Genomic DNA, 45952 nt, shown 5'->3' on the forward strand with positions numbered 1-45952 from the left:
GAGCGTTACTCGCCGGGCGAGCGGTACGGCCGCGTCTACCAGATCAACTACGCCCGCTGCATCCTGTGCGGCCTGTGCATCGAGGCGTGCCCCACGCGCGCGCTGACGATGACCAACGAGTTCGAGCTCGCCGACTCCAGCCGCGCCAACCTCATCTACACCAAGGAGCAACTGCTCGCCGGCCTCGAAGAGGGCATGGTCGACAGTCCGCACTCCATCTTCCCGGGGACGGACGAGCAGGACTACTACCGGGGTCTGGTGACGGAGGCCGCGCCCGGCACGGTGCAGCAGGTCGCCGTCTCCAAGGGCGAGGTCGTGCAGGAGGCCGCGTCGACCACCGGCGAGGACGAGCCGATGTCGGAGAAGGTGATCGGCCGATGAGCGCCCAACTCGCCGCCTACTCCACCTCCACGGGTGAGGCCTTCCAGTTCTGGGTCCTCGGTACCGTCGCTGTGATCGGCGCCCTGTGCACCGTTTTCATGAAGCGGGCCGTGCACAGCGCGCTGTGCCTGGCCGGAACCATGATCATCCTGGCGGTGTTCTACCTCGCCAACGGGGCCTACTTCCTGGGCGTCGTGCAGATCGTCGTCTACACCGGCGCGATCATGATGCTGTTCCTGTTCGTGGTGATGCTCGTCGGCGTCACCGCGGCGGACTCCCTGAAGGAGACCATCAAGGGCCAGCGCTGGCTGGCCCTGATGTGCGGGCTCGGCTTCGGGGTCCTGCTGTTCGCGGGCATCGGGAACGCCTCCCTGAACGAGTTCAGCGGCCTCACGCAGGCGAACGCGAACGGCAACGTGGAGGGCCTGGCGGCCCTCATCTTCACGAAGTACGTCTTCGCCTTCGAGATCACCGGCGCTCTGCTGATCACGGCCGCCGTCGGCGCCATGGTGCTCACCCACCGCGAGCGCACCGAGCGGGCCAAGACCCAGCGCGAGCTGTCCGAGGAGCGCGTCCGCGAGGGCAAGCAGCTGCCGCCGCTGCCGGCGCCCGGCGTGTACGCCCGGCACAACGCCGTGGACATCGCGGGCCTGCTGCCCGACGGCACCCCGTCCGACCTCACGGTCAGCAAGACGCTGCGGGAGCGCGGCCAGATCCGTGACGTGTCACAGGAGGCGCTGAACGACCTGCGGGTCCTGGAACAGCGTGCCGAGGAACGCCTGGAGCGCTCCGCGGTCGAGTCGGCGAACCGCAAGCGGGCCGAGGAGGCGTCGAAGTGAACCCGGTCAACTACCTGTATCTCGCCGCCCTGTTGTTCACGATCGGCGCCACCGGCGTGCTGATCAGGCGTAACGCGATCGTCGTCTTCATGTGCGTCGAGCTGATGCTCAACGCCTGCAACCTCGCGTTCGTCGCCTTCTCCCGGATGCACGGCAATCTCGACGGCCAGATCATCGCCTTCTTCACGATGGTCGTCGCCGCCGCGGAAGTCGTGGTCGGGCTCGCGATCATCGTGTCGCTGTTCCGTTCCCGCCACTCGGCCTCGGTCGACGACGCCAGCCTGATGAAGCTGTAAGGGGTCGCTGAATCGTGGAGAACCTGATTGCGCTGCTCATCGCGGCGCCCCTGCTCGGAGCGGCGGTCCTGCTGTGCGGCGGCCGGCGACTGGACGCCGTCGGCCACTGGATCGGCACGGCCCTGGCCGCCGCGTCCTTCGTGTTCGGCGCCATCCTCTTCGTCGACCTGCTCGGCAAGGACGCCGCACACCGGACACTGACCCAGCACCTGTTCAGCTGGGTGCCGGTCGAGGGCTTCCAGGCGGACGTCGCCTTCCAGCTCGACCAGCTCTCGATGACGTTCGTCCTGCTCATCACCGGCGTCGGCTCGCTGATCCACCTGTACTCGATCGGGTACATGGAGCACGACGAGCGGCGCCGCCGCTTCTTCGGCTATCTGAACCTGTTCCTCGCGGCGATGCTGCTGCTCGTCCTCGCCGACAACTACCTGCTGCTGTACGTCGGCTGGGAGGGCGTCGGTCTGGCGTCGTACCTGCTGATCGGCTTCTGGCAGCACAAGCCCAGTGCCGCCACCGCCGCGAAGAAGGCCTTCCTGGTCAACCGCGTCGGCGACGTGGGCCTGTCGATCGCGATCATGCTGATGTTCACGACCTTCGGGACCTTCGCCTTCGGCCCGGTGCTCGGCACCCACGAGGAGCCCGGGCTCGTCGGTGACACCTCGGAGGCCACGCTCACCGGCATCGCCCTGATGCTGCTGCTGGCCGCCTGCGGCAAGTCCGCCCAGGTGCCGCTGCAGTCCTGGCTCGGGGACGCGATGGAGGGCCCGACCCCGGTCTCGGCCCTCATCCACGCCGCGACGATGGTGACCGCCGGCGTCTACCTGATCGTCCGCTCCGGGGCCATCTTCAACGCGGCGCCCGACGCGCAGCTCGTCGTCACCATCGTCGGTGCCGTCACGCTGCTGTTCGGTGCGATCGTCGGTTGCGCGAAGGACGACATCAAGAAGGCGCTGGCCGGCTCGACCATGTCGCAGATCGGCTACATGATCCTCGCCGCGGGCCTCGGCCCCATCGGCTACGTCTTCGCGATCATGCACCTGGTGACGCACGGCTTCTTCAAGGCCGGACTGTTCCTCGGCGCCGGTTCGGTCATGCACGGCATGAACGACGAGGTCGACATGAGGAAGTACGGCGGCCTCAGGAAGTACATGCCGGTCACCTTCATCACGTTCGGCCTCGGCTACCTCGCCATCATCGGCTTCCCCGGCCTGTCCGGCTTCTTCTCCAAGGACAAGATCATCGAGGCGGCCTTCGCCAAGGGCGGCACCGAGGGCTGGATCCTCGGCGGCGTGGCCCTGCTGGGCGCGGCCATCACGGCGTACTACATGACGCGCGTGATGCTGATGACGTTCTTCGGAGAGGAACGCTGGCGTCACACCGGGACGCCGTCCCCGGCAGAGCCGAGTGTGGAGCCCGCCGCCGAGCACCGCGGCGAGCACGCGGAACCGCACCCGCACGAGTCGCCCAAGTCCATGACGATCCCCATGATCGTGCTGGCCTTCGGATCGGTCTTCGCGGGTGGCCTGTTCAGCGTCGGCGACCGCTTCCTGCACTGGCTGGAGCCCGTGACCGGCCACGACCACGGGCACCCCCCGGTCAGCGCGCTGACGGTCACCCTCGCCACCATGGTCGTGCTCGTGATCGGCGTCGCCGCGGCCTACCTCCAGTACGGGCGCCGTCCGGTCCCGGTCGTCGCCCCGCGCGGGTCGCTGCTCACCCGGGCCGCCCGGCGCGACCTGCTCCAGGACGACTTCAACCACGTGGTCCTCGTGCGCGGCGGCGAGCACCTCACGCGCTCCCTGGTGTACGTCGACCACACCCTGGTCGACGGCGTCGTCAACGGCACGGCGGCCTCGATGGGCGGCCTCTCGGGGCGGATGCGCAAGCTGCAGAACGGCTTCGCGCGGTCGTACGCGGTCTCGATGTTCGGCGGTGCGGCGGTCCTCGTCGCCGCGACCCTGCTGATGAGGGCGGTCTGATACCGATGTCCTTTCCCCTGCTGACAGCGATGGCGGCGCTCCCGGCCCTCGGGGCGGTCGCCACGGCAGCCGTCCCGGCCGCGCGGCGCTCCGCCGCCAAGTGGCTGGCGCTTCTCGTCTCGCTCGCCACGCTCGCCCTCGCGATCGTCGTCCTGGTCCGCTTCGACCCGGACGGCGACCGTTACCAGCTCACCGAATCACATGCCTGGATCGCGGACTTCGGGGTCAGGTACGAGCTGGGTGTGGACGGCATCGGGGTGGCGCTCATCGCGCTGACCGCGCTGCTCATCCCGTTCATCATCCTCGCGGGCTGGCACGACGCCGACCCGCTGGAGACCGGCAACAAGCGGTGGCGGCCCACGCAGGGCTTCTTCGCCCTGATCCTGGCCGTCGAGGCGATGGTGATCATCTCCTTCGAGGCCACCGACGTCTTCCTCTTCTACATCTTCTTCGAAGCCATGCTGATCCCGATGTACTTCCTCATCGGCGGCTTCGGAGACCGTGCCCACGCCGGCTCCGACGAGAACGCGGCGACCCAACGCTCCTACGCCGCCGTGAAGTTCCTCCTCTACAACCTGGTCGGCGGTCTGATCATGCTGGCCGCGGTGATCGGCCTGTACGTGGTCGCCGGGAACTTCAGCCTCCAGGAGATCGCCGAGGCGCGCGCCAACGGCTCGCTGGACATGGCGACCAACACCGAACGCTGGCTGTTCCTGGGCTTCTTCTTCGCCTTCGCGGTGAAGGCGCCCCTGTGGCCGCTGCACACCTGGCTGCCCAACGCGATGGGGGAGGCCACCTCTCCGGTCGCCGTCCTCATCACCGCGGTCGTCGACAAGGTCGGCACCTTCGCGATGCTCCGCTTCTGCCTCCAGCTGTTCCCGGAGGCGTCGAAGTGGGCGACGCCCGTCATCCTCGTCCTCGCCGTGATCAGCATCATCTACGGGGCGCTGCTCGCCGTCGGCCAGCGGGACATCAAGCGGCTGGTGGCCTACGCGTCGATCTCGCACTTCGGCTTCATCATCATGGGCATCTTCGCGATGACCAGCCAGGGGCAGTCGGGCGCGACGCTCTACATGGTCAACCACGGCATCTCGACCGCCGCGCTGATGCTGGTGGCCGGCTTCCTGATCTCGCGGCGCGGCTCGCGGCTCATCGCCGACTACGGCGGAGTGCAGAAGGTCGCTCCGGTGCTCGCCGGCACCTTCCTGATCGGCGGCCTGGCGACCCTGTCGCTGCCGGGACTCGCACCGTTCGTGAGTGAGTTCCTCGTCCTGGTCGGCACGTTCGCGCGCTACCCGGTGATCGGGATCATTGCCACCTTCGGCATCGTGCTCGCCGCGCTGTACACCCTCGTCCTCTACCAGAGGACGATGACGGGCCCGGTGAAGCCCGAGGTCGCGGCGATGCCCGACCTCAGGGTGCGGGAACTCGTGGTGGTCGCCCCCCTGGTCGTCCTGCTGATCTTCCTGGGCGTCTATCCGAAGCCCCTCACCGACATCGTGAACCCGGCGGTCAAGCAGACCATGTCCGACGTGGACAAGAAGGACCCCCAGCCCGAGGTGGAGGCGGCCAAGTGAGCGCAACAGCCGTCCACAGCCTGTGGACAACCGCGGCCGAGCCGATCACCAAGATCGACGCGCCGACGTTCGAATACGGACAACTGTCGCCCACCTTGATCGTCGTCGGCGCGGCGATCGTCGGGGTGCTGGTCGAGGCGTTCGTCCCGCGCAAGTCCCGTTACTACGTCCAGATGTTCGTGTCCGTCGTCGCGCTGGTCGCCGCGTTCGCCGCGGTCGTCGCGCTCGCCGCCGACGGATACGGCACGACCAAGGCACGCATCGCGGCGATGGGAGCGATCGCCGTCGACGGGCCGGCCCTCTTCCTGCAGGGCACGATCCTGCTGGCGGCCCTGGTCGGCCTCTTCACCTTCGCCGAGCGGCGGCTCGACCCGGAGGCGCACGGCAACCGCGTCGACTCCTTCGCCGCGCAGGCCGCCTCGGTGCCGGGCAGCGACAGCGAAAAGGCCGCGGTGAAGGCCGGGTTCACCACCACCGAGGTGTTCCCGCTGCTGCTGTTCGCCGTCGCCGGCATGCTGATCTTCCCGTCGGCCAACGACCTGCTGACGCTCTTCGTGGCGCTGGAGGTCTTCTCGCTCCCGCTGTACCTGCTGTGCGCGCTGGCCCGCCGCAAGCGGCTCCTGTCGCAGGAGGCCGCGGTCAAGTACTTCCTGCTCGGCGCGTTCGCCTCCGCGTTCACGCTGTTCGGCATCGCGCTGCTGTACGGCTACGCGGGCTCGATGTCCTACGCGACGATCGCGCAGGTCGTCGACGGCCAGGTCCAGACCGTCAACCCGGCGCTCGCGGACACCATGGGCAACGACGCGCTGCTGCTCATCGGAGCCGCGATGCTCATCATGGGCCTGCTGTTCAAGGTCGGCGCGGTGCCGTTCCACATGTGGACGCCCGACGTCTACCAGGGCGCGCCCACGCCGGTGACCGGGTTCATGGCCGCGGCGACCAAGGTGGCGGCCTTCGGCGCCCTGCTCCGGATCCTGTACGTCATCCTGCCCGGCCTGCGCTGGGACTGGCGGCCGGTCATGTGGGGCGTCGCGATCGTCACCATGCTCGGCGGTGCGATCGTCGCGATCACGCAGACCGACATCAAGCGCCTGCTGGCGTACTCGTCCATCGCGCACGCCGGATTCATCCTCGCGGGTGTCATCGCGACCACGCCGGACGGGGTGTCCTCGGTCCTCTTCTACCTGGCCGCGTACTCGTTCGTGACGATCGGCGCGTTCGCGGTGGTGACCCTGGTGAGGGACGCGGGCGGCGAGGCGACGCACCTGTCCAAGTGGGCCGGGCTCGGCCGGCGTTCCCCTCTGGTGGCGGCCGTGTTCGCGGTGTTCCTGCTGGCCTTCGCGGGCATCCCGCTCACCTCCGGGTTCGTCGGGAAGTTCGCCGTGTTCAAGGCGGCGGCGGAAGGCGGCGCGGCCCCGCTGGTCGTGGTCGGTGTCATCTCGTCCGCGATCGCGGCCTTCTTCTACATCCGCGTCATCGTGCTGATGTTCTTCAGTGAGCCGCAGCCCGACGGCCCGACCGTGGCCGTGCCGTCGCTGCTGACGACGACCACGATCGGGGTCGGCGTGGCGGTCACGCTGGTGCTCGGTGTGGCCCCGCAGTACTTCCTCGACCTGGCGAACCAGGCGGGAGTGTTCGTGCGCTGACCGCGCCGGACGCGCTGACCTGCGGTGCTCGTGCGGTGTTCGTACGGCGGGCCCCGGTTTCCCTCGTGGGAGCCGGGGCCTTCGCTTGCGCGGTCAGGTGGCCGTGCACGTCACCGTCGCGTTGGACCCCTTGAAGAACCCGTCGGGGTTGGTCTGGTAGATCCAGGCATGGAGCGTGTAGTAGCCGGGGAGCCGGCCCGTGTCGAAGGTCTGCCCCGACAGCTTCGGCGCGGTCTGCCCCTTGTCCTCGACGATCCACTCCACGCCGATCAGCTCGCGGCCGTCGATCCCGTCCTCGTACAGCAGGACCGCCGGGGTGGCCGGGTCGATGCTGCCGAGGTACGCGGGGTTGAGGTAGTGGTAGCCCTTGGTGGGGACGCACTGGTCGGTGCGCTGGTAGCCGCCGCTGATGGCGAACGGCTCGTACACGTACGTGCCGGTGGCCGTGTACGTCTGGGCCAGCTGCGTCCAGGCCGACGCATCGGGGTCGTCGGACGGCGCCGCCTGCGCGGGACCGGCGGCCGACAGGAAGGACACGGCTGTCGCCAGGGCCAGGGCGGCGAGGGGGCGAGAGAACATGTGGACTCCTTGGTGCGGGAAAGGCACGCAGGCAACGGCGTGCCGTCCTGAGGGAGAAGCCGGTCTTCCCGTCCCGCCCGAGCAGCATGTCCCGGCCGTCGCGGACGTGCCATGTGACGGACTTCGTTGGGCTGAGTACGGAGCGTTGCCGGACCAGCCTGTGGATAACTCCGGCGGTGTCAGTCCGGACCCCTATCGTGGAGGCAGTGGTCGAGGGACGACGTACGGGGGGCACGGCTATGCGCGGGACGGGCGGGATCACCGAGATGCCAGGGACGATCGATAGCGAGGCGCTGGCCACGCTGCACCGTGTCTTCGGGTACGACGCCTTCCGCGGCGAGCAGGGAGAGGTCATCGAGCACGTGGTGGCCGGCGGGGACGCCGTCGTGCTCATGCCGACCGGCGCCGGCAAGTCGCTGTGCTACCAGATCCCGTCCCTGGTCAGACCCGGTACAGGCATCGTGGTCTCGCCGCTCATCGCGCTGATGCAGGACCAGGTGGACGCGCTGCGGGCCCTCGGCGTGCGCGCCGGGTTCATGAACTCCACGCAGGACTTCGACGAGCGGCGGGTGGTGGAGGCCGAGTACCTGGCCGGCGAGCTGGACCTGCTGTATCTGGCGCCGGAGCGGCTGCGGCTGGACTCGACCCTGGACCTGCTCTCGCGCGGCAAGATCGCGGTCTTCGCGATCGACGAGGCGCACTGCGTGTCCCAGTGGGGCCACGACTTCCGCCCCGACTACCTGTCCCTGTCGCTGCTCGGCGAGCGCTGGCCGGACGTCCCGCGGATCGCTCTCACGGCGACGGCCACGCACGCGACGCACCAGGAGATCACCCAGCGGCTCAACATGCCGGCGGCCCGTCACTTCGTGGCGAGCTTCGACCGGCCCAACATCCAGTACCGGATCGTGCCCAAGGCCGACCCCAAGAAGCAACTGCTGGGCTTCCTGCGCGAGGAGCACGCCGGGGACGCGGGCATCGTGTACTGCCTGTCGCGCCGGTCGGTGGACACGACGGCGGAGTTCCTGTCCCGCAACGGCATCGAGGCGGTGCCCTACCACGCCGGTCTGGACGCGGGCACCCGCGCCGCCCACCAGTCCCGCTTCCTCCGGGAGGACGGCCTGATCGTGGTCGCGACCATCGCCTTCGGCATGGGCATCGACAAGCCGGACGTCCGCTTCGTCGCCCACCTCGACCTGCCCAAGTCGGTCGAGGGCTACTACCAGGAGACGGGCCGGGCCGGCCGTGACGGACTGCCGTCCACGGCCTGGATGGCCTACGGCCTCAACGACGTCATACAGCAGCGCAAGATGATCCAGTCGAGCGAGGGCGACGAGGCGTTCCGGCGCCGTGCCGCCGCCCACCTGGACTCGATGCTGGCGCTGTGCGAGACGGTCCAGTGCCGACGCGGGCAGCTCCTCGCCTACTTCGGCCAGGATCCCGACCCGGTGGGCTGCGGCAACTGCGACACCTGCCTCACCCCGCCGGAGACCTGGGACGGCACGGTCGCGGCCCAGAAGGTGCTGTCCACCGTGGTACGGCTGCAGCGCGAGCGGGGGCAGAAGTTCGGCGCGGTGCAGATCGTCGACATCCTGATGGGCAAGCGCACGGCCAAGGTCATCCAGTTCGACCACGACCAGCTGTCCGTGTTCGGCATCGGCGAGGACCTCTCCGAGGCGGAGTGGCGGGGCGTCGTACGGCAGTTGCTGGCGCAGGGGCTGCTCGCGGTCGAGGGTGACTACGGCACGTTGGTGCTGACCGAGGCGAGCGGGTCGGTGCTGCGCCGGGAGCGGGAGGTGCCGCTGCGGAAGGAGCCGAAGAAGGCGGTGACCTCGCGGTCGGCATCGGGGTCCGGGGCTTCGGGCTCCGGGCGCGGCGAGCGCAAGGCCAAGGCCGCGGTGGCCGAACTGCCCGAGGCGTTGGTGCCGGCGTTCGAGGCGCTGCGGGCCTGGCGGGCCGAACAGGCTCGTGAGCAGGGGGTTCCGGCGTACGTCATCTTCCATGACGCGACGCTTCGCGAGATCGTGACGGTCTGGCCGACGTCCGTGGCAGAGCTTGGCGGGGTCGGCGGGGTCGGCGAAAAGAAGCTGGTGACCTATGGGGAGGGCGTGATCGAGGTGCTCGCCGGTCTGGACGGGGCTCCTCAAGGCGAGGTGCCGGGCCCGGAGCAGAAGGCGGGCCCGGAGCGGGAGACGAACCCCCAGCGGGAGGCGACGGACCCGGGCGCGGACGACTGGCCCGAGATGGATGCGGAGCCCGAGCCGGACGACTGGATATAGGGACGGGCTCGGGCAGGGACAGGGTCACAGGGCTCGGGCCGGGTACGCCCTGACGTCCGCGTCGGAGGCGGTCGTCGCTGTGGCCGGGGCCGCGCGGGCGTCCTCGGTGCTCGCATGCCGGGTCAGTGCCAGGACCGCCGCTTTGCGGACGTCGGCGTTGGGGTCCGCCAAGGCCTTGGCGAGGGCGGGGACGGCCATGTCGGGAGCCGCGGCGGACAACGCGGTGGCCGCGCCGGGCCCGGACCTGCCACGCCGGATCGGACAGGGCGGCCGTGGCCCGTTCGGCGAGCGGTGCCGGGCAGCCGGTGGTGCCGAGCGCACCCGTCCTACGACAGTGCCGTGATGCCTGGGGCGAAGGTGATCAGGAGGGGGAGGAGTGGGACCAGGGCCGCCACCGTTGTCGTCAGGGCTCGGTGGCGCGGGCCGAGGCGGGGCTGGGGTTCCAGGAGGCGGTCCACTCGTTCGCCGAGGAGGCGGTGGGTGGAGGCGCAGGAGAGGACGCCTCGGTGTTGGTTCAGTTCGATCAGGGCCAGGGCCGTGGTCAGGTGGCCGCAGCGGCGGGAGGCCGTGTCGTCGGCGGACAGTTCGACCAGGCGGTGGGTCTGGTCGCAGAAGTGGGCGAAGAGCGGGATGCGGGGGAAGCCGGTGGCGAGGGCGGTGGAGAGGTGGAGCAGCCAGTCGTGGCGGGCACGGGCGTGGCCGCGCTCATGGGTGAGGACCGCGTCCAGCTGGTGGTCGGTGAGGCGGTGCAGGGCACCGGTCGTCACGATCAGCTGGGGCGGGTTGCCGGGCATCCACCAGGCGTCCGGGTACTCGTCCTCCAGGACGAGCAGTGGCCCCCGCGCGGCGGGCAGGCCGGCCGGCAGGTCGGGGGCACGTTCGCGCAGGTGGGCGCGGGCCTGGCCGCGGCATCGGCGGGCCTCGACGAACTCGCGGGCGAGCATCGCGGTCGTCCAGGCGGCCCCGCACGCCAGCAGCAGCGTGAGGGCGACGGCCCAGGCCGGGGCGACGGAGAGGTCGTACGCGGCGGTCACGGCCGGCGGCGCCGGTGCGAAGACGTGGTCGCGGACGGTGTGGAAGACCGCCGCGGTGCCCAGCACCATGGCCGCCAGACAGCACAGCAGGACGGTGGCGACCAGGCACTGCCACACCCACAGCGCGACCACGGGGTCCCGCTCGGGCCACGCGGCCCGGGTCAGCGCGCGCGGAACCGGTACGGCGGCCGCCACGGCGACGGCGCTCAACAGGAGCAGGCTGACAGTCATGCCACGGGCTCCGGATCCTGGTCGGAAGAAACGGCTGCTATGGGTGCGTGGTGCGTGGTGCGCGGTGCACCAGGGCAAGCACCGCACGGGCTGTGCGGCTGGTGGAACGGCCGTATGGGCACAGGGCCGTATGGGCCGTCCGAGCGGCTGCGGCGTCGTCCGTCGTCCGTCGTCCTCACAGCCACGCCGCCCGTCGCCAGTATGACGGCGGCGGGCGGCGTACGGCAGGTGTCGGAAGTCGTTCAGTGGGGCGCGATGTGGGATGGGGACGGCACCACCCGGCCAGAGACCTCGCCCAGTCCTACCCGGACACCGTCCGGGCCGGGGGCCCAGGCCGACAGGGTCACCTCGTCGCCGTCCTCGAGGAAGGTCCGCTTGCCGTCGGGGAGTTCGAGGGGATCGCGGCCGTTCCAGGTCAGTTCCAGCAACGATCCCCGTTCCCGTTCGGTGGGGCCGCTCACCGTGCCGGAGCCGTACAGGTCGCCGGTGCGCAGCGACGCGCCGTTGACGGTCATGTGGGCCAGTTGCTGGGCGGCCGTCCAGTACATCGTGGAGAAAGGGGGCTCGGAGACGACGTGGCCGTTGAGGGCGACAGAGATGCGCAGGTCGTAGCCGCCGGGTTCGTCGTCCGTGTCGTCCAGGTACGGCAGCAGGGGGTGGGTCCGCTCCGGGGGCGTCACCCGGGCCGGTTCCAGGGCGTCCAGCGGGGTGATCCATGCCGACACCGAGGTGGCGAAGGACTTGCCGAGGAACGGGCCGAGAGGGACGTACTCCCAGGCCTGGATGTCGCGCGCGGACCAGTCGTTCAGCAGGCACAGCCCGAAGACGTGCTCGCGGAAGTCGGTGAGGGCGACCGGTTCGCCCCTGCGCGAGGGTGCCCCGACCACGAAGCCGACCTCGGCCTCGATGTCCAGGCGGACGGAGGGTCCGAAGACGGGCGCGGCGTCGGAAGCGGCCTTCCGCTGCCCCGACGGGCGTACGACGTCCGTGCCGGACACCACCACGGTGCCGGAGCGGCCGTGGTAGCCGATCGGCAGGTGCTTCCAGTTGGGCGTCAGGGAGTCGGCGGCGTCCGGGCGGAAGATCTGGCCGACGTTCCGGGCGTGGTTCTCGGAGGCGTAGAAGTCGACGTAGTCCGCCACCTCGAAGGGCAGATGCAGGGTCACGGACGACAGGGGGTGGAACAGCGGCTCGATGGTCTCGCGATGTGAGGGCACCGTCACCCATGCCGTCAGCGCGCGCCGCACGTCCGACCAGGCGTTGCGGCCCGCGGCGAGCAGCGGGTTCAGGGAGGGCCGCGCGAGGAGGGCGACGTACGGGGAGCCGAGGGCGGCGGCCGCCGCGCCCGCGTCCAGGACGTGGTCGCCGAGGCGGACACCCACCCGGCGATCGTCGGATCCGGGGAGCGAGAACACGCCGTACGGGAGGTTGTGTGTGCCGAAGGGGTCGCCCTCGGGGACATCGAAGGGGGGCATGGGTGCTGCCTCACTCTCGTGCGTACCGTGCGTTCGATGTGGTCGCGCCACACGCTGTCGGGCCACACGTTACGGCTGAGTTGCGTGGGCGGACACAGAGAAGAGGGTCTTGCCCCCGTCCGGGCGGTCACCCGGCACCACGAGGCCGCGTGGAGCACCCGCCGGTCCCGTTCCGTCGCGCCGCGGCGAACAGGGGGCCGCTCACGACGTGCAGACGTCCTTCAGCTTGTCGGCCGCCGCGTCGATCCTGCCGGTGTCCGGGTCGGTGTCGCCGTTCAGGACGGCCCTGTTGTAGTCCTTGACCGCCTGGTTCAGCTCGTCGGCCGCCTGGTCGACCTTGCTGTCGTCCATGTCGTCGTTGATCTTGTCGAGGTTCTTCTCGATCGTGTCGATCGACTCGTTCGTGCGGGAGGGGTCCCCGGCCGCGTCCTCGCCGGCCTCGTGGATCGCCTTGAGGCCGGCGGAGATCGTGGCGGCGTCGGACACGCAGTCCAGCGAGTTGTCGAAGTCGTCGGGCTCGCAGGCGGTGGCGAGCCCCGCGGTCAGGGCGACGGCGGCGACGGCGGTGGCGAGGCGGGTGAAACGGCGGCGGCGCGGGCGGTTCACGGACATGGGCTGTCCCTTCGTCGAGGAGAGGGGAGGGGAGGAGAAGAGAGGGAGAGGGAGAGGGAGAATCCGTGAGGATCTCTGTCCACCCACGATCCCGTCGCCCGCCCGCCACCACGAGGGAACGGTCACCCGTACCGGTGGTGCAGCCCACTACACCGCCCGGCGGCGACAGGGCTGTCGCCGCCGGTGAAACGGGCCCTTCGGTCCTACGACCGGTAGTGCCCCAGTGTCCTCAGCCCCGGCAGCGCCCTGTCCTCGAAGTCGAACAGGGCAAGGTTCTCCCACGCGTTGCCGGACGCCGGGTCCTGGGGGTTCCAGCCGCTGCCGGCGCGGTAGGTCCACACGCCTTCCCAGTAGCAGTAGCCGAGGCCCTGCCCGCCGGGGACGGCGGCGGCGAGGTCGGCCACCGCGCGCAGCCAGGCCGCCTGGCCCTCGGGAGTGGCGGGGAAGCCCTCGGTGAGCTGCGAGGGGTCGTTCATGATGTCGTTGATGTCGTCCTCGCTCTCCAGCGTGAACGGGTAGGCCGTCTCGGCGATGACGCACGGCTTGCCGTAACGGGCCGTGATGTCGGCCATGTTGGCGGCGGCCTGCTCCACCGGCCCGTGCCAGAAGGGGTAGTACGACAGGCCGATGATGTCGAAGTCGACCCCGTAGGAGACCGCGTTGTCGAACCACCACCGGTACAGCCCGTTGTCGCCGCCGTTGGCCAGGTGGAGGATCGTGCGGATGCGCGGCTGGGTGTCGCGGGCGGCGCTGAGGCCGGCCTTGAGGAAGGCGGCGAGGTTGTCCCAGTGCTCCCAGTTTCCGTCGGGCCAGAGCATGCCGCCGTTGAGCTCGTTGCCGATCTGCACCAGGTCGGCCGGAGTGCCCTGCCGCTTCAGCGCGCCGAGGACGTCGGCGGTGTGGTCGTAGACGGCCCGGGTCAGGCCGGCCACGTCCAGGCCGGTCCACGCGGCCGGCTTGGTCTGGTGCGCCGGGTCCGCCCAGGTGTCGGAGTAGTGGAAGTCGACCCAGATGCCGATGCCGGCCCGCTTCAGGCGACGGGCCAGCGGGAGTATGTGGGCCTTGTTGTTGTAGCCGTCGGCCGGGTTGACCCACACCTTGAGGCGGGCGTGGGTGACGCCCGCGTCGGCGAGGATGCGGACGGGGTCCTGGCGGCGGCCGTCGGCACGCCGGTAGACGGCACCCTTGTCCTCGTTCTTCGGCAGCGAGGAGATGTCCACCCCGCGGATCTGCAGGCGGCGACGGTCTCCGGCGGCTGCGGCGACGGGCGGTGCGGCCACGGCGGGTGCCGCGCCCAGCACGGGTATCGCCAGCGCGGCGGCTCCGGCGGCGGTCAGAACACTGCGTCTGCGCATGTCAGGGTCCCTTCACAGTGGAAGTCACAGAGGAAAACCGAATGGGGAAAGGAGGGGAAGCTCAGCGCGGCTCGCGGAACACCTCGACCGCGCCCGCGGGCACCGCCGCCCGGCTCCCGTCCGGCAGCACCACCTTCACCTCGGCGTCGGTGTGGTTGACGGCGAACCGGAACGCCCCCGACTCGCCCTCCCGTACGACGAGTTCGACGTCCCGGGGCAGGTCCAGGGGCGTGACCCCCGCGTCGGCGAGGGTGAGGTCCACGACCGCCGCCAGATCCGCGCCGCTCAGCCGGGTGGCCAGATACCAGGCGGCCCCGTCGCCGAGCGCGCGCCGGGTGAGCGCCGGGCGTCCGGCCGTGCGGCCGTCGGCGAAGACGGCGACGGTCTCGCAGCCGTCGCCCGGGACGACGTACTCGGACCACAGGTCGGCCTGCCACGAGTCCCCGTGCGAGGTCCGTACGGCGACCCGCTCGCCCGGCAGCAACGGGTCGAACTCCTCGACGGTCAGCCCGAGCACGTCCCGCAGCGCCCCGGGGTACGCGCCGGGGTGCACGCTGTCGTGCTCGTCGACGATGCCGGAGAAGAAGGAGACCAGCAGCGTGCCGCCGCGCGAGACGTACCGCTCCAGGCCGGCGGCGACGGAGGCCGGCGCCGAGTACAACTGGGGGACGACGAGCAGCGGGTACCGGGAGGGATCGACCTCTCCCAGCCCGGCCGGCGGGAAGAAGTCCACCGTCAGGTGCCGGTCGTACAGCGCCTCGTAGAACGCGTCGAGCCGCTCCCGAGCGTCCAGGTCCTGGCTGGGCCGCCACTGAAGGCCCTGCGCCCACCAGGAGTCCCACGACCAGACCATGGCCACGTCGGCCCGGGTGCGGGTGCCGCGCAGGTCGGCCAGGTCCGCGACCCGGCGGCCCAGATCGGTGACCTCCCGCCACACACGCGTCCCCGTCCCTCCGTGCGGCAGCATGGACGAGTGGAACTTCTCGGCGCCGCTGCGGGACTGACGCCACTGGAAGAACATCGCGCCCTCGGAGCCGCGGGCGACATGGCCGAGGGAGTTGCGGGCCATCTGGCCGGGTTCCTTGGCCGGGTTGTGGCGCTGCCAGTTGATGCCCGACGTGGAGTGTTCGAGCAGCAGCCAGGGGGCGCCGCCCGCGACGGAGCGGGTGAGGTCGGCGGCGAGGGCCAGGTTGACGTGGGTGCGGCGGCCGTCGGTGATCAGGTAGTGGTCGTTGGTGACCAGGTCGACCTCCCTGGCCCACTCCCAGTAGTCGATGCTCTGGCACTGGCTGGGCGCGACCATGAAGTTGGTGGTCACGGGCACGCCGGGAGACAGGCGGTGCAGGAGGTCCCGCTCGGCGACGAAGTTGGCGCGGGCCTGACCGTCGGCGAAGCGCTGGAAGTCCAGCTGATGGGCCGGATTGCCGACCGTCGGCGTGGTCCGGGGCACTCCGATCTCCTCCCAGTCGCCGTAGAGCTGGCCCCAGAAGGCGGTGCCCCAGGCATGGTTGAGGGCGTCGAGGGTGCCGTAGCGGTCCTGGAGCCAGGCCCGGAAGGCCTGGGCGCAGGTGTCGCAGTAGCAGCTCAGGACCGGAGCGCCGTACTCGTTGTGGACGTGCCACAGGACCACGGCGGGATGCCGCCCGTAGCGCTCGCCGATCCGTGAGGTGATCGAAGCGGCGGCCGCCCGGTAGTCCGGGTTGGAGTGGCAGATCGCGCCGCGTGAGCCGAACGCCAGCCGCACGCCCTCCCGGGTCACGGGCAGGGCGTCGGGGTGGGCGCGGTAGAACCAGGCGGGCGGTACGACGGTGGGTGTCGCCAGGTCCACGAGGATCCCGGCTTCGTGGAGCATCCCGATGATCCGGTCCAGCCACGCGAAGTCGTACTCGCCCGGCCGGGGCTCGATCCTGGACCACGCGAAGATGCCGAGCGAGACCATGGTGACCCCGGCTTCGCGCATCAGCCGTACGTCCTCCTCCCACACCTCCTGCGGCCACTGCTCGGGGTTGTAGTCGCCCCCGAAGGCGAGTGGCAGGCGGTCGTGCGGGGCGGCGGAGGGCATGCGGTGGCTCCCGGGATCGAGGACAGGTATCGGCGGAGATGACGCCAAGTTTCTGTGATCGTGCACAGTACTGATGACGGTCGGCATCCGCGAGCAACAAGTAGGTAACCCCAGGCACTCGCCATTGACAAGGGGCCGAAACAATTCTCTACTGTGCACGATCACAGAGCCGCGCGGCCCTCGCGCACAGCCCCTCGGTCACGTCCCGCAGAACCTCCCCCCACGGCGGTTGCCGCGTACGCGGGACGTTGACGAGGTCGGCTCGTCCAAGTCAGGGGAGATGAAGATGTCGATCAACCGCCGCCAGATCAGCAGGCGCAACATCCTCGCCGGGGCCGCAGCCCTCGGCCTTACCAGCACCCTCGCCGCCTGCGGCGGTTCCGACGACGAAGACTCCGGAGAGAGCAGCGGGCCGGTCAAGCTGACCTACTGGTCGTGGGCGCCCAACATGGAGAAGGTCGCCGCGATCTGGAACAAGAAGAACCCGGACATCACGGTCACGGTGTCCAAGCAGGGCAGCGGCGCCGAGATCCTCACCAAGGTGATCACGGCGAAGAAGGCCGGCAACGCGCCCGACCTGATCCAGGCCGAGTACCAGTCGCTGCCGACCCTGGTCTCCAACGACGTGCTCGCCGACATCTCGAAGTACGTCGGTGACGCCGAGGGCGACTTCGCCGCGGGCCTGTGGGACATGGTCACCCTCGGCACCGACGCGGTCTACGGCGTCCCGCAGGACTCCGGGCCGCTGATGTTCTACTACCGCGAGGACCTGTTCAAGAAGCACGGCCTGTCCGTGCCGAAGACCTGGACGGAGTTCGCCGAGACCGCGCGCGCCGCCAGGAAGGCCCTCCCGGACGCCTACCTGACCACCTTCTCCTCCAACGACCCGGGTCTGTTCGCGGGCCTCACCCAGCAGGCCGGCGCCAAGTGGTGGACGGTCGACGGCGGCGGCAAGTGGACGGTCGGCATCGACGACGCGGCCAGCCGGAAGGTCGCCGAGTTCTGGGGCGGCCTGGTCCAGGAGGGCGTCATCGACAACCAGCCGATGTACACCCCGGCCTGGAACAACGCCCTGAACAAGGGCACCCACATCGGCTGGGTCTCCGCCGTGTGGGCGCCCGGTGTGCTGGTCTCCGCCGCCCCCAAGACCCAGGGCAACTGGCGGATGGCCCCGCTGCCGCAGTGGAAGGCCGGCGACAACGTCACCGGCAGCTGGGGCGGTTCCTCCACCGGTGTCTCCACCGACTCCAAGAACGCCGAGGCCGCGGCGAAGTTCGCCCACTGGATCAACACCGATCCCGAGGCGCTGGCCGCCCTGGTCAAGGAGGTCGGCATCTACCCGGCGGCCACGAGTGGCCAGTCCGGCGACGTGCTCACCACGCCCGCCTTCTTCCCGAACCAGAAGGACTTCTACACCACGGCCGCGGAGATAGCCGCCACCACGGCCACCGCCGCCTGGGGCCCGAACGTGCAGACCGCCTACACCGCCTTCAACGACGGCTTCGGCAAGGCCACCAAGGCGAAGAAGGAGGCCCAGTTCACCTCTGCCCTCAGCACCATGCAGTCGAAGACCTTCGACGACATGAAGAAGCAGGGCTTCGAGGTGACCGAGGCATGACCAGCGCTCCGCTCAAGGGCTCCGACCGCATCACGGTCGGGCCCTTGGCGGACGGCACCGGCACCGCCAAGTCCGTCCGCCCCAGCCGCCCCCGCCGCCGTGGCCGCGGCCGCAGCGCTCCGTACTGGTTCCTGACGCCGACCCTGGTCCTGTTCGCCGCCTTCACCGTCGTCCCCATCGGGTACGCGATCTGGCTCAGCCTCCACAAGGTCCGGGTCAAGGGCATCGGGCTGGGCAAGGGCGCCCGCGAACAGGTCTGGAACGGCTTCGGCAACTACACCGAAGTGTTCCAGGACTCCGAGTTCGGCCACAGCGTGCTGCGCGCCTTCGGCTACGGCCTCATCGTCATCCCGACGATGCTCGGGCTGGCGCTGCTCTTCGCGCTGATGCTCGACACCCCGAAGGTGCGCAGCGCGCCCTTCGCACGGCTGATGATCTTCCTGCCGTACGCGGTGCCCGGCATCATCGCCGCCCTCATGTGGGGCTTCCTGTACCTCCCGGCCGTCAGCCCCTTCTACTACCTGCTGGACAAGTTCGGCCTGCCGCAGCCGGACCTGTTCGACGGCGGCAACCTGTACCTCTCCTTCGCGAACATCGCGGTCTGGGGCGGCACCGGCTTCAACATGATCGTCATCTACACCGCGCTCCGGGCGATCCCGCCGGACATCTACGAGGCCGCGCGCATCGACGGCGCGTCCGACCTCAAGATCGCACTCAGGATCAAGATCCCGATCGTCATGCCCTCCCTGGTGCTGACCTTCTTCTTCTCGGTGATCGCCACCCTCCAGGTCTTCACCGAGCCCATGGCGCTCAAGCCGCTGACCAACAGCCTCCCCTCCACCTGGAGTCCGCTGATGGCCATCTACGACAGCGCCTTCCTGAAGTCCGACATCTACGGTGCCTCCGCCACGGCGGTGGTCCTGGCCCTGGCCACCTACCTCATCTCCTTCACCCTGCTGCGCGTCTCCGACCGCTACACCCGGGAGGACCGGGCATGACCCCCCTCACCCTCACCGCCGGCAAGCCCCGCGGAGCGCGGCGCACGGCCTGGGTCCCCACCCTCGTGCTGATCCTCGGCGCGCTGTACTGCCTGGTCCCCATCGCCTGGGTGGTGATGGCGGCGACCAAGGACCGGTCGGAGCTGTTCTCCACCTTCACCTTCGCGCCCGGCACCGGCTTCTTCGACAACCTGAGCGAGCTGACCGCCTACCGGGACGGCATCTACTGGACGTGGATGGGCAACTCCGCCCTTTACGCGGGCTTCGGCGCCCTGCTGTCCGCCGCGGTCTCCGCCGGCGGCGGCTACGCGCTGGGCCGGTTCGCCTTCCGGGGGCGGGAGGTCATCTTCAAGCTGATCCTGGCCGGCGTCCTGGTGCCCAGCATCGTGCTGACCGTCCCGCAGTACCTGCTGCTGTCGAAGCTGGGCATGGCCGACTCGTACTGGTCGATGCTGCTGCCGTCCATCCTCTCCCCGTACGGCGTCTACCTGGTCCGCATCTACGCGGCCGCCGCGGTGCCCGCCGAACTCCTCGAGGCCGCCCGCATGGACGGCGCGAGCGAGTGGCGGATCTTCTCGCGGATCGCCGTACCGATGATGATGCCGGGCCTGATCACGGTGTTCCTCTTCCAGTTCGTCGCCATCTGGAACAACTTCCTGCTTCCGTACGTGATGCTGGCCGACGACACCAAGTTCCCGCTCACCCTCGGGCTCTACACCCTGCTCGCCCAGGGCGCCTCGCAGCCCGCCCTCTACACCCTGGTCATCACCGGATGCCTGCTGGCGATCATCCCGCTGATCGCGCTCTTCCTGGTGATCCAGCGGTTCTGGTCCCTGGACCTGCTGAGCGGCTCGGTCAAGGCCTGAGGCATCCGCCGACCCCACCGTCACGAACGAGGAACATGACCACCAGCGCCAACGGACGCCGCCGACCGCCCACCATCCACGACGTGGCGCGGGAGGCCGGCGTGTCGCGGGGCACCGTCTCCCGCTTCCTGAACGGCGGCCACTACGTCTCCCCGGCCGCCCGCCGGGCGGTCGAGTCCGCCATCAGGAAGACCGGGTACGTGGTCAACCGGCATGCGCGCAGCCTCAGTACGGGACGTTCGGACTCGGTGGCCTACCTCCTGACCGAGCCGCAGGAGAAGTTCTTCGAGGACCCCAACTTCAACGTGCTGCTGCGCGGTTGCACCGAGCACCTCGCCCGGCACGACATCCCGCTGCTGCTGATGCTCGCCGCGACCGACGACGACCGCCGCCGTGTGACCCGCTACATCACCTCGGGCCACGTCGACGGCGTCCTGCTGGTCTCCAGTCACAGCGGGGACCCGGTGGCCGCCGAACTGCGCGCCGCCGGAATGCCGTTGGTGGCCTGCGGCAAGCCGATGGGTCTCGGCTCCCGGGTGAGCTACGTGGCGGCCGACGACCGCGACGGGGCCCGGGAGATGGTCCGTCACCTCCTCGGCAGCGGCCGCCGCCGCATCGGCATGATCACCGGCCCGCTGGACACCCCCGGCGGCACGGACCGGCTGGCGGGCTACCGCGAGGTGCTCGCCGAGGCGGGGCTGCCCTACGACCCGGCGCTGGTGACCGAGGGCGACTACCGCCGCACCGGTGGCGAGCAGGCGGCCCACCGGCTGCTCGCCCAGGCCCCCGACCTGGACGCGGTGTTCGTCGCCTCCGACCTCATGGCCCAGGGAGTCGTCAACGCACTGCAGCAGAGCGGCCGTTCGGTCCCCGATGACATCGCTGTCGGCGGCTTCGACGACTCTCCCGCGGCGACCGCCATCACCCCCGCCCTCACCACCGTCCGTCAGCCCTTCGAGCGCATCAGCGCCGAGATGGTCCGCATGCTGCTCGCGCAGATCGCGGGGGAGGACACGTCGGGAGTGATACTGCCCACGGAACTGGTGGTACGGGACTCCGCGTGAGCGCGCCAACTGCCGTAACCGGAGCAGGCGTCAACGCATGTGAAGGCTGTAGCCGTCCGGTTCGCGTCGAGTCGCCGGGGCGTTCCATCCGTATTCTCTGATCATGGCCGCACCCACCGCATATTCACTCATCGCCACCGACCTGGACGGAACGCTGCTCCGAGGCGACGACACCCTCTCCGACCGGTCGCTCGCCGCGCTCGCGCGGGTGGCGGCGGCCGGGGCCCGGCATCTGGTGGTGACCGGCCGCCCGGCGCCCAGAGTGCGGCCGCTCCTCGACGACCTGGGCAGCGAGGGGCTCGCGGTGTGCGGGCAGGGCGCGCAGGTGTACGACGCCGGCGCGGACCGTCTGCTGTGGTCGGTCACCCTGGACCGGGAGCTGGCCGAGACCGCGCTCGGCAAGATCGAGGCCGAGATCGGCCAGGTGTACGCGGCCGTCGACCAGGACGGCGTGGACGGGCTGACCCTCATCGAGCCGGGCTATCTGATGCCCCACCCGACCCTGCCCGCGGTACGGGTCGGGCGGCGCGACGACCTGTGGAGCGCGCCCATCAGCAAGGTGCTGCTGCGCCATCCCGATCTGTCCGACGACGAGTTGGCGGCCACGGCCCGCGGAGTGATCGGCTCCCTGGCGACGGTCACCATGTCGGGTCCCGGGACCGTCGAACTCCAGCCATGCGGCATCACCAAGGCGACGGGCCTCGCCCTGGCCGCCGACCATCTGGGCCTCGGGCCCGAACACACCATCGCCTTCGGGGACATGCCCAACGACATCCCCATGTTCGACTGGGCCGCGCACGGCGTCGCCATGGCCAATGCCCACCCCGAACTCCAGTCCGTGGCCGACGAGATCACGTCGTCCAACGAGGACGACGGCGTCGCCGTCGTCCTCGAGAGACTGTTTCCGCTCCGGTAGGGCTCAGTACGCCCCGAAGACGTTGTCGATCGAGCCGTACCGCGCGGCCGCGTAGTTGCAGGCCGCGGTGATGTTCGCGACCGGGTCGTACGGGTCCCACGACGTGCCGTCCACGTGGTAGGCCTGGAAGGTCGGGTCGATGGTCTGGAGCAGGCCCTTGGACGGGGTGCCCGCGGCGGCGTTGGAGTCCCAGTTGTTGATGGCCTGGGGGTTGCCGGACGACTCGCGCATGATGTTGCGGTGAATGCTGTCGTACGAGCCCGGAATTCCCTTCTGCGCCATGATGTCCATCGCTTCGCGGATCCAGCCGTCGAGGTTGTTCGCGTACGTCTTGACGGAAGCCTGGGTGGCCTGGGTGGCCTTGGCCGCGGACTGGGCGGGCTTCTTGGCGGGCGTGCTCGTCTTCTTGGCCGTTCTGACCGTCAGGTCGACACCGGTGTGGATCAGCCGGGGGTTGTCGCCGATGACCTCGCGGTTGTCCTTGTAGAGCTGCTGCCAGCCGCCGGGGGTGTCGTACGTGTCCGCGATGTCGTAGAGCGTGTCGCCCTTGACCGTGGTGTACGTGACGGACTTGACCTGCGCTGCGGCCTGCGCGGCGGCGGGGGCCTTGGCCGGCTGCGCGGCGCTCGCGGTGGTCGCGCTCAGGAGCGGGAGGGCGAGGGCGGCGATGCCTGTGCCGGCTGTGACGACGCCTCGGGTGAACGGGTTGGTGCGGGGGCGGCTGTGCTTGCCTCGTGCGGCCATGGCGCTGTTCCTCTCCGGCGCCTACGAGGTGAGCTGTCGGGTTCGGGCGGGAGCTGCCCGGCCGCGTCGCCGTGAGGCGGCGCGACTTCACCCCTAGCCGTACCGGCGTGAGCCCGGAACGGCGACTTACCTGGTTCCCCCGCTCCTGCCGTGCGGTGATGGTCGATGAGTGTCCTGTTGGGCGGCGGCAGGATTAGGCGTCCGCCCGACAGGCCCGGAACGTATGCGAGAGCACATGTCCGTAACAAGTGGCGGAATCACACATCGACCTGTTGACCTTGGTCTGAGGCATATGGGGCGCTTGATCCTTTGCGGTTGCCAAGACTCAACTGGCGCACCGCGCAAGGCGGAAAGCGGGCCGGTGGCGCCGGGGCCGAAAACGGGCGCGAGTGACCCAACTCACGCGCGTTCGCAAGGGTGTCAAATCGGGCAATGAGCCCAACTCGTAGTCAACCGGCCGTCCGTGGGATCCGCTTCTCCCAGGTCCGGTGGAAGACCACCTCGCCGCCGTCCGTGCACACGACCTCGTTTGAGGTGAAAAAGCCCGTTTCATCACATCCGAGCTCCGACCGGGTACGGACCGCCGTGTCCCAGGCGAGCTCCGGGCGGTGCAACCGGACCGACCAGTCCGAGCGGGCACGGGCCGACAGCGGGTCCGACTCGTTGATCGTGTACGTCTCCAGCGCTTCCTCGGTGCATTCCAGGCCATCGGGATACACGCGGGTGCCGCCGATGGGGGTCCCCCCGCTCGAGCGAAGTCGAGAGTGGGGGAGCGGGTCGACCTCCAGTCGCCACTCACCTTTGGCCACATCGCGGACGACCAGCCGCTCCGGTCGCGGTTCGTCCAGCGTGACCGGGGAATTGACGCCCAGCGGCGCGGAGTGCTCCGGTTCCTCGAAGGTGATGCCGGTGCCCGAGGTGGTGCCGGAGCCGGATTCCCCGGTCCGCACCGGGAGTTCGAGGAAACTGCCCTCCGGGTCCAGTGTGAAGCCCGCCGCCGAGCCGGGCTGCGGCCAGATCCACGGCCAGTACGCGGAGGAGACCGAGAGGCGGATGCGGTGGCCGGCCGGGAAGGCGTGACCGATGCCGTTCAGCTCGAACTCCACGTCCTGAGTGACACCCGGCTCCCAGGGCACCACCTGGTCCCGCCCCTGCCGCGCCGACAGGTTCAGCACGCCGCGGGTGACCAGGGTCGACGAGTCGTCCGGGGCCACGTCACAGACGCGGGCGATCACCTGCCCGCGCGGCACCTCGGAGGTCAGCCTGAGCCGTACCTTCGGCCGCCCCAACACCCAGGTCTCCTCGGCGGCTTCGAACTCGAAGCACACCGACCTGCCGTCCTCCTCGCGCTGGTCGGGCGGCAGGTCGGCGTCGTTCCCGAAGGGGAGGAAACGGCCGGCGTCGATGCCCGTGTGCTGCGGGGAGCGGACCAGGAAAGGGGCGCCCTGAAGGCCGTACGAGATCGTCGTGACGTTGGGGGAGGGCCAGTCCGGCTCGCCGACCCAGCGGCCGGGAAGGGTGTCGTAGACCGTGGCCGGGGGGTGGGAGTCGGTGACGTAGGCGCGCAGGAGAGGTTCCGACATCGCGCCCGTGTCCTTGCCCTTGAGCCAGTGGTCCCACCAGCGCAGGGTCTCCTGAAGGAAGCCGATGGCCGGGCCGGGCGGCAGGCCGCGGTCCGGGTACTGGTGGGACCAGGGGCCGATCAGGCCGCGGACCCGGCCGGCCGGCAGGTGCTCCACGAGGCGCAGGACCGTGTCGCGGTACGGGTCGTGCCAGCCGCCGACCGCGAGGACGGCGGCGTCGATCGCGCCGTAGTCCTCGCAGACGCTGCCGTGGCGCCAGTAACGGTCCCGGGTCTGGTGGTCGAGCCAGGTGTGGATGAGAGGGGCGGTCTCCTCCAGGCGCTTGAGCCACATGTCCCGCCAGCCCTCGCCGACGTACCGCGGGTCCGGCGGGCGGGAGCCGAAGGCCAGCATGGTGGCCGCCCATGCGTGCATGTCCACCGCGAGGACGGAACCTCCCATGTAGTGCACGTCGTTGTCATAGCGGTCGTCGGTGGAGCAGACCGTGACGATCGCCTTGAGCGGCTCGGGAGCGAGGGCCGCGATCTGGAGGGAGTTGAAGCCGCCCCAGGAGATGCCGAACATGCCGACCTTGCCGTCGCACCAGGGCTGCGCCGCCAGCCAGTTGACGACTGCGACCCCGTCGGCCAGTTCCGTCGCCGAGTACTCGTCACCGGGGATGCCCTCGCTGTTGCCGTGTCCGCGCACGTCCACTCGTACGGAGGCGTAACCGTGGCCCGCGTACCAGGGATGGCGTTGCCAGTCGCGGGGCGCGGTCCAGTCGGTCAGACGGTAGGGCAGGTATTCGAGGATCGCGGGTACTGGTTCGTCCGTGAGGGGACGCCACACGCGCGCGTAGAGGAGGGTCCCGTCCGACAGCGGGATGCGGAGGTCCTCGTGGGCCGTCTCGTAGGGGAAGGACGTACGGATGTGCATGAGCGTGACCCCGTGAGTTCAGTGGACCGGGTGCATGGTGCGCCGCGGCCGCGGCGCCGCGGTCATGACCGCCCGACCCGCGGCCACCGCGACGGCGCCGTCGACGCCGAAGTGGGCGGGCTTGGAGACGTCGTCGTAGAGCTTCACCGTCTGGGCCGTCAGGAGGAACGGCAGACCGCCGAGGACGACACCGATCGCGATCCTGTGGGAGGCGTGCGGCCGGCCGTGGCCCATCCAGGTCATGGTGGTGCTGGGGACGGCCATGGAGTAGTGGCCGCAGGTGATCAGTACGCCGCCCCACAGCACCGCCCGGTACGAGCCGAGGACGCGGGCGGCGGCGACGGAGGCGGCGGTACCCGGCGACATGCCCATGTCGCCGTGGGCCACCGTGTCGGCGAAGGAGAGGACGAGGATGGCCTGCATGCCGAGGAACGAGAAGCGCTCCCAGACCTCGAGACCGGAGGGCGTGAGCAGGCGCTTGGGCTGAACGAGGAAGGCGGTGTCGTCCTCGGGCGGCGGCTTACCGCCGGGCGGGGTATCGACGGTGGTTCGGGACACGCTCCACTACTTCCATGTAAGTCGATAGATATCCGTTCTTTTCAAGTGATCAAAAACATACCCGCCGCGATCCGATACCGCCCGGGCTGGACGGACGGGCGCTATCGGTGATCGAAACGTGACCGGATACGCTGACTTGAGTGATAGCAGCGACCTATCGACAAACCGTGTAATCGCCAGTGGACACCAGCAGACAGGAGACCCCTCGTGACCGTCGTCGGGCCGTTCGGGCTGAGCGTGCGGGACCAGGCTCTGGAAGCCGATGTCCAGGCCGGATTGGCGGCTGTCGAGGAGGGACTGCTCGAAGCCACCAAGAGTGAGGTCCCCTTCATCACGGAGGCCGCCCAGCACCTGGTACGGGCGGGCGGAAAGCGGTTCCGGCCGCTCCTCGTGATGCTTGCCGCCCAGTTCGGGGACCGCTACGCGCCGGGGATCGTGCCCTCGGCGGTGGTGGTGGAGCTGACCCACCTGGCAACGCTGTACCACGACGACGTGATGGACGAGGCCGAGGTACGGCGCGGGGTCGCCAGCGCCAACGCCCGCTGGGGCAACTCGGTCGCCGTCCTCACCGGCGACTTCCTGTTCGCGCGCGCCTCGCACATCCTCGCCGACCTCGGCCCCGAGGCGGTCCGGGTCCAGTCCGAGGCGTTCGAGCGGCTGGTCACCGGGCAGATCCTGGAGACGGCCGGCCCGACGGACGGCCGGGACCCGGTCGAGCACTACCTCGACGTGCTGGGCGGCAAGACGGGCTCCCTGGTGGCCGTGGCGTGCCGGTTCGGCGCGATGATGTCGGGCGCCGACGAGACGGTCGTCGACGTGCTGACGCAGTACGGCGAGCGGCTGGGCGTCGCCTTCCAGCTCGCGGACGACGTCCTGGACATCGCGTCCGACTCCCACGAGTCCGGGAAGACGCCGGGCACGGATCTGCGTGAGGGCATCCGGACCCTTCCGGTCCTGCGGCTGCGGGAGCGGGCGGAGCGCCTGGGGCTGGCCGAGGACATCGCGCTGTGCGAGCTGCTGGACTCCGACCTGACCGACGACGCACGGCACGCGCAGGCGCTGGCGGAGCTGCGGGCGCATCCCGCGCTCGAGCAGGCGCGGCGGGACACGGTCCGGTACGCGCAGGACGCGCGGGCGGCACTGGCTCCGCTGCGGGAGTGCGACGCGAAGGCCGCGCTGATGGAGATGTGCGAAGCGGTGGTGCACCGGGCCGGATGACGGTCTGGCAGTGACGCAGGTCACTCGCGCGGGACTGATCCCGCGTGAGACCGCTCCCGTATGCATGCCCAGAAGCTGACGCAGGGTGTGTCGGCTGCGAAACGGGAAGAAAACTCCATCATGGGCATGAGCACGACGTCCGCGAAACGCCGTACCACCCTGCTCCTCACCGCCGCCGTCCTGACCACCGTCGGCGGTGTCGCAGCCACCACGGTTCCCGCCGTCGCCGCCGAAGACGGCGGCACCGTCCTCGCCGCGAGCCTCAGGGGCGCCAACGAGGTGCCCGTCGAGGGCGGACCCGCCGTCGGCGACAAGGACGGCGCGGCGCTCCAGTTCGTCAAGGTCGACGGCGACAAGGTCTCCGTCGCCGTCAAGTGGCGCGGCACCGACAAACCGACCGCCCTCCACGTCCACCAGGGCGCCAAGGGCACCAACGGCGGCGTCCGCATCGACTTCACCGGCCTCCTGAAGAGCAACGGCAAGGGCCGTACCGTCACCGGCACCGTCAAGGTCAAGGACGCGGCACTGCTCGACGCCCTCAGGAGCGACCCCGGCTCCTTCTACGCCAACCTGCACACCGCCGCGTTCCCGGGCGGAGCCGTCCGGGGCCAGCTCCACAAGGTCACCGTCGCCGCCTTCGACTTCCGCGACGCCCTGCACAACTTCCAGGCCTCCGTCCGCAAGGGCAGGCAGATCTACGAGTGCAAGCCGGTCGAGGGCGGTTCACCCGCCTTCGCCCAACGGGACGTCAGCGCCGTGCTCGGCGGCGGCATCGCGCACTCCTTCGTGCAGCCCAACTCCGGTACGCCGCAGTGGATCGCGCCCGACCGCAGCGCGGTCACCGGGGCGGTCATCTCCCGGACGCCCAACGGGAACGGCAACATCCCCGAACTCGACCTCAGGGCCACCCGGTCCGGCAAGGACCGTGGCCTGTTCGCCGGCGTCACGGAGATCCTGCGGCTGAACACCGTCGGCGGCGTCGCCCCGGCCGGCTCCTGCACGACGGGCACGATCGTCGGCGTGCCGTACCAGGCCGACTACGTGTTCCTGCGCGGCTGAGTCGCCGACCGAGGAGGGGGCGGCGTCACCCCGACCCCTACGGGTCGGGGGAGGCGCCGCCTCCCTTTGTCATACCGCAGGTGTACGTGGAGTTGAGTCCGGGGTCTGACGCTTCTTCCTGGCCGATTTGGTCAGATGGACACCAGGGAAAACACCACTCCTCACCGATTCGGGTGAGAATGGCGGCTACGGGGTGGACGTAAGGGAGTTGGGCAGCCGCCGCCGACGACGGAGGTAAGGCACACATGGCACCGTACGAAACCGACGACAGCACGACCGCCGCGGAAGCCGACGACCGGCCCGCGGGGCGCCGCAGGGCCGCACGGTACGTCGTCCCGGTCGCGGTGGTGGGGGTGGCGGCGGCGACCATCGGGCTCGTCCCGGCGCTCGCCGACTCCGGCGACCCCGACCTGCCGAAGATCAGCGCACAGGCACTCATCGAGAAGATCGCCGCCTCGGACGTGCAGCAGCTGTCCGGCACGGTGAAGATCAGCACGGACCTCGGACTGCCCGACCTCGGCGGCCTGGAGAGCAGCCTGACCTCCGGCGCCATGGGCCCGGACGACGGCGGTTCCTCGGCCGACCCGACCACCAAGCTCACCGAGCTCGCGTCCGGCACGCACACCCTGCGGGTCGCCGCCGACGGCCCCGACCGGCAGAAGCTGTCGCTGCTGGAGAGCGGCTCCGAGTACAGCGTGATCCACGACGGCAAGGACGTCTGGGGCTACGACAGCAAGTCCAACGAGGTCTACCACGCCACCGCGTCCGACAGCGCGGCGGCCGAGAAGGAGAAGGAGAGGGACGTCCCGGCCACGCCCAAGGACCTCACCGAGGAGGCCCTGAAGGCGGTCGACGACACCACCTCCGTGACCGTCGACGGCACCGCGCAGGTCGCGGGCCGCGATGCCTACCGGCTCGTCGTCAAGCCCAAGGGCAGCGGGTCCACGGTCGGCCAGATCACCGTGGCCGTCGACGCGAAGACCGGGCTGCCGCTCAAGTTCACGCTGACTCCGGCGAGCGGCGGCGCCGCCGTCATCGACGCCGGCTTCACCCAGGTCAGCTTCGCCAAGCCGGCCGCGTTCACGTTCGACTTCACGCCGCCCAAGGGCGCGAAGGTCACCGAGGGCGACGCCGTCGAGCACGACGGGCGCGGCGCGCACGGCAAGCACGACGGGGCGGGCGCGAAGCCCGAGGAAGACCTCGGCAAGAGCCTCGACGGCCTCAAGGTCATGGGCGAGGGCTGGAACTCCGTCGCCACCTTCGACACCGGCGGCGAGGGCATGCCCTCCGGCTCCGAGGCCGGCGGCGACATGGGCGGCTTCCTCGACTCCCTCGGCGACAAGGTGACCGGCAGGTTCGGCTCGGGCACGGTCTTCTCGACCCGCCTGGTCAACGCGCTGATCACCGACGACGGCAAGGTCTATGTCGGCGCGGTCACCAAGGACGCCCTGGTGAAGGCCGCGAACGCCGGGTAGTAAGGCAGCCATGAGCGAAACGCCGGCCACGGGGCCGGAGCGGGAGCAGGAGGGCGCGGGTGACGGCGTGATCGTCACCCGCGCCCTCACCAAGCGCTACCGGGGCGGGCAGCTCGCCGTCGACGGTCTCGACCTGACCGTCCCGGCGGGCAGCGTCTTCGGCTTCCTCGGTCCGAACGGCTCCGGCAAGACCACCACCATCCGCATGCTGATGGGCCTCATCGAGCCCACCTCCGGCTCGGCCCACGTGCTGGGCCGGCCCATGCCGCGCTCGGTGCGCGCGGTCCTCCCGCACGTGGGCGCGCTCATCGAGGGACCTGCCCTGTACGGCTTCCTCTCCGGCCGCGACAACCTGCTGCGCTACGACGCCGCCGACCCGGCCGCCGACCCGCGCACCCGGCGCACCCGCGTCGCGGCGGCGCTGGACCGGGTCGGCCTCGCGGCGGCGGCCGGCAAGAAGGCGAAGGCGTACTCGCTCGGCATGAAGCAGCGGCTCGGCCTCGCCGCCGCGCTGCTCCAGCCCCGCAGGCTGCTCGTCCTGGACGAGCCGACCAACGGACTCGACCCGCAGGGCATGCGCGAGATCCGTTCCCTGATCAGGGAGCTGGCCTCGGACGGCACGACGGTCTTCCTCTCCTCCCACCTCCTCGACGAGATCGAGCAGGTCTGCACGCACGCGGCGGTGATGGCCCAGGGCCGCCTGATCACCCAGGGCTCGGTGGCCGACCTGGCGGCGGGCACCCGCGGCAGGCTCGTCGTGACGACCCCGGACCCGGCCGACGCGGCCCGGACACTGAAGGAGCAGGGCGCGGCCGACGTCGTCATCGCCGAGGACCGGGTGAGCGCCGAGCCGCCCCAGGACCGCGATCTGGCCGAGGTGAACGCCGCGTTGGTGACGGCGGGCGTCCGCGTCCGCGGCTTCGGCGTCGAACGGGCCTCGCTGGAGGACGCGTTCGTGGCGCTGACGGGAGAGGGCTTCGATGTCGCAGGCTGAAGCGGTACGCAAGCCGAGCGTGCTGTGGACCTTCGGGCTCCTCCGCGACGAGCTGTGGACCACCTTCCGGCGCTGGCGCACACTCGCCCTGCTGGGCGTGCTGGCCGCCGTGCCGGTCCTCGTCGGGATCGCCGTGAAGATGGAGACGAGCGACGGATCGGGGCCCGGCGGTGGCGGCGGCGGAGGCCCGGCGTTCATCTCGCAGATCACCAACAACGGCCTGTTCCTGGTCTTCACCGCGCTCGCCGCGACGCTTCCCTTCTTCCTGCCGATGGCCATCGGCGTCATCGCGGGCGACTCGATCGCGGGTGAGGCCAACGCGGGCACCCTCCGCTACCTCCTGGTCGCCCCCGCCGGCCGCACCCGCCTGCTGCTCACCAAGTACGCGACCGTGCTGGCCTTCTGCCTGCTCGCCACCCTGGTGGTCGCGGTCTCGGCCCTGACGGTCGGGGCGCTGCTCTTCCCGCTGGGTGACCTGACGACCATCTCCGGCACGCAGATCGGCTTCGCCGAGGGCCTGGGCAGAGCCCTGCTGATCGCCCTGGCCGTCGCCGCGTCACTGGTGGGCATGGCGGCCCTGGGCCTGTTCGTCTCGACGCTGACCAGCAGCGGTATCGCGGCGATGGCGACCACGGTCGGCCTGCTGATCACCATCCAGATCCTGGACCAGATCCCCCAGCTGCACGCGATCCAGCCGTACTTCTTCTCCCACTACTGGCTGTCCTTCGCCGACCTCATGCGCGAGCCGGTCTACTGGGACGACCTGGTGAGGAACCTCGGCCTGCAGGCCCTGTACGCGGCGGTGTTCGGCTCGGCGGCGTGGGCGCGGTTCACGACGAAGGACATCGGCTCCTAGCGGTCACTCCGCTCGCAGCCGTCACTCCGCCTTCCGGCCGTCACTCCGTCTCGTACGGGAAGCGCGCGAGCGGCGCCTCTCGTGCGAAGAACGTCTTGGCGCGGGTCAGGGCCCCGGTGTCCTTCAGTACGTCACCGGGCTTGCTGCCGTTGCCGAGCAGCACACCGCCGAAGCGCATGCCCATGTAGGCGGCCGAGTTGTTGAGCGTGCCGACCAGCGGGTCGGCGACCTCCCCCTCCTCGTGCGCGAGCGCGGTGACGCCCCACAGCGTGCGTCCGGCCAGCGTGGCCTTGAAGTCCACGCCCGGGGTGCGCAGCCAGCCCGCCCAGAAGTCCAGGTAGCGCTTGACGGGGGCGGAGACCGAGTACCAGTACAGCGGGGACGCGATCACGATGTCCGTCGCCGCGAGCGTCGCGTCGAGCAGCAGTGCCGCGTTGCCCTCCGTCGGACGGGTGTGGTCACTGTCGTGCCGCAGGTCCACGTAGTCGGGCAGCGGATGCTCGGCGAGGCTGATCCATCGCTGCTCGACGTCGGCGGGAAGTTGCTCGGCGGCCCTGCGGGCCAGCATCTCGGTGTTGCTCTCGGTGCGGTTGCTGCCCAGGACGAACAGGAAGCGGCGGGTCATGGGGTCCCCCAGTGGTCGGCGTACGACAACATCATGCGTCTGCATTATATGCATACGCAATCAATGGGGGCAATGTGCTCGACGGTCCGGAGCAGCAGGTCCTCCCGTCCGTGCGGTGCCACGATCTGCAGCCCGACCGGACACCCGTCGCCGCCGAACCCCGCCGGGATGCTGGCCGCCGGGTGCCCGCTCAGGTTGAACGCCCAGGTCAGGGCGGTCGAGTAGCGGTCGCCTGGACCTTCGTGGCCGTGCGGCGGGTTGGGGGTCGTCGGGGTCAGCAGCAGCTCCGCGTCGGCGAAGAGGGCGGCCAGACGGCGGTCGTTCTCCGCGCGGACGCGGTGGACGGAGGCGAGGTCCGCGCCGGGGGAGCGGAGGGCGAGCCAGGCCGGGGCCGGGTCTTCGAGGCGAAGGGGCGCGGACGGCCGTACGAGCCGTAGGGCGCCGGATTCCGTGAGGCGTACGGCCGCGGCGTGGGCGACCGCCGCGATGTCCGGGTCGGGGCCGGCGAAGCCGAGGTCGGGGGACCAGACGGCGGTGGCGGCAGCTCGGCCGCCCGGCCCCGGGGCGTCACCCGAGACCACCTGCCAGTACGCCGCCGCGTCCGAGGCACACCGGGTCAGCACGCCGGGCGCCGTGAGCCCCGTACGGTCGGCCGTCGGCAGCCTTCCACCCGTGACCTTCAGCCCCAGCACACCGCACCACGCCGCCGGGATCCGCACCGACCCCGCCCCGTCGCTCCCGGTCGCGAGCGGCACCAGCCCGGCGGCCACCGCGGCGGCCGACCCGGCCGAGGAACCACCCGGCGTACGGTCGGCCCGCCAGGGGTTGACGGTACGGCCACGGGCGCCAAGTCCCCAGGTCTGCCAGGGAGTTCCGGGACCGGGTACGGCCGTCGCACCCACCGCCACACACCCGGCCGCCAGCAGCGGAGCCGCCGTACGCAGCCCGCGCCGGCCCTTCACCCCGATCGGCACCCCGGCCAACGGCAGCCCCTCACCCGCCGCGGCCCGCCCGTCCACCTCCTCCGCCCGCCGCAACGCCTCCTCGCCCCACACCTCGGCGAACGCGCACAACTCCGCGTCCAGCCGACCGATGCGCTCCAGCGCCGCCGCGACCACGTCGACGGCACGCAGCGCACGCGACCGTACGGCGGCAGCGGTCTCCTGCGCGGAGAGCTCGGCGAAGTCGGAGGGGAAGGAGCGGTTCGCGGACCCGGCGGCTGTCATACGGCGATTGTCCGCAATAAGGGTGAGCGGGGCTGGACTTGGGGCAGTCGTGCGTGGGGCGGGCGAGCGGCAGGGCGCTCGGCTCACCCGACGTCAGTGGTGCCGGCCCGCCGCCGTGAGGCGGGTCAGCGCCTCGGTACCGCGCGGCGGCGCCCCGCTCAGGTCGCCAAGACGCCAGTCCGCCACCCAGGGCACGCGGTGCACGCCGATCGCCGACTCGATGGCCTTGATCCGCTGGGCGAGAGGGCGCGGCAGCCGGCCGGGCGCGTCGGCGACCAGGACGACGGCGTCGAGGTGGAGGCCGGGCGGAGTCCCGCGCTGCCGGAAGAGCTCCAGGGCGCGCTGGGCGGCGCTGAGCCCGGCCTCGTGCGTACGGGCGACGAGCAGGACCGACCTCGGGTCGGCCGAGCCCGGCCAGTCGCGTCCGCAGTCGTGGCCGCCGTAGACGGTGGCGAGGGTCGTGGTCCCGGCACCGCCGTGCACGCCCACGAAGGAGTGGCGCCGGGGTGGGGCGGAGGCGTGGGAGGGCTGCGGCGGCCACCCGCTCTGCCGTGCGGCCACCGGTCCGCGGAGCCAGATCTCGGGCCCTCGCCGCTTCTCCGTCGGTACGCCCGCATCCGCGTCCGTCCGCATGCCCACGACCTCCCTCGTCAACCCGGACACCCCGCTGCTACCCGGCGACACGCACGGCATCCCGAACCTGTCCTGACGAGGCATGAGTTCCTGGAACGAGTCTGTGACGTCGCGGTGACGTGAGAACCGTGAGCGAGCGGAGAGACTCGACAGTACGTGTACCACCGGATCTTGCGCTGAGGGTGCGGAAGACCGGCGGCGGGAGGGAGCACCATGGAATCCGAACGCGTCGCCCGGCGACTCCCCGACGCATCCGAGTGAGGGAACCGATGGCTCGACTCAGCCGCGACAAGAAGCGGGACCAGCAGCACGCCGCGGCCCCGGCCGCCCCGGCAGCGGCATCGATCGACGTCCACGTCCCGGCGTCCGGTACGGGCGCGGGCGCGGCCTGGGTCGATGGCGTACGGATCGTCGCGGCGCCTGGGGAGGAGGTCCAGCAGACCGTCCTCACCCACCTCCACCACATCGCCTCCAGCACCGGCCACGCCGTCCTCGCCACGATCCACGACGAGCGCATCGGATACGTCGTCCCCCTCCAGGTCGACCCGGACGGCGCGAGCCGCTTCACGGCGGACCCGACAGCGATGGCTCCGCAGGGGGAGCGGGAGTCCGGCGCGGGGGGCGACTCCGAGGGGACGGGGGCGGGGTCGAGGACCCAGACTCCGGCGTCGGCGTCGGCGTCGGCGTCGGCATCGGAGGCGGGGGAGGCGGGCCGGCCCGGCGGGTCCGGCGTGCCCGCGCCGCCGACCGGTCCGTTCGTGCCGCCCGGTCCGCCGGCTTCCTCCGACGACCTCGCGGCCGCGGCGGAGCCGCAGCCCCGCCACGACCTGCCCACGCACCTCCTACGGCCGGTCGACGAACCCGTGCGGGACGCGGTTCCCACGTTCCGGATGCGAGCGGTTCCGGAGGCGGAGCCGGGCGACGCGGCGGTCCCGGGCTTTTCTCGGGAGGCGGCTGCCGGGCCTGAGACACCGGAGCCCACGGCCACCACCGCGTTCCCGCCCGCGGCCGGGCAGTCGCCCCCCGCCGACGAGGCGCCGTCGGCCGGGTACTCCCCGCCGACCGGCTACTCCCCGCCCGCCTTCCCTCCCCACGCACTCCCGGATCCGCCCACCGGTCACGCCCCCGGCACGGTCGTCCCGCCGACCGGCGAGTTCGGACCGCCACCGGTGATGGACGCGAGGCCGGAGCCCGCCGTGGAACCCGCCCCGCCCGCCCCGCCCGTACGGCGCGCCCCGCCCGTCGCCCCCTTGCTCCCGGACCTCGGCCGCGAACCCGAACCCGACCCCAAGCCCACCCCGCCCCGCGGCTTCGACGCCGTCGCCGAAGCCGTGCTCGGGGACGATCCGATGACCGCCCCCGGCACCACGCCCCCGCTGCTCGCGGAGCCGCTGGCGCGGATCAACGAGGCCGTGAAGGCGGGGCGGACCGACACGGCGGCGGAGCTGGCCGACCGGACGCTGGCGCAGGCGTCGGGGACGCTCGGACCGGAGCACCCCGAGGTGCTGCACCTGCGCGAACTGGCCGCCTACATCGCCTACTTGGCGGGCGACCCGGTCCGTTCCCTCCAGCTCTCCCTCGACCTCGCCCAGGTCCGCCACCACATGCGGGACGCGGAGGCCGCGTACGGCAACATCCAGAGCGCGTTCACCGCCTGGCGGGCCGTACGCGATCCCCTGGTGGGCCTGGAGCTGGGCCAGGCGCTGATCGGACTCTGGGCCGAGCTGACGGCCGTGGACGGCCCCGCCGCCGACGACATCGAGCAGCTGGACAAGGCCCGGGCCCGCATGGGCCGTCTCACCGAGCGTGCCCAGAACGCCGGTTGAGGGGCCGTCCCGCACCGCGCCCTATGCCGACAGCTCCCACACCGCGTACGCGAGCGCGTCGCTGTTCCGGTTCAGGGCCGTGTCGTTGATATTGGCGGTCGTGTCGCAGGACGAGTGGTAGCAGCGGTCGAAGGCCTGCCCCGCCGTACCGCCCCACTTGGCCGCCTGCGCCGCCGACTTGGTGTTGCTCGCGCCGGTGAAGAGGCCGCCCACCGGCACGCCCGCGCTCTTGAAGGGCGCGTGGTCGGAGCGGCCGTCGCCCTCGGTCTCGATCTCCGTCGGGACGCCGAGGCCGGCGAAGTAGTCCTTGAAGGTCTTCTCGATGGCCGGATCGTCGTCGTAGACGAAGTAGCCGGGGTTCGGCGAGCCGATCATGTCGAAGTTCAGATAGCCGCTGATCCGGGCCCGGTTGGCGGCGGAGAGGTTGCTGACGTAGTAGCGGGAGCCGACCAGGCCCAGCTCCTCCGCTCCCCACCAGGCGAACCGCAGATGCTTGGTGGGCCGGTAATCCGCCCGCGCCACGGCGAGCGCGGTCTCCAGCACGGCCGCCGAACCGGATCCGTTGTCGTTGATGCCCGCGCCGGACGAGACGCTGTCCAGGTGCGAGCCGGCCATCACGACCTGGTTGGTGTCGCCGCCGGGCCAGTCGGCGATCAGGTTGTAGCCGACGCGGCCGGAGGCGGTGAACTGCTGGATGACCGTGGTGTACCCGGCAGCGTCGAGCTTGGCCTTCACGTGGTCGAGCGAGGCCTTGTAACCGGCGCGGCCGTGCGCCCGGTTGCCGCCGTTGGCGGTGGCGATGGACTGCAGCTGCGTGAGGTGCGCCTTGACGTTGGCCACGGGGATGTCGGGCGCTGCGGCCACCGCGGGCTCGGCCGCGGGGGCCGCGCCGGCTATGGATCCGCCGGCCAGGAGGGAGACGGCCGCGACGACGGCGGTGGCCGTGACGCGTCCGGGAACCGAGAGCTTCATGTGGGGGGCTCCGAATTCCGAGGGAATCACAGGGATTCCACAGCGAATGGGGTGCCCGATGGTGAAGCTGAGCCTGACGCTCCGTCAAGAGCGCAATCCGGTCAGTGTTGTTCGTATAGCGGAGTGCGGGTGCGGAAACGCGTGCGCCCGCTCAAACGCTCCCGCTCAACGCCCGCCTCATTGCACGCAGAATCATTGCACGCAGAACTCGTTGCCCTCCGGATCCGCCATCACCACCCACTCGCCCCCCGGCTCCTTCACCTCCCGCAGCACACTCGCCCCGAGCCCCGTCAGCCGCTCGACCTCGGCCGCGCGCCGCCCCTTGCCGGGGTGCAGATCGAGATGGAGCCGGTTCTTGACCGTCTTCGCCTCGGGCACCCGCTGGAACAGCAACCGCCGCCCCAGCCCGGTCCCGCTGTCCTCCTCGTACGGGTCGTCCGGATGCCGTACGGCGACCAGGTCCCGGAAGGAGAGGCGGGCGTGGTACTCGACGGTGGCCTCGCGCGGCAGGGCGCCGATCTGAAGCAACCGCTGGATGAGCGCGTCGTTGTCCTCGGCCAGATAGTGCAGCGCGGCCGCCCAGAAGTCGGCCTGGGCGTGCGGATCGGCGGCGTCGACGACGAGCTTCCAGTGCACGGGGGAGGGTGTCTGCGTCATGCCCACCAGTTATAGCGGCCGGGTCGGACAACGAGCCGTTCCGGCCCGCCCGCCGTGTCACCGGAGGGAAACGGCCTCCGCCTCCCGCACGTCGTACGCGGCCCGCGCCCCCGCGATCTCCTCCTGGTGCGCCTCGGTCCACTTCACCAGGGACTGGATCGTGGCGTGCAGGGTCCCGCCCAGCGGCGTGAGCTCGTAGTCGACGCGCGGCGGAACCACCGGATGCACCGTCCGCTTCACCAGCCCGTCCCGCTCCAGCGAGCGCAGCGTCACGGTCAGCATCCGCTGGCTGATCCCGTCGATCTCCCGGCGCAGCTCGGTGAACCTGAGCCGCCGGTTCTCCAGCAGCGCGATGACCAGCAGCGACCACTTGCCGGCCACCCGGTCGAGGATCTGCCGCACCTGGCAGTCCTCCCGGGTGTCCCATTGGAAGGGGTCGGCCTCGCCGTAGTCCACGGTGCCCGCGCAGTTACTCGGTGACTTAGAAGTGCCTTCTTCCATGTCTGTCGATGCTGCCGCAGGCTGAAGTCGGTCACAAGAGGGAACCGACCCTCATCCCCGTAACCGCCCCTACCTAGAGGAGTACTGCCATGGGCACGCGCGCGTGGGCGCTGTTACTCGTCCTCTGCGGGACGATCTTCCTGGAGGGCATCGACGTCGCGATGATGGCGGTCGCGATCCCCTCGATCAGATCCGACCTCGGCCTGACGACCGGTACCGCGGCCTGGGTGATGAGCGCCTACGTCCTCGGCTACGCCGGTTTCACCCTGCTCGGCGGCCGGGCCGCGGACCTGCTCGGCCGCCGCCGGATGTTTCTGACCTGGCTGACCGTCTTCCTGCTCTTCTCCGGTCTCGGCGGCTTCGCCACCGAGGGCTGGATGCTGGTCGTCGCCCGGTTCGTGACCGGAGTGTCCGCCGCGTTCATGACGCCGGCCGCCATGTCCCTGATCACGACGTCGTACGAGGAGGGACCGCGGCGCGACAAGGCCCTGCTGGTGTTCGCCGGCACCGCGGCCGGCGGCTTCTCGCTGGGTCTCGTCGTCGGCGGCCTGCTCACGCAACTCGGCTGGCGCTGGGTGTTCTTCGCGCCGGTGCTGCTGGCGGGCGCGCTGCTGATCGCGGCCGTACGGCTGGTTCCGGCGCAGGACGCCCCGCTCGGCAAGCGCCGCGGGTTCGACCTCCCCGGCGCGGTCACCGCCGCCGGCGCGATGCTGCTGGCCGCCTACACCGTCGTGCGCCTTGAACACGGTGTGGACGGCTGGCGGTCGACCGTGGCGGCGGCCCTCGCGGCGCTGCTCCTGGCCGTCGTCTTCGTCGCCGTCGAGCGGCGCACGTCCGATCCGCTGGTCCGGCTCGGCATCCTGCGGACCGGCTCGGTCGTGCGGGCGGACCTCGGCGCGCTGCTGTTCGTCGGGGCCTTCTTCGGCTTCCAGTTCGTGGTGACGCTGTACTTGCAGGAGCTGCGCGGCTGGTCGTCGCTCCAGACGGCGATCGCCCTGGTGGTCATGGGGTGCGACGCCGTGCTGGCGCCGACCCTCACCCCGAAGCTGGTCGCCCGGTTCGGCAACGCCCGGGTGATCGTCGGCGGCTTCGCGGCGGCGGTCGTCGCGTACGGGCTGTTCCTGCCGGTCGGCATGGACTGGTCGTACGCCGCGATGTTCCCGACGCTGATCATCGCGGGCACGGCCTTCGCGCTGGCGTACGGGCCGCTGGCGATCGCGGCGACGGACGGGGTCGACGCGTCCGAACAGGGGCTGGCGAGCGGCCTGCTGCACACCGCCACACAGTTCGGCTCGGCGATCGGGATCTCGGCGGTGACGGCCGTCTACGGCTTGGCGTCCACCGGGTCGGGGCCCGAGGCGACGCTCTCGGCCTTCCGGGTGGCACTCACCGTGCCCGTCGGGATGGTCGCGCTGGGCCTGGTCCTCTCGGCCCTGAGCGTGCGGGCGGAGCGGCGGGCGCCTCGCAGGGCGTCCCAGGTGAGCAGCGTCAGCGCCAGCCAGACCAGCGCGAACCCCGCCCAGCGCTCCGGCGGCATGGCCTCGTGGAAGTAGAGGATGCCGAGCAGGAACTGGAAGACCGGGGCCAGGTACTGCAGCAGTCCCAGCGTGGACAGGGGGACGCGGATCGCGGCCGCGCCGAAGCAGACGAGGGGGATCGCGGTGACGATGCCGGTCGCGGCGAGGAGGGCCGCGTGGCCCGCGCCCTCGCCGGCGAAGGTGGAGTCGCCCTGCGCGCCGAGCCACAGCAGATAGCCGAGCGCGGGCAGGAACTGGATCGCGGTCTCCGCGGCCAGCGACTCGACGCCGCCGAGGTTGACCTTCTTCTTCACCAGGCCGTACGTGGCGAAGGAGAAGGCGAGGGTGAGGGAGATCCACGGCGGCCGGCCGTAGCCCACGGTGAGCACCAGGACGGCGGCGAGACAGACGCCGACCGCCGTCCACTGCACGGGCCGCAACCGCTCCTTGAGGAGCAGGACGCCCATGGCGATGGTGACCAGGGGGTTGATGAAGTAGCCGAGCGAGGCCTCGACGACGTGACCGGAGTTCACGGCCCAGATGTAGACGCCCCAGTTCACGGTGATGACGGCCGCGGCCACGGTGATCAGCGCCAGCCTGCGGGGCTGCCGCAGCAGCTCACCGGCCCAGGCCCAGCGCCGGATGACGACGAGCGCGACAGCCACGAAGGCCAGGGACCACACCATCCGGTGGGCGAGGATCTCGCCCGCCCCGGCGGGCTTCAGCAGGGGCCAGAAGAGAGGGACGAGCCCCCACATCCCGTACGCCGCGAAGCCGTTCAGCAGACCTATGCGCTGCTCGCCCTTCGACGTCCCGGCCACGGGCCCCTCCTTCTCACGTCCGGCTCACCTGCACGAAGGTAACGCCGAGCACCCCCGCCTGTCATGCCCGTATCGGAATACGGTCATGACAGACGGGGGTGCTCCCGCGCCCAGGCGTCCGCCGGGGGAGTCCGGCCCTGGGAAGTCTCCGCTTCGGCGTGTCGTGCCGAAGGCGGGTCAGGCCTTGACTGCGGCCGCGATCGCCTCGGCGAACGGCGTGGTCGGGCGTCCGGCCAGGCGGGACAGGTCGCCACTGGAGACCACCAGCTCGCCCTTCTCGATCGACGCGTCCACGCCGGCCAGGGTCGCGGCGAACGGCTCCGGCAGCCCGGCACCGGTCAGGATGCCGATGAGGGCGTCGGTGGAGACGGCGGAGTAGCCGATCTCCTTGCCGGTCTGACGGCTCAGCTCGGCCGCGTACTCGGCGAAGCTCCACGCCTCGTCGCCGCCCAGCTCGTACGTCTGGTTCTCGTGCCCCTCGCCGGTCAGTACGGCGACCGCGGCGGCCGCGTAGTCGGCGCGTGAGGCGGAGGAGACCCGGCCCTCGCCGGCGGCGGCGACGACGGCGTTGTACTCCAGCACGGGGGCGAGGTTCTCGGTGTAGTTCTCGTGGTACCAGCCGTTGCGCAGCAGCGCGTACGGCACGCCGGAGGTGGTCAGCGCCTCCTCGGTGCCCCGGTGGTCGTCGGCCAGCGCGGCGGTCAGGGTGCCAGGGGCGCTGGTGTAGGCGAGCAGCGCCACACCGGCCGCCTTGGCGGCGTCTATGACGCCCTTGTGCTGCTGCACGCGGCCCTTGTCGAACTCGTTGCCCGAGATGAGCAGCACCTTGTCGCCGGCGGCGAACAGGCCGTCGAAGGAGGCGGGGTCGTTGTAGTCGGCGAGCGCGATCTTCACCCCGCGGTCCGCGAAGTCGGCGGCCTTGTCGGCGCTGCGGACGACGGCGGTGATCTGCTCGGCCGGAACCTTCTCCAGCAGTTGCTCCACGACGTGGCGGCCCAGGCTTCCGGTGGCTCCGGTGACAACGATGCTCATGATCTGCGATCTCCTTGTGGGGTGCGGATGCCACTAACCCTAGGGGATGCGCTAACTCTTCGAAAGTACCCACTTTGAAGTAAGGTACTGGCATGGCCGTAAGTGAAGAGACAGGAAGCGCACCGCTGGTGGCGGGCGAGGCGATGTGCCCGCACCGCCTGATCCTGGAACACGTCACCAGCCGCTGGGGTGTCCTGGTCCTGATCGAACTACTCGACCGCCCCCACCGCTTCAGCGAACTGCGCCGGGCCATCGGCCGGGTCAGCGAGAAGATGCTCACCCAGACCCTCCAGACCCTGGAACGCGATGGCCTCGTCCACCGCGACGCCAAGCCGGTCATCCCCCCGAGGGTCGACTACTCCCTCACCGGCCTCGGCCGCGAGGCGGCGGTACAGGTGCGAGGGCTGGCGATGTGGACCGAGGAGCGGATGGCGGAGGTCCTGACGGCACGCGAGGCCTACGACGCGCGCAAAAAGGCCCCTGACCAGGGCTGACGCGTCCGGCGGTGACCGAACGGACGAAGGCGGGCCGCCCCCCCCGCAACACGGAGGGCCTGGGTGCCGACCGCACCCAGGCCCTCGGCCGTCACTCGCCGGTCAGCCCACGACCGTCCAGGTGTCCCCGCCCGCCAGCAGTGCCCCCAGGTCGCCCTTGCCGTTCTGCTCGATGGCCGTGTCGAGCTGGTCGGCCATCTGTGTGTCGTAGACCGGGCGGTCCACGGAGCGGAGGACGCCGATGGGGGTGTGGTGGAGGGTGTCCGGGTCGGCCAGCCGCGACAACGCGAAGGCGGTGGTGGGGGACGTGGCATGGGCGTCGTGGACCAGCACGTCCGCCTCGTTCTCCGGTGTCACCGTGATCACCTTGAGGTCGCCGGTGACGGGGTCGCGTACGACGCCGCGTGAGCCTCCTCCACTGCCCCCACCGCCGAAGCGGATGGGCCGGCCGTGCTCCAGACGGATCACGGCCTCCTGGGCCTGCTGCTTGTCCTTCAGTGCGTCGAAGGCACCGTCGTTGAAGATGTTGCAGTTCTGGTAGATCTCGATGAGGGCGGTGCCCTGGTGGGCCGCGGCCTGGCGCAGGACCTCGGTGAGGTGCTTGCGGTCGGAGTCGATCGTGCGGGCCACGAAGGAGGCTTCGGCGCCGATGGCCAGGGACACCGGGTTGAAGGGGGCGTCCAGCGACCCCATCGGCGTCGATTTGGTGATCTTGCCGACCTCGGAGGTGGGGGAGTACTGGCCCTTCGTGAGGCCGTAGATCCGGTTGTTGAAAAGCAGGATCTTGAGGTTCACGTTCCGGCGCAGAGCGTGGATCAGGTGGTTGCCGCCGATCGACAGCGCGTCTCCGTCACCGGTGACGACCCACACGCTCAGGTCGCGCCGGGAGGCCGCCAGCCCCGTCGCGATGGCCGGGGCGCGGCCGTGGATGGAGTGCATGCCGTACGTGTTCATGTAGTACGGGAAGCGGGAGGAGCAGCCGATGCCGGAGACGAAGACGATGTTCTCCTTGGCCAGGCCCAGCTCCGGCATGAAGCCCTGGACCGCGGCGAGGATCGCGTAGTCACCGCAGCCGGGGCACCAGCGCACTTCCTGATCGGACTTGAAGTCCTTCATGGACTGGCGGGCCTCGGCCTTGGGGACGAGCGAGAGCGCCTCGATCGTGCCCGTGCCTTCCGTGGACGTCTCAGCCATCGATGGCCTCCTTCAGAGCCGTGGCGAGCTGTTCTGCCTTGAACGGCATGCCGTTGACCTGGTTGTAGGAGTGGGCGTCGACGAGGTACTTCGCCCGGATGAGGGTGGCGAGCTGGCCGAGGTTCATCTCGGGGATCACCACCTTGTCGTAGCCCCTCAGGACGGTGCCGAGGTTCCTCGGGAAGGGGTTGAGGTGGCGCAGGTGGGCCTGTGCGATGGCTTCGCCGGCGGTGCGCAGCCGTCGTACCGCCGCCGTGATCGGCCCGTAGGTGGAGCCCCAGCCGAGGACGAGGGTGCGGGCGCCGTGCGGGTCGTCGACCTCGAGGTCGGGGACGTCGATGCCGTCGATCTTGGCCTGGCGGGTGCGGACCATGAACTCGTGGTTGGCGGGGTCGTAGGAGATGTTGCCGGAGCCGTCCTGCTTCTCGATGCCGCCGATGCGGTGCTCCAGGCCCGGCGTGCCCGGGATCGCCCACGGCCGCGCCAGGGTCTGCGGGTCGCGTTTGTAGGGCCAGAAGACCTCGGTGCCGTCGTCCAGGGTGTGGTTGGGGCCCTGCGCGAACTGCACGCGCAGATCGGGGAGTTCGTCCAGGTCGGGGATGCGCCAGGGCTCGGAGCCGTTGGCGAGGTAGCCGTCGGAGAGGAGGAAGACGGGGGTGCGGTAGGTGAGGGCGATGCGGGCGGCTTCCAGGGCCGCGTCGAAGCAGTCGGCCGGGGTGCGCGGGGCGACGATCGGGACCGGGGCCTCGCCGTTGCGGCCGTACATCGCCTGCAGCAGGTCCGCCTGCTCGGTCTTGGTCGGCAGACCGGTCGAGGGCCCGCCGCGCTGGATGTCGATGATGAGCAGCGGCAGTTCCTGGGAGACGGCCAGGCCGATCGTCTCGCTCTTGAGTGCCACGCCCGGGCCGGAGGTCGTGGTCACGGCGAGGGAGCCGCCGAAGGCCGCGCCCAGTGCCGCGCCGATGCCGGCGATCTCGTCCTCGGCCTGGAAGGTGCGCACGCCGAAGTTCTTGTGCTTGCTCAGCTCGTGCAGGATGTCCGAGGCCGGGGTGATCGGATACGAGCCCAGGAACAGGGGCAGGTCCGCCTGGCGGGACGCGGCGACCAGCCCGTAGGACAGGGCCAGGTTCCCGGAGATGTTTCTGTAGGTGCCGGTCGGGAACGCCTTCGTCGCCGGGGCGACCTCGTAGGAGACGGCGAAGTCCTCGGTCGTCTCGCCGAAGTTCCAGCCCGCCCGGAAGGCGGCGATGTTCGCGGCCGCGATGTCCGGCTTCCTGGCGAACTTCGACTTCAGGAACTTCTCGGTGCCCTCGGTCGGCCGGTGGTACATCCACGACAGCAGACCCAGCGCGAACATGTTCTTGCTGCGCTCGGCCTCCTTACGGGTGAGGTCGAATTCCTTGAGGGCCTCCACCGTGAGCGTCGTCAGGGGCACCGGGTGGAGGTGGTAGCCGTCGAGCGAGCCGTCCTCAAGAGGAGAGGTGGTGTACCCGACCTTCTGCATCGCCCGTTTGGTGAACTCGTCCGTGTTGACGATGATCTCCGCGCCGCGCGGCACGTCGCCGATGTTCGCCTTCAGCGCCGCCGGGTTCATCGCCACCAGCACGTTCGGTGCGTCGCCCGGCGTGAGGATGTCGTGGTCGGCGAAGTGCAGTTGGAAGGAGGAGACGCCCGGCAGGGTGCCGGCGGGGGCGCGGATCTCGGCCGGGAAGTTCGGCAAGGTCGACAGGTCGTTGCCGAAGGACGCCGTCTCCGAGGTGAAACGGTCACCGGTGAGCTGCATACCGTCACCCGAGTCACCGGCGAAACGAATGATCACCCGGTCCAGGCGGCGGACATCCTTCACCCCTGCCGCTTTGCGCTGCTCTCCCACGACGGTTCCGTCGGCCTGCTCCGCTGGACTACTGACCTGCGTCACTGAACTGGACCTCCCTCGAGGCGGCTGTCTGGGAGTGACCTTCGCGCAGGTCCTCCCAGAATCAACCCTACGACCGTAAGGGTCGCCTTCCCTGGGTCATTCGCATGATGGACACGCCCTTGAGGCAGTCTCGAGAACCGACTTTTCACGATTTGCCCGCCCCCCGGCGCTTCCCTCGAAGACGCTCCCCTTCACACTTCGGTTCCTACCGTTTCTGACACGGTGTCAGCAACGTGTCGAACAGGGTGCCGGAGTCGGACCTGGAGCCGGACGGTCATGAGTTCAGGTAGGTGAGCACCGCGAGGACGCGCCGGTGGTCGCCGTCGCTGGGGGACAGCCCGAGCTTCAGGAAGATGTTGCTGACGTGCTTCTCGACGGCTCCGTCGCTCACGACCAGCTGCCGGGCGATCGCGGAGTTGGTCCGGCCCTCGGCCATCAGCCCCAGGACCTCACGCTCCCTGGGGGTGAGTCCCGCGAGCACGTCCTGCTTGCGGCTGCGCCCCAGCAGCTGCGCGACGACCTCGGGGTCCAGGGCCGTACCTCCCCGGGCCACCCGCACCACCGCGTCCACGAACTCACGCACTTCGGCTACCCGGTCCTTCAGCAGATACCCGACTCCGTGGCTGGAACCCGCCAGCAGTTCCGTGGCGTAGCGCTCCTCCACGTACTGCGACAGCACGAGTACGCCGAGACCGGGATGCGCCTTGCGCAGCTGTACGGCGGCTCGCACCCCCTCGTCGGTGTGCGTCGGAGGCATCCGTACGTCCGCGACCACGACGTCCGGCAGCGCACCCTCCGAGTCCAGCTCGGTGATGGTCTTGATCAGCGCTTCCCCGTCACCCACCCCGGCGACGACGTCGTGCCCACGGTCGGTCAGCAGCCGGGTCAGTCCCTCCCTCAGCAGCACCGAGTCCTCGGCGATGACCACGCGCACCCTGTCCTCCACGATCACGATCCTCGGCCCCCCACAGCCACGACTCCACGCCCGCCCGGACGACAAAGGCCAGCATTCCAGCATTCGGACCCGGGCGGGCCCGGGCGAGGCGAATCAGCGGGAATACGTGCACCGTACGGCGTGGATGTGGCGAATCCGGCCAGTCCGGCCCGGCGTCAACGGGGGTCCAGGGGGCGATGCCCTCCCCGGCAGGGCCGAAGGGGCGGAGCCTCTGGGGATGCGAACGGGTAAGGGCGGCGGAGGCGCAACACCCCTCGCCGCCGGGCGCGGGGGCGGGGGGGGCTCTCCAGGGCGCGCCTCACGACTCTTCCCACACCCAGGTTAGCGTCGGGTCCAAGAGCCTGGCTCGCGTTATGCCCAACGCCCTGCCTCGCT

Annotated in this window: 38 protein-coding genes, 3 pseudogenes and 1 riboswitch; of the genes and pseudogenes, 20 read left to right on the forward strand and 21 right to left on the reverse strand. The window is 70.6% G+C overall.

The genetic code is table 11. The annotated features are described in order from the left end of the window. The 6 genes from ACZ5XS_RS40240 to nuoN all read left to right on the forward strand — a co-directional run. A partial coding sequence (locus ACZ5XS_RS40240; RefSeq protein ID WP_468660010.1) for a 4Fe-4S binding protein occupies positions 1-381 on the forward strand: 381 nt, incomplete at its 5' end. Continuing rightward, a complete protein-coding gene (locus tag ACZ5XS_RS40245) occupies positions 378-1220 on the forward strand; it encodes an NADH-quinone oxidoreductase subunit J (protein WP_468660012.1) in 843 nt (280 codons plus the stop codon). The genes ACZ5XS_RS40240 and ACZ5XS_RS40245, both read left to right, overlap by 4 nt. Beyond that, positions 1217-1516, forward strand: coding sequence for an NADH-quinone oxidoreductase subunit NuoK (gene nuoK, locus ACZ5XS_RS40250; RefSeq protein ID WP_004927567.1), 300 nt, complete (start codon positions 1217-1219; stop codon positions 1514-1516). Before ACZ5XS_RS40245 ends, nuoK begins: the two co-directional genes overlap by 4 nt. 14 nt (positions 1517-1530) lie before the next feature. Continuing rightward, a complete protein-coding gene (gene nuoL, locus ACZ5XS_RS40255; RefSeq protein ID WP_468660014.1) occupies positions 1531-3495 on the forward strand; it encodes an NADH-quinone oxidoreductase subunit L in 1965 nt (654 codons plus the stop codon). A gap of 5 nt (positions 3496-3500) precedes the next feature. Beyond that, a complete protein-coding gene (locus tag ACZ5XS_RS40260; RefSeq protein ID WP_468660016.1) occupies positions 3501-5072 on the forward strand; it encodes an NADH-quinone oxidoreductase subunit M in 1572 nt (523 codons plus the stop codon). After that, entirely contained in the window at positions 5069-6718 is a 1650-nt protein-coding gene (nuoN, locus tag ACZ5XS_RS40265) for an NADH-quinone oxidoreductase subunit NuoN (protein ID WP_468660018.1), read from the forward strand. Before ACZ5XS_RS40260 ends, nuoN begins: the two co-directional genes overlap by 4 nt. Before the next feature lie 93 nt (positions 6719-6811). Here nuoN and ACZ5XS_RS40270 read toward each other — a convergent pair whose 3' ends face one another. Beyond that, positions 6812-7297 (reverse strand): hypothetical protein, encoded by a 486-nt coding sequence (locus tag ACZ5XS_RS40270; RefSeq protein ID WP_468660020.1) that lies wholly within the window; start codon positions 7295-7297, stop codon positions 6812-6814. A gap of 239 nt (positions 7298-7536) precedes the next feature. Here ACZ5XS_RS40270 and recQ point away from each other — a divergent pair, with 239 nt between their 5' ends. Next, complete coding sequence (gene recQ, locus ACZ5XS_RS40275; RefSeq protein WP_468660022.1) at positions 7537-9573, forward strand: DNA helicase RecQ; 2037 nt, start codon at positions 7537-7539, stop codon at positions 9571-9573. Positions 9574-9597: 24 nt separating this feature from the next. On the opposite strand, the pseudogene ACZ5XS_RS40280 reads toward recQ, so the two are convergent. From ACZ5XS_RS40280 to ACZ5XS_RS40305, 6 genes and pseudogenes are all read right to left on the reverse strand, one after another. Then, positions 9598-9895, reverse strand: a pseudogene (locus tag ACZ5XS_RS40280) (HEAT repeat domain-containing protein); the annotation flags it as partial. A gap of 4 nt (positions 9896-9899) precedes the next feature. Next, entirely contained in the window at positions 9900-10838 is a 939-nt protein-coding gene (locus ACZ5XS_RS40285) for a M56 family metallopeptidase (RefSeq protein ID WP_468660024.1), read from the reverse strand. A 242-nt stretch (positions 10839-11080) separates the two neighbouring features. After that, a complete protein-coding gene (gene fahA / locus ACZ5XS_RS40290) occupies positions 11081-12313 on the reverse strand; it encodes a fumarylacetoacetase (protein ID WP_468660026.1) in 1233 nt (410 codons plus the stop codon). A 201-nt stretch (positions 12314-12514) separates the two neighbouring features. Continuing rightward, complete coding sequence (locus tag ACZ5XS_RS40295) at positions 12515-12925, reverse strand: hypothetical protein (protein ID WP_468660027.1); 411 nt, start codon at positions 12923-12925, stop codon at positions 12515-12517. A 203-nt stretch (positions 12926-13128) separates the two neighbouring features. After that, positions 13129-14280: a glycoside hydrolase family 53 protein gene (locus ACZ5XS_RS40300; protein ID WP_468660029.1), complete on the reverse strand. Its 1152-nt coding sequence runs from the start codon at positions 14278-14280 to the stop codon at positions 13129-13131. 61 nt (positions 14281-14341) lie between these two features. After that, complete coding sequence (locus ACZ5XS_RS40305) at positions 14342-16342, reverse strand: beta-galactosidase (RefSeq protein ID WP_468660031.1); 2001 nt, start codon at positions 16340-16342, stop codon at positions 14342-14344. 280 nt (positions 16343-16622) lie between these two features. On the opposite strand from ACZ5XS_RS40305, the gene ACZ5XS_RS40310 reads away from it, so the two are divergent. The 5 genes from ACZ5XS_RS40310 (at position 16623) to ACZ5XS_RS40330 (ending at position 21804) form a co-directional block, all read left to right on the forward strand. Continuing rightward, complete coding sequence (locus ACZ5XS_RS40310; protein WP_468660033.1) at positions 16623-17960, forward strand: ABC transporter substrate-binding protein; 1338 nt, start codon at positions 16623-16625, stop codon at positions 17958-17960. Beyond that, positions 17957-18958 (forward strand): carbohydrate ABC transporter permease, encoded by a 1002-nt coding sequence (locus tag ACZ5XS_RS40315; protein ID WP_468660035.1) that lies wholly within the window; start codon positions 17957-17959, stop codon positions 18956-18958. The genes ACZ5XS_RS40310 and ACZ5XS_RS40315 overlap by 4 nt, the downstream gene beginning before the upstream one ends. Then, positions 18955-19824, forward strand: a complete 870-nt coding sequence (locus tag ACZ5XS_RS40320) for a carbohydrate ABC transporter permease (protein WP_468660037.1) — start codon at positions 18955-18957, stop codon at positions 19822-19824. Before ACZ5XS_RS40315 ends, ACZ5XS_RS40320 begins: the two co-directional genes overlap by 4 nt. A gap of 35 nt (positions 19825-19859) precedes the next feature. Beyond that, positions 19860-20888, forward strand: a complete 1029-nt coding sequence (locus ACZ5XS_RS40325) for a LacI family DNA-binding transcriptional regulator (protein WP_217235256.1) — start codon at positions 19860-19862, stop codon at positions 20886-20888. A gap of 103 nt (positions 20889-20991) precedes the next feature. After that, positions 20992-21804 (forward strand): HAD family hydrolase, encoded by an 813-nt coding sequence (locus ACZ5XS_RS40330; RefSeq protein ID WP_468660039.1) that lies wholly within the window; start codon positions 20992-20994, stop codon positions 21802-21804. A 3-nt stretch (positions 21805-21807) separates the two neighbouring features. Here ACZ5XS_RS40330 and ACZ5XS_RS40335 read toward each other — a convergent pair whose 3' ends face one another. The 3 genes and pseudogenes from ACZ5XS_RS40335 to ACZ5XS_RS40345 form a co-directional block, all read right to left on the reverse strand. After that, on the reverse strand, positions 21808-22548 hold the full coding sequence (locus tag ACZ5XS_RS40335; RefSeq protein WP_468660041.1) for a LysM peptidoglycan-binding domain-containing protein: 741 nt from the start codon (positions 22546-22548) through the stop codon (positions 21808-21810). 5 nt (positions 22549-22553) lie between these two features. Then, a riboswitch (cyclic di-AMP (ydaO/yuaA leader) is annotated at positions 22554-22716 on the reverse strand. A gap of 281 nt (positions 22717-22997) precedes the next feature. Next, positions 22998-25046, reverse strand: coding sequence for a CocE/NonD family hydrolase (locus ACZ5XS_RS40340; RefSeq protein WP_468660043.1), 2049 nt, complete (start codon positions 25044-25046; stop codon positions 22998-23000). Between the two features lie 222 nt (positions 25047-25268). Then, a pseudogene (locus tag ACZ5XS_RS40345) lies at positions 25269-25604 on the reverse strand (peptide MFS transporter); the annotation flags it as partial. A gap of 207 nt (positions 25605-25811) precedes the next feature. Between ACZ5XS_RS40345 and ACZ5XS_RS40350 the strand changes: the two are divergent. The 5 genes from ACZ5XS_RS40350 (at position 25812) to ACZ5XS_RS40370 (ending at position 31206) form a co-directional block, all read left to right on the forward strand. Further along, on the forward strand, positions 25812-26822 hold the full coding sequence (locus ACZ5XS_RS40350; RefSeq protein ID WP_468660045.1) for a polyprenyl synthetase family protein: 1011 nt from the start codon (positions 25812-25814) through the stop codon (positions 26820-26822). Positions 26823-26948: 126 nt separating this feature from the next. Next, a complete protein-coding gene (locus tag ACZ5XS_RS40355) occupies positions 26949-27881 on the forward strand; it encodes a CHRD domain-containing protein (protein ID WP_468660047.1) in 933 nt (310 codons plus the stop codon). 245 nt (positions 27882-28126) lie between these two features. Beyond that, positions 28127-29356 carry a LolA family protein gene (locus tag ACZ5XS_RS40360; protein ID WP_468660049.1) on the forward strand — a complete coding sequence of 410 codons (1230 nt, stop codon included), beginning with the start codon at positions 28127-28129 and terminating at the stop codon, positions 29354-29356. Positions 29357-29366: 10 nt separating this feature from the next. Next, positions 29367-30350 carry an ABC transporter ATP-binding protein gene (locus ACZ5XS_RS40365; RefSeq protein ID WP_468660050.1) on the forward strand — a complete coding sequence of 328 codons (984 nt, stop codon included), beginning with the start codon at positions 29367-29369 and terminating at the stop codon, positions 30348-30350. Beyond that, positions 30337-31206 carry an ABC transporter permease gene (locus ACZ5XS_RS40370; RefSeq protein WP_468660052.1) on the forward strand — a complete coding sequence of 290 codons (870 nt, stop codon included), beginning with the start codon at positions 30337-30339 and terminating at the stop codon, positions 31204-31206. Before ACZ5XS_RS40365 ends, ACZ5XS_RS40370 begins: the two co-directional genes overlap by 14 nt. Positions 31207-31246: 40 nt before the next feature. Here the strand turns inward: ACZ5XS_RS40370 and ACZ5XS_RS40375 are convergent, their stop codons facing one another. The 3 genes from ACZ5XS_RS40375 to ACZ5XS_RS40385 form a co-directional block, all read right to left on the reverse strand. Continuing rightward, entirely contained in the window at positions 31247-31831 is a 585-nt protein-coding gene (locus ACZ5XS_RS40375) for a flavodoxin family protein (RefSeq protein WP_468660054.1), read from the reverse strand. A 44-nt stretch (positions 31832-31875) separates the two neighbouring features. After that, on the reverse strand, positions 31876-33057 hold the full coding sequence (locus ACZ5XS_RS40380; RefSeq protein WP_468660056.1) for an amidase: 1182 nt from the start codon (positions 33055-33057) through the stop codon (positions 31876-31878). A gap of 93 nt (positions 33058-33150) precedes the next feature. Continuing rightward, a complete protein-coding gene (locus ACZ5XS_RS40385) occupies positions 33151-33690 on the reverse strand; it encodes a DUF6668 family protein (protein ID WP_468660058.1) in 540 nt (179 codons plus the stop codon). A 269-nt stretch (positions 33691-33959) separates the two neighbouring features. Here ACZ5XS_RS40385 and ACZ5XS_RS40390 point away from each other — a divergent pair, with 269 nt between their 5' ends. Then, positions 33960-35516, forward strand: a complete 1557-nt coding sequence (locus ACZ5XS_RS40390) for a tetratricopeptide repeat protein (protein WP_468660060.1) — start codon at positions 33960-33962, stop codon at positions 35514-35516. A gap of 21 nt (positions 35517-35537) precedes the next feature. On the opposite strand, the gene ACZ5XS_RS40395 is transcribed toward ACZ5XS_RS40390, so the two are convergent. The 3 genes from ACZ5XS_RS40395 to ACZ5XS_RS40405 all read right to left on the reverse strand — a co-directional run bounded on the left by ACZ5XS_RS40395 (position 35538) and on the right by ACZ5XS_RS40405 (position 37646). After that, positions 35538-36488: a M28 family metallopeptidase gene (locus ACZ5XS_RS40395; protein ID WP_468660062.1), complete on the reverse strand. Its 951-nt coding sequence runs from the start codon at positions 36486-36488 to the stop codon at positions 35538-35540. A 192-nt stretch (positions 36489-36680) separates the two neighbouring features. After that, positions 36681-37145, reverse strand: a complete 465-nt coding sequence (locus ACZ5XS_RS40400; protein WP_468660064.1) for a VOC family protein — start codon at positions 37143-37145, stop codon at positions 36681-36683. Positions 37146-37202: 57 nt separating this feature from the next. Continuing rightward, a complete protein-coding gene (locus tag ACZ5XS_RS40405; RefSeq protein WP_468660066.1) occupies positions 37203-37646 on the reverse strand; it encodes a winged helix-turn-helix transcriptional regulator in 444 nt (147 codons plus the stop codon). Positions 37647-37735: 89 nt separating this feature from the next. On the opposite strand from ACZ5XS_RS40405, the pseudogene ACZ5XS_RS40410 reads away from it, so the two are divergent. Continuing rightward, a pseudogene (locus ACZ5XS_RS40410) lies at positions 37736-38938 on the forward strand (MFS transporter); the annotation flags it as partial. A gap of 32 nt (positions 38939-38970) precedes the next feature. On the opposite strand, the gene rarD reads toward ACZ5XS_RS40410, so the two are convergent. Together rarD and ACZ5XS_RS40420 are read right to left on the reverse strand one after the other, a co-directional pair. Next, positions 38971-39984 (reverse strand): EamA family transporter RarD, encoded by a 1014-nt coding sequence (gene rarD / locus ACZ5XS_RS40415; protein ID WP_468660068.1) that lies wholly within the window; start codon positions 39982-39984, stop codon positions 38971-38973. Positions 39985-40161: 177 nt separating this feature from the next. Then, positions 40162-41016 carry an SDR family oxidoreductase gene (locus ACZ5XS_RS40420; RefSeq protein WP_468660070.1) on the reverse strand — a complete coding sequence of 285 codons (855 nt, stop codon included), beginning with the start codon at positions 41014-41016 and terminating at the stop codon, positions 40162-40164. A 92-nt stretch (positions 41017-41108) separates the two neighbouring features. On the opposite strand from ACZ5XS_RS40420, the gene ACZ5XS_RS40425 reads away from it, so the two are divergent. After that, positions 41109-41510 carry a winged helix-turn-helix transcriptional regulator gene (locus tag ACZ5XS_RS40425; RefSeq protein WP_468660072.1) on the forward strand — a complete coding sequence of 134 codons (402 nt, stop codon included), beginning with the start codon at positions 41109-41111 and terminating at the stop codon, positions 41508-41510. 102 nt (positions 41511-41612) lie between these two features. On the opposite strand, the gene ACZ5XS_RS40430 is transcribed toward ACZ5XS_RS40425, so the two are convergent. The 3 genes from ACZ5XS_RS40430 to ACZ5XS_RS40440 form a co-directional block, all read right to left on the reverse strand. Next, positions 41613-42704, reverse strand: a complete 1092-nt coding sequence (locus ACZ5XS_RS40430) for a 2-oxoacid:ferredoxin oxidoreductase subunit beta (RefSeq protein WP_468660074.1) — start codon at positions 42702-42704, stop codon at positions 41613-41615. Further along, positions 42697-44622: a 2-oxoacid:acceptor oxidoreductase subunit alpha gene (locus ACZ5XS_RS40435; protein WP_468660076.1), complete on the reverse strand. Its 1926-nt coding sequence runs from the start codon at positions 44620-44622 to the stop codon at positions 42697-42699. The genes ACZ5XS_RS40430 and ACZ5XS_RS40435 overlap by 8 nt, the downstream gene beginning before the upstream one ends. Before the next feature lie 274 nt (positions 44623-44896). Continuing rightward, positions 44897-45556: a LuxR C-terminal-related transcriptional regulator gene (locus tag ACZ5XS_RS40440; RefSeq protein WP_468660078.1), complete on the reverse strand. Its 660-nt coding sequence runs from the start codon at positions 45554-45556 to the stop codon at positions 44897-44899. Positions 45557-45952 lie beyond the last annotated feature (396 nt).

This window comes from Streptomyces sp. NPDC033131 (assembly GCF_055578365.1).

What these genes read in the sequence shown, in the direction of transcription:
- ACZ5XS_RS40425 (WP_468660072.1), top strand. Translation starts at nt 41,109, where the DNA reads ATGGCCGTAAGTGAAGAGACAGGAAGCGCACCGCTGGTGGCGGGCGAG.
- ACZ5XS_RS40320 (WP_468660037.1), top strand. Translation starts at nt 18,955, where the DNA reads ATGACCCCCCTCACCCTCACCGCCGGCAAGCCCCGCGGAGCGCGGCGC.
- ACZ5XS_RS40300 (WP_468660029.1), bottom strand. Translation starts at nt 14,280, where the DNA reads ATGCGCAGACGCAGTGTTCTGACCGCCGCCGGAGCCGCCGCGCTGGCG.
- ACZ5XS_RS40305 (WP_468660031.1), bottom strand. Translation starts at nt 16,342, where the DNA reads ATGCCCTCCGCCGCCCCGCACGACCGCCTGCCACTCGCCTTCGGGGGC.
- ACZ5XS_RS40400 (WP_468660064.1), bottom strand. Translation starts at nt 37,145, where the DNA reads ATGACGCAGACACCCTCCCCCGTGCACTGGAAGCTCGTCGTCGACGCC.
- recQ (WP_468660022.1), top strand. Translation starts at nt 7,537, where the DNA reads ATGCGCGGGACGGGCGGGATCACCGAGATGCCAGGGACGATCGATAGC.
- ACZ5XS_RS40325 (WP_217235256.1), top strand. Translation starts at nt 19,860, where the DNA reads ATGACCACCAGCGCCAACGGACGCCGCCGACCGCCCACCATCCACGAC.
- ACZ5XS_RS40310 (WP_468660033.1), top strand. Translation starts at nt 16,623, where the DNA reads ATGAAGATGTCGATCAACCGCCGCCAGATCAGCAGGCGCAACATCCTC.
- fahA (WP_468660026.1), bottom strand. Translation starts at nt 12,313, where the DNA reads ATGCCCCCCTTCGATGTCCCCGAGGGCGACCCCTTCGGCACACACAAC.
- ACZ5XS_RS40385 (WP_468660058.1), bottom strand. Translation starts at nt 33,690, where the DNA reads ATGCGGACGGACGCGGATGCGGGCGTACCGACGGAGAAGCGGCGAGGG.
- ACZ5XS_RS40395 (WP_468660062.1), bottom strand. Translation starts at nt 36,488, where the DNA reads ATGAAGCTCTCGGTTCCCGGACGCGTCACGGCCACCGCCGTCGTCGCG.
- ACZ5XS_RS40315 (WP_468660035.1), top strand. Translation starts at nt 17,957, where the DNA reads ATGACCAGCGCTCCGCTCAAGGGCTCCGACCGCATCACGGTCGGGCCC.
- ACZ5XS_RS40390 (WP_468660060.1), top strand. Translation starts at nt 33,960, where the DNA reads ATGGCTCGACTCAGCCGCGACAAGAAGCGGGACCAGCAGCACGCCGCG.
- ACZ5XS_RS40330 (WP_468660039.1), top strand. Translation starts at nt 20,992, where the DNA reads ATGGCCGCACCCACCGCATATTCACTCATCGCCACCGACCTGGACGGA.
- ACZ5XS_RS40365 (WP_468660050.1), top strand. Translation starts at nt 29,367, where the DNA reads ATGAGCGAAACGCCGGCCACGGGGCCGGAGCGGGAGCAGGAGGGCGCG.
- ACZ5XS_RS40335 (WP_468660041.1), bottom strand. Translation starts at nt 22,548, where the DNA reads ATGGCCGCACGAGGCAAGCACAGCCGCCCCCGCACCAACCCGTTCACC.
- ACZ5XS_RS40420 (WP_468660070.1), bottom strand. Translation starts at nt 41,016, where the DNA reads ATGAGCATCGTTGTCACCGGAGCCACCGGAAGCCTGGGCCGCCACGTC.
- ACZ5XS_RS40270 (WP_468660020.1), bottom strand. Translation starts at nt 7,297, where the DNA reads ATGTTCTCTCGCCCCCTCGCCGCCCTGGCCCTGGCGACAGCCGTGTCC.
- ACZ5XS_RS40405 (WP_468660066.1), bottom strand. Translation starts at nt 37,646, where the DNA reads ATGGAAGAAGGCACTTCTAAGTCACCGAGTAACTGCGCGGGCACCGTG.
- ACZ5XS_RS40370 (WP_468660052.1), top strand. Translation starts at nt 30,337, where the DNA reads ATGTCGCAGGCTGAAGCGGTACGCAAGCCGAGCGTGCTGTGGACCTTC.
- ACZ5XS_RS40375 (WP_468660054.1), bottom strand. Translation starts at nt 31,831, where the DNA reads ATGACCCGCCGCTTCCTGTTCGTCCTGGGCAGCAACCGCACCGAGAGC.
- ACZ5XS_RS40260 (WP_468660016.1), top strand. Translation starts at nt 3,501, where the DNA reads ATGTCCTTTCCCCTGCTGACAGCGATGGCGGCGCTCCCGGCCCTCGGG.
- ACZ5XS_RS40430 (WP_468660074.1), bottom strand. Translation starts at nt 42,704, where the DNA reads ATGGCTGAGACGTCCACGGAAGGCACGGGCACGATCGAGGCGCTCTCG.
- ACZ5XS_RS40340 (WP_468660043.1), bottom strand. Translation starts at nt 25,046, where the DNA reads ATGCACATCCGTACGTCCTTCCCCTACGAGACGGCCCACGAGGACCTC.
- ACZ5XS_RS40360 (WP_468660049.1), top strand. Translation starts at nt 28,127, where the DNA reads ATGGCACCGTACGAAACCGACGACAGCACGACCGCCGCGGAAGCCGAC.
- ACZ5XS_RS40245 (WP_468660012.1), top strand. Translation starts at nt 378, where the DNA reads ATGAGCGCCCAACTCGCCGCCTACTCCACCTCCACGGGTGAGGCCTTC.
- ACZ5XS_RS40285 (WP_468660024.1), bottom strand. Translation starts at nt 10,838, where the DNA reads ATGACTGTCAGCCTGCTCCTGTTGAGCGCCGTCGCCGTGGCGGCCGCC.
- ACZ5XS_RS40380 (WP_468660056.1), bottom strand. Translation starts at nt 33,057, where the DNA reads ATGACAGCCGCCGGGTCCGCGAACCGCTCCTTCCCCTCCGACTTCGCC.
- ACZ5XS_RS40295 (WP_468660027.1), bottom strand. Translation starts at nt 12,925, where the DNA reads ATGTCCGTGAACCGCCCGCGCCGCCGCCGTTTCACCCGCCTCGCCACC.
- ACZ5XS_RS40355 (WP_468660047.1), top strand. Translation starts at nt 26,949, where the DNA reads ATGAGCACGACGTCCGCGAAACGCCGTACCACCCTGCTCCTCACCGCC.